The sequence below is a fragment of the Actinomyces gaoshouyii genome (assembly GCF_002076915.1).
GTDB lineage: Bacteria > Actinomycetota > Actinomycetes > Actinomycetales > Actinomycetaceae > Actinomyces > Actinomyces gaoshouyii.
Map to the genome: position 1 here is coordinate 804,093 of NZ_CP020468.1, position 56,634 is coordinate 860,726.

Here is a 56,634-nt window from a genome sequence, read left to right on the forward strand (position 1 = left end):
CTGCACCCGCGCCCCCGGCCTCATCGAGCAGCTCGCCCGCGCCGGTGCCGCTGTCGTCCTCGATCCCAGGCGCGAGGGCATCACCCGCGCCGCCGGGGACCTCGGCGCCGACGAGGTCATCGTTCTGCCCTGCGACGACGATGCCACCACCGCCGCTCACGAGGCCGCTCGGGCCCTGGCGGCCCGCGCCGCCAGCGCGGCCCTCGGCGGGGGAGAGGGAACCCACCTGACCATTGGCGATACCGACGACGAGGCCCAGGTCCTCGCCGCCACCGTCGCCCTGGCCGGCCAGGGCGAGCGCGAGGGCGCCCAGATCGGCGATCTCGCCCGCCGTGCCTGGCGCGCCGCCGCCCACGTGCGCACCACCGCGCTGAACGGGGCCGCCGCCGAACCCGACGCCGTCGCCCGCGCCGTCGCCGCCTCCCTGCGCGCTGACGACGAGATCCTTACCGTCATCCTGGGCCGCTCCGCCCTCCCCGACGTCGGCTTCATGGCCCGCGAGGCGGCCGAGCGCCCCACCGGTACCGTCGCCGACCCCTACGGTGGGGAGGACGACGGCGGTGCCGGCGCCGCGGACAGCGCAGACGCCGTCGAGGTCATCGTCCTCGCCGGCGACCAGCCGACCCCCGACGTGCTCCTCGCCTTCGAATGATGCGGTGAGGAAGTGCCCATGAGCCCGAGCCCGCCCCACGGTCCAGCCGCCGGTGCCCCCGGCGCCGCGAGCCGTCCGCCCGGCTCCGTCCCCTTCCTGCTCCGCCCGCTGGACAAGGTCCTGGGCAGGCGCACCGCCGACCAGCTCGCCAAGCAAGGCGCCGCCACCGTGGCCGGGCTCCTGCGCCTCCTGCCGCGCCGCTACGACACCTGGGGCGAGCTCACCGACCTCGCCACCCTCGCCGAGGGGGAGCAGGCCACCCTCCAGGCCGAGGTGGTCCGCTCGGCGGCCCGCCGCACACGCTCCGGTCGGCCGCCCGCCATCCTCGAGGCCACCGTCACCGACGGTTCCGGCCTCATGGATGTCGTCCTCTTCGGCGCCGCCGGTCTCATGAGCGCCTACGCAGCCCAACTCGTCCCCGGCTCCACCGTCCTGCTCAGCGGCAGGGTCGGCATTCGACAGGGCCGCCGCCAGCTCGCCGGTCCCCGCTTCCAGGTCCTCACCGACCTCGACGACGCCGAGCGAGAGGCCCTCCTGGCCCGCCCCGTCCCCATCTACCCGGCCACTGACGCCCTGCCCTCCTGGCGGGTCGCCAAGGCCGTGCGCACCGTCCTCGACCAGCTCGGCCCCGAGGACGTCCCCGACCCCATCCCCGCCGACCTGCGCGACTCCGAGGGCCTCATCGACGCCCTCACCGCCTACCGGTGGGTCCACATGCCGGAAGGCCCCTCCCAGTGGAAGGCCGCCAGGGCTCGCCTGCGCCATGAGGAGGCTCTCGTCACTCAGACCGCGCTGGCCCAGCGGCGAGCCAAGCACGCCGCCACCCGCACCGCAGTCGCCTGGCCCGAACCGGAGGCCGACGGGAGCCTGCGGGCCGCCCTCGACGACTCCCTGCCCTTCTGCCTCACCGAGGGCCAGAGGCGCGTCGGCGACGAGCTCGCCGCCGCCCTGGCCTCCGCCACCCCCATGCAGCGCCTCCTCCAGGGCGACGTCGGCTCCGGCAAGACCCTCGTCGCCCTGCGCGCCATGGCCCAGGTGGTCGGCGGCGGGGGGCAGGCCGCCCTCCTCGCCCCCACCGAGGTCCTGGCCGCCCAGCACCGCGACTCCCTCGCCGCGCTGCTCGGCCCCCTGGCCGGAGCCGGCACCCTTGAGTCCTCCCTGCTCACCGCGCCCGGTCAGGCGCCCGTCCCCACCACAGCGCTCCACCTGCTCACCGGTTCCACCCCCGCACCCGAGCGGCGCCGCATCCTCGCCGCGCTGGCCGGAGGGGAGCCCGGCATCATCGTGGGCACCCACGCCCTGCTCTCCGAGACCGTCCGGATGCCCTTCCTCGGGCTCGTCGTCGTCGACGAGCAGCACCGCTTCGGCGTCGCCCAGCGCGACGCCCTGCGCGAGCGCCCCGGCATCACCGACCCCGCCACCGGCCAGGTCCGCACTCCCCACCTCCTCGTCATGACTGCCACCCCCATCCCGCGCACCATCGCCATGACCGTTTTCGGGGACCTCGCCACGAGCATCCTGGACGAGCTGCCCGCCGGGCGCAGCCCCGTGGAGACCTTCCTCGTGCCCTGGGACCGCCAGACCTGGGTGGAGGGGCTGTGGTGCCGCGCCGCCTCCGAGATCGCCGGCGGCGGGCGGGTCTACGTGGTCTGCCCGCGCATCGATGCCGGCGATGACGCCATGACGGTGGAGGAGGCCCCGGAGCCCCTCGCTGCCGGGGTGGGCCTGCTCGACGGCCTCGCCGGGGGAGCGGGGGATGGCTCCCCCGCCCGGGCGCTCGCCGCCGTCGAGGACTGGGCCGAGCGCCTCGCCTCCGAGCCCGCCCTGGGCGGGGCCGGGGTCGCCGCCCTCACCGGTCGCATGACCTCGGCGGAGAAGGATGCCGCCATGCGCTCCTTCGCCTCGGGGGCCGCGCCCGTGCTGGTGGCCACCACTGTCATCGAGGTCGGGGTCGATATCCCCGAGGCCACCATGATGGTCATCCTCGACGCCGACCGCTTCGGCCTGTCCCAGCTTCACCAGCTGCGCGGGCGCGTGGGCCGGGGCGGCAGGCCCTCGGTGTGCATGGCCGTCACCGGGGCCGAGGTCGGCTCGCCCGCCTACCACCGGCTGCGCGCCTTCGCCTCCACCCTCGACGGTTTCGCGCTGGCCGAGGCCGACCTCGATCTGCGCAGTGAGGGCAATGTCCTGGGCGCCGCCCAATCCGGGCGCCGCAGTGATCTCGACCTGCTGCGGGTGCGCCGCGACGCCGCCCTCATCGAGCGCGCCCGCGCCCAGGCCGAGGCCATCATCGCCGCCGATCCATTGTTGAGCGAGCACCGCGCGCTCGCGGCCGCCATCGCCGACCGCCTCGACGACGAGGCCCAGGCCTACCTCGAGCGCTCCTGAGCATGGACAAGATCATCATCTTGCATCAAAATTGATGTTAGGAGGGATGATGCGCACCACGATCACACTTGACGACGATCTTCTGGAACGAGCCACTGAGCTGACGGGTATCACCGAGAGAGCTGCTCTTGTGAGGGAGGCGGTCAGCACCCTCATCAGAGTCGAGAGCTCGCGGCGCCTGATCGCCCTCGGGGGCACCGATCTCACCGCCGAGGCGGCCCCGAGGCATCGGGACTTGCGAGTCCAGCGGGATCGCTGACCAGAACCCGCCATGATCCTCGTCGACACCAACGTGTGGATCGACCACTTGCACGCCAGTGAGACTCGCCTCGTCGGCCTCCTCGAAAGCGCTCTGGTCGCCACCCATGAAGCGGTGCTCACCGAACTGGCGCTCGGATCGCTCAAGAACCGGCAGGACGTCCTCGACTCCCTGGCGTCCCTACGACGAGTGCCCCGTATCTCTGATGGGGAGGTTCGCTGGTTCGTTGAACGCCGTTGCCTGTGGGGAAGAGGCCTATCAGCAGTTGATGCGCACCTGCTCGCATCCGCCGTCGCCGTGCCTGGCACGCTGTTGTGGACCAGGGACAGGCGTCTTGCGGTCGCCGCCGACGAACTCGGGGTCGGCTATCAATGATCGGTAGATGCATTGACCACTGAGCGGAGTGTCAAGGTGAGTCGTCAGTAGTTGTCGGCGCCGGAGGGCTCGGCGAACCAGACGGTCGTCTCCCCGTACTTCTTCAAGGCGAAGCGGCGCAGGCCCACGGGCCAGTCCGGCTCGCTCGAGCGCGTGGCCCGCTCGACGACGACCACCGAGCCCTCGGCCAGCCACGGGTCCTCCGCGCGCGCCAGCGGGGCGAGGATTGCGCCGAGGCCCGCCGCGCTCATGCCATAGGGCGGGTCGATGAGCACCAGGTCCACTGGCGCTGCCGCGACGCCGGCCAGGTACCCCGCAGCGCTCGCCCTGACCGCCCGCACGCCCGCCAACCCCAGTGAGCGCGCGTTGCGCCAGCACACGGTCACCGCGTCCTTCGCGGAATCCACGAGCGCCACCTCGATGGCACCCCGGCTCGCCGCCTCCAGCCCCAGGGCCCCCGAGCCCGCGCACAGGTCCAGCACGCGAGCGCCATCGACCACCCCCAGGTGCTCCAGGCGGGAGAACAGGGCCTCGCGCACGCGCTCGGAGGTGGGGCGCGTCCCCGACACCGGTACCTCGAGCCGCCGGCCACCGGCACTGCCCGCCACGATCCTCGTCATGGGCCGGAGCCTACGCGACCCCGAGCCCAGGGGCCTCCCGGCCCCCTCCGGCGCGCGTCCCGCACGCGCGCCGCCCCCGCCGCTAGCGTGGAACCATGCCCATGCCGTCCGAGATCGCCCCACCGTCCCCGCCGGCGGCGCCCCCCGCGAGCGCCCTGGCGGTCTACCCGGGCAGCTTCGACCCGATCACCCTGGGCCACATGGATATCATCCGCCGTGCGGCCGCCCTCTTCGGCGAGGTCATCCTCGGCATCGCCCACAACGCCGCCAAGGCCGGGCGCCACCTGCTCGACATCGACACCCGCGTGCGACTTGCCCGCGACGCCGTCGAGGGCATCGAGGGCGCGCGTGTCGAGATCATCCCCGGGCTGCTCGCCGACTTCTGCCGGGAGCGCGGGGCCAGGGTCATCGTCAAGGGCCTGCGCAACGGCGCCGATCTCGACGCCGAGGCTCCCATGGCACTGGCCAACCGGGAGCTCGGCGGACCCGAGACAGTCCTGCTCATCGCCTCCCCGGCCCACGTCCACGTCTCCTCCCGCCTGGTCAAGGACATCGCCTCCCACGGCGGCGACATCGCCCCCTACGTCCCTCCCGCCGTCGCCACCGCGCTCTCCCAGCGCCTGGCCCCCACTCTCGGGCCCTCAGACCACTCCACCCGCCGCATCCTGAAGGACTAGCCGTGACCAAGCCGCACGACGCGTCAGACGACCTCCTCGACATCCTCGACGCCCTCGACGAGCTCATCGCCACCGCCCGCTCCATGCCGATGAGCGCCTCGGCGATCGTCAACCGGGACGCCGCCCTCGACCTCATCGACCGCGCCCGCCGCTCCGTGCCCACCGCCATCCATCGCGCCCAGGCGATCGTCGCCGACGCCGACGCCGTCCTGGCCCGCAGTCACGACGAGGCCGAGCGCATCGTGGTCCATGCCCACGAGGAGGCCGAGCAGATCGTGGCGGGGGAGAACATCGTGCGCATGTCCAACGACCGCGCCGACGAGATCATCGCCGCCGCCGAGGAGCGCGCCTCCTCCCTGCGCAGGGGAGCCGACGAGTACTCCGACCGCTCCCTGGCCACCCTGGAGGCCGAGATCGCCAAGATCTCCGAGCAGATCCGCTCCGGGCGCGAGGTCCTCGCCTCCCGCCGGGGCGCCTGGGACGGCATCATCGGCGGCCAGGCCGACTCCGCCGACTCCCAGCGCTCATCGTGGTGACGGGACCGGCGCGAGGGGCCCCTCTCACGACGGCTCGCGCCATGAGCGCGCGCGGGACGCCGCCCAGCGAGTACATTCGGCGCATTCGCACTCCTGGAGGAATCATGACTGGACTCGTCGTCGACATCCTCGACCTGCCACCGACTATCGGCGCCACCAAGCAGATCCACCTCGACCTGGCCGCGCCCGAGGACCTGGGCACCGAGGTCATCGGGGCGGAGCCCGGCAGCCCACTCGTCGTTGACGCCGCCCTGGTCTCCATGGAGGATGGCGTGCTCGTGCGCGGCAGCGCCCGAACGCGCATCCACGGCGAGTGCGTGCGCTGCCTGACCGGCATCGACGAGGATCGGGAGATCACCTTCGATGAGCTCTACCTCCTGCCCGACAAGGCCGCTGAGGCCCGCGCTGACGAGGAGGACGAGGAGGCCGACGACCTCTTCGTCACCGGGCAGACCACTATCGATTTGGAGCCCGCCCTGCGGGACGCCCTCATCCTGGGCCTGCCCATGCGCCCCCTGTGCCGCCCCGACTGCGCGGGCCTGTGCTCGCAGTGCGGGGAGCGGCTCGACGACCTGCCCGCCGACCATCACCACGACACCATCGACCCCCGCTGGGCCGCCCTGTCCGAGCTGCTGCCCGGCTCCGACGAGGAGCTGGACTGATGGGGCGCCGCACCCCGCCACCGGCCCGCGACGACGTCGAGACACTCCTGTACCGCTGGGGCGAGCAGATCGACCCCGACTTGCTGGACCTCGCCCTGACCCACCGCTCCTGGGCCCATGAGAACGGCGGCCTGCCCACCAATGAGCGCCTGGAGTTCCTCGGCGACTCCGTGCTCGGCATCATCGTCACCGAGCGGCTCTTCCGCTCCCATCCCGAATCCCCGGAGGGCCAACTCGCCAAGATGCGCGCCGCCACCGTCTCCGAGCCTGCCCTGGCCGCCGTCGCCCGCGACCTGGGCCTGGGGGAGTTCATCAAACTCGGCAAGGGCGAGGCCCTCTCCGGGGGGAGGGACCGCGCCTCCATCCTCTCCGACACCGTCGAGGCCCTCATCGGCGCCACCTACCTCACGGCCGGCCTGGAGCCAACGCGCGCCGTCGTCGAGAGGATCGTCTCCCGCTTCCTGGCCACCGCCCGCACCCGCGGCGCCGGACTGGACTGGAAGACCAGTCTCCAAGAGCTCGCGGCCGCCCACTGCATGGGCCTGCCCTCCTTCGCGGTCGATGGCGTCGGCCCGGACCACGACCGCTCCTTCTCCGCCCGCGCCATCATCGACGGCGAGGTGATGGGCGAGGGCGAGGGTCGCTCCAAGAAGATCGCCGAGCACGCCGCCGCCGAGGCCGCCTACGCCGCGATCCTCGCCGCCAAGGGCGATGGCGGCCTCGATCTGCCCGGCGTCAATGAGGCCCTCAGGCAGGACCTGGCCGACCACTCGCGGCGCGCGGCCTCCACCACCGCCTCCGCGCGGACGACCGCGCGTCGACGGGACTGAGCCCCGTGCCCGAGCTTCCCGAGGTCGAGGCCGTCCGCGCGGGCCTCGCCCGGCACCTGACGGGACGGCGCATCGCCGACGTCGAGATCCTCGATTCCCGGCCCCTGCGCCGCCAGGACGGCGGACCGGAGGCCTTCGCACAGGCACTGCGCGGGCGCGCCATCACCGGTGCCGCGCGCCGGGGCAAGTTCCTGTGGCTCCCCCTCGACGACGGGCGAGCCCTGTCGGCTCACCTCGGCATGAGCGGCCAGCTCCTCGTGCGCGGAACCGCCGCCCCAGCGGTCGCCGCCGCGTCGGGCGCCCATCTCAGCCCTCCGGGCGAGTCGCCGCCGGACCTGACCGCCACTCGTGCCCCGAGCCTCGTGCGCGATCTGTCCTGCCACCCCCGCCATCTGCGCATCCGGCTGCTCCTGGCCCCCCTGCCCGGGGATGCCCCCGGCGGCGTGGCGCTGGACCTCGTTGACCAGCGGATGCTCGGCGGCATGCGCGTCACCGAGCTCGTGCCCACCGCTGACGGAGCCCCGGGCGGGCAGGGCTCACCGGAGCCGCTCGTCCCCGCCGATGCGGCCCACATCGCCCGCGACCTCCTCGACCCGGCCCTGGACCGGGCAGCTGCCGTCACCAGGGCCCGCTCCTCGCGCCGCGCCATCAAGACCGTCCTCCTCGATCAGGGCATCGTCTCCGGGATCGGCAATATCTATGCCGACGAGGGTCTGTGGCACGGGGGAGTCCACGGCTCGCGACAGTCCGCCGCTCTCAGCCGGCGGGCGGTGGAGCGCGTCCTGAAGGCCACGGCGAGCGTCATGGAGCGGGCCCTGGCCGTGGGAGGCACCAGTTTCGACTCGCTGTATGTCGATGTCGAGGGCGCCCCCGGCTATTTCGCGCGGTCGCTGGCCGTCTACGGGCGGGCGGGCCGCGAGTGCCGCCGCTGCGGTGCCACCCTCCGCTCCGAGGTGATCGGCGGGCGGTCCCACACATCCTGCCCTCGCTGCCAGACGCGCCCCCGAGCGCGCGGGACGCGCGGCCAACCCGGGCCGCGTTTGTGACGTAGGTCCTCGGACGCTGCTAATGTCTGGGGCATGCCGAACGCCGCTACGCCTGGGACCGTCCGCGTCATGATCGTGGACGACCACGAGATCGTCCGACGCGGGATCGCCGAGATCATCGACCGAGCGGACGGCATGGAGGTCGTGGCCGAGGCCGGCTCGAAGGCGGAGGCCGTGCGCCGCGCGGAGCTCGTGCGCCCCGATGTCATGCTCGTCGACCTCCAGCTCCCCGACGGCACCGGTATCGAGGTCATGCGGGAGGTCCGCGACTGCGTGCCCTCCGCCCTGCCCATCGTCCTGACCTCCTTCGACGACGACGAGGCGCTTGCCGAGGCCCTCGAGCTCGGCGCCCGCGCCTATCTGCTCAAGACCGTCCACGGCGCCGAGATCAGCGACGTCGTGCGCGCGGTGGCTTCCGGGCGCGTCCTGCTGGACGAGCGCACGGTCACGCGCCGCCGCGCCGACCATGACGACCCCACCGCCGAGCTCACCAACGCTGAGCGCAAGGTCCTCGAGCTCATCGGCGATGGCCTGTCCAACAGGGAGATCGGCGAGAAGTTGGGCGTGGCCGAGAAGACCGTCAAGAACCACATCACATCCCTGCTGGCCAAGATGGGCCTCCAGCGCCGCACCCAGGTGGCCGCCTGGGTGGCGGGGCAGCGGGCCTCCGGCTGGCGCAACAACGCCTGAGGCCGCGCTGGGCCCAGCTAGGTCCCGCTCCGCGAGCAGGATGGGCGCCCCGGCCTAGGAGCGGTCCAGCGGCGCGATCCAGGTGAAGATCGTCCCCCGCCGGGGCCCATCAGAGCGCGCCCTGGGACCGATGGAGAAGCTGCCGCCGTGGCGCCTGGCCCGCTCGGCCATATTGGCGGTCCCGGAGCGGCGCGTGACCGCGGGATCCACCCCGACGCCGTCGTCCCTGCAGGCGATCGCGGCGAGCGGACCGGTCATGCCCGCCCAGTTCTTCTCGACGCGCTCGGAGGCCGGCAGCACTCCGTTGATCCGCACGTGGATCGTCGCCGAGGAGGCCCGGGCGTGGCGGGCCACGTTGCTCAGCCCCTCCCGCACGACGGCGACCATGTCATCGGCGACGTCGTCATCCACGGACGCGGTGATCGCCCCGGACAACTCGCGGTGAGCGTCCCCGCCCTCCTCGGTGAGGGCGTGGCCGTCGACGGTGATGAGCAGGGAGGGCGCGAAGCCGAGCGAGGTGCGCGCCAGAGAGGCCTCGCGCCGCAGCCGCTCGACGAGCCCGACCTCCTCGTCGCGGTCCCGCAAGGAGTGGACGATGGCGCGGATCTGGCTCACCGAGTCGTCGACGGCCGACAGGACCGAGTCCAGGATGTCGCGCATCGCGTCGCAGTCGGCGTCATCCTCGCACAGGCGATCCCGGGCGGCCGTGACCCGCATCCCGGTGGCGAAGAGCTGCTGGATCGCCAGGTCGTGGAGGTCCCGCCCGATGCGGGCGCGCTCATCGAGGAGGGTGGCCATCTCCTCGGCGTGCTGGGCGTCGGCGAGCTCGAAGGCCATGGTGGCCTGGCCCGCGACGAGCTCAGCGATCTCCAGGTCCTGCTGCGTGAAAGGGGCCTCCCCGGGCTCGCGCAGCAGCAGCATGACCCCGACACCCCGGTCGCGGTGGATCATCGGGGCGTAGAGGGCCGGGCCGAAGCGCGCCAGCGCCTCCACCTTGAGATCCTCCGCGCCCCAGGCGTCGATGAGGGAGGGGACGGTCAGGCCGGTGCGCCGCGCCAGGGTGGACATGGCGCGCCCATCGGCCGGGAAGTAGGTGCCGATGAGCTCGTCGGCATGGTGGCCGTCGGCGATCTCGCAGATCCAGGTGTCGCCCATGCTGGGAAGGACGAGGGCGGAGGTTCCGGCGTGGGCCACCTCCCGCACGCGCCGTGCGATGAGGGTGAGGGCGTCGTCCTGCTCCGCCCCGGACAGCAGGAGGGTTGTGATCTCCTGGGACAGGGCCATCCACTGCTCGCGGTCCCGGGCCTGGCGGTACAGACGGGCGTTCTCGACGGCGATGGCGGCCGCCTCTGCGAGCGTCACCACGGCGTCGATGTCGGCGCGTCCGAAGCCCTCCGGGCGGTCTCCCAGGTAGAGGCGGCCGAAGAGCCGCCCGTGGGCGCGAACCGGCACCGACAGCATGGAGCCGGGCTCTTCCCCCTCGATGGCCCCGGTGAAGGCGGTGGCGCCCGAGAGGTCGTTGACGACGATGACGCCCTGGGGGATGCCCTCGGCCGGCCTGCCGTCCATGAGGCCGGGAGCATCCGGGTCCTCGGCGGCGGGGGTGTCGCCCAGGACCCGCTGGAGGATCTCGGGCCGATCACCGACGAGGTTGGGGACCCGGCCGGTGGACGGGGGAGCGGTCGTGTCGGGTTCGACGACGGCGTCCTTGCTCACGGCGATCGTGCCCCACGAGGCGCCAGTGATCGAGCAGGCCGAGTCCACCAGGCGCCGCAGCGCCTCGGTGACCCGCAGCGAGCTGGTCAGGCGCAGGGCTGCCTGGACGACGTCGACCGCGCGCTCCCAGGGCGGCCCATCGCTCCGGTCCACCCCGGCCCCCGCGGGCGCCTGGTGGGCGTGGACGGCGTAGGCCAGGGGACCACCTGGGCGCGGCTGCCGCGTCTCCTCATGCTCAGGCATCGGCGTTCTCCTGGGAGAGCGACCAGCGGTAGGTCTCCGAGTTCCTCATGAGCTCATCATGCGTGCCGCTCGCCAGGACGGTGGCGGGTTCGCCGGAACCGCGGGCCGATTCTCCGGAGCGGCCCAGCACGAGGATCTCGTCGGCATCCGCCAGGGCGCTCAGCCGGTGCGTGATGAGCAGGATCCCTCGCGCCCGGCTCCCGGCGTCCAGCAGATCGGCCACGAGACGGTCGGCTGTGGCGGCGTCGAGATGCTCCCCGGGTTCGTCGATGAGGAGCAGCGGCGCGGGGGCGGCCAGGGCTCGGGCCAGGAGCAGTCGGCGCCGCTCCCCGCCTGAGATCCCGGTGGCCCCGGTGTCCAGGGGCGTGTCGAGCCCTGCGGGCAGAGCATCGAGCCAGGCGGCCAGTCCTGCCCGTTCGAGGAGCGCGGTGGCGCGCTCGGGCGTCAGAGCGCCATCGGCGACCCTGAGGTTCTCCAGGACACTGGTGTCGAAGACATGGGCGTCCTCGGCGGTGAGCGTGAGCCGGCCGGCCACGTCGCGTCGCTCGGCGCCCCAGGGGGAAGCTCCGTCGATCGTGATCTCGCCGGCCTTGGGCTCGATGAGCCCGGCGAGGGTGAGCAGCAGGGTCGTCTTGCCGATGCCGGAGGGACCGATGATTGCCAGGCGGCGCCCGGGGGCCAGGTCGAGGTCGATGCCCGAGGCGACGATCGGCCCCCCGGGCCAGCCGACGGCCAGGCCCCGGGCGCGCAGCCTGGGCCCTCCCTCGGCGACTTCCGGGAGCAGCGACGGCTTTGGCACGCGGGCTGCGGAGGCCTCCGCGGCCTCCACGAGCCCGACGACGCGCCGGGCGGCCCCTGCGGAGCGGACGAGTTGAACGCTGGCCGGGCCGAGTGCGGCGACCGCCTCGAAGGCGGACAGGGGCACGAGGACGATGACGGCCAACATGACCGGTGCGAGCCGCCCGCTGCTCACCGCGGGAATGCCCGTCAGGAGGGCGCCGATGACGGTCAGACCCAGGGCGGCGGTGTCCAGGGCGGCAGCGACCGCTGCCGGCCGGGCTCCCGCGTCACGGGAGGCGGCGAGGCGCTTCTCCGCGGTCGCCACCTCCTCCATGAGCCGCGGCATGCGTCCCGAGACGCTGAGCTCGGATCCGGACTCGATGGCGGTGAGCGCATGAGCGGTCAGGTCCGTCGCCTGCTCCTGGCGCGCCAGCTCGGCGGCCCTGGCGGAGCGGATGGTGATCGCCGGCCCGACGATCCCCGACAGGGCCAGGCAGACGGCGAGGATGAGGCCTGCGGGCCAGTGGATGATCATGATGCCCGCCACGGTGCCCGTGCTCACGGCGATGGCGATTGCCACCGGCAGATAGGCGCGGATGACGAGATCCCCGACGGCGTCGATATCCGCTCCCACGCGAGCGAGCACATCCCCACGGCGCAGTCCCGCCACCGTGTCGGTGCGCGAGGAGGCCAGGGTCTCGTAGAGGCGGGAGCGCAGCGAGCTCATCCCGCGCAGGGCCGTGGAGTGCGAGACGAGGCGCTCGCAGTAGCGCAGCACTGAGCGCGAGATGCCGAAGAGCCGCACCGCAACGGGGGCCACGCCGAGCGCGGCGATATCGGGCATCTGGGCGGCTCTCGCGATGAGCCAGGCGGACACCGCGGTTAGGCTCACGGCGCTGCCCAGGCTCAGGGCGCCGGCGATGACGGACATGGCGAACCGGCGGCGGTCGAGTCCGAGCAGATCGACGGCGCGCCGCAGCGCCCGCCGCTCGTCGGGGGCGAGGAGGGAGGGGAGGGGACTCATCGACCATCACCGGCCCTCGTGAGGGCGCCAGCGGCGGCGGCTTCGCCAGGCGGCGCGGTCCCCTCGGACGGCGTCGTGTCGGGATCGTGGGTCGAGCGAACCTCGACGACGTCGTCGGCGATGGCGATGAGGGCCCGGCGGTGGGCGATGACGATGATCGTCCGTCCTTCGGCCCGCAGTGCTTCGACGGCGCGCAGCACATGGGCCTCGCTGGCGGCGTCGAGGTGGGCGGTGGGCTCATCGAGCACGACGAGGGGCCTGGGGGCGAGGAGGGCTCGGGTGAGCGCGAGGCGTTGGCGCTGACCGATGCTCAGGCCGACCCCGCCCTGGCCAATCGGGGTCGACCAGCCGTGCTCCAGGGAGGCGATGACCTCGTCGAGCCCGGACTGTGCCGCGGCCCGCTCGACGGCTTCGGGAATGGGTGCCCCCGATGCCCTCATCGCGGCCTCCTCATCCTCGCCCAGGACGTGGGCCAGGAGGGTCCCCGGAAGGATGGCGGGGCGCTGGGGGACCCAGGAGATCTGCTCCCACCAGGTGGCGGGATCGATGTCCGCCAGGTCGATCAGCCCGCCTGCGGGCGTTCCGGGGGAATCACCGAGCGGGGCGCTGATGAGCACGCGGCCGCGGTCGGCCGGCAGGAGGCCGAGGAGGACCTGGGCGGTGGTGGTCTTGCCTGCCCCGGAGTCCCCGGTGAGCACCACGAGCCGACCGGGGCGGATGACGGCGGTGAGGTCGTGGGGTGCCCAGGCGCCCCGGGCTGCGACCGACAATCCCTCAATGCGGATGGTCGCGGTGGCGAGAGAGGGTGCCGCAGTGGTGCCGCGCTCCGGGATGGGGGTCTCGAGGATGGAGAAGACGGCCTCGGCTGCGGCCACGCCATTGGCGGAGGCGTGGAAGTGGAAGCCGACTTGGCGCAGGGGGTTGAAGATCTCCGGGGCGATCATGATGACGAGGAGGCCGGTGGCCAGGTCGAGGCCGCCGTACAGGAGCCGGAAGCCGACTTCGACGGCGATGATCGCGACCGACAGCGTGGTGATGAACTCGAGTACCGCGCCGGACAGGAAGGCCACGCGCAGGGTGGACATCGTGGTGGCGTTGTAGGCCTCGCCCAGTGCCCGCACCCGCTTGACCGGCCCGGTCTCGCGCCCCAGGGCCTTGAGCGTCGGCAGGCCCGCGATGAGGTCGAGCACCTGGGATCCCAGTCGCTCCATGGCGGCGAGGCGCTGCGTGGAGTACTCCTGGGTCAGACGGCCGATGAGGATCATGAACACCGGGATGAGGGGGGTCGTGAGCACGACGGCGACGGTCGATGGGATATCGGCCGCGAGCATGACGGCACCGGTCATCGGGGTGACGGTGGCGGCCAGGAGGAGTTGGGGCAGATAACGGACGAAATAGGGCTCGAGGTCGTCCAGCCCACGGGTGAGCAGGGTCGCGGTATCTGCGCCGTGGGTGGACTGCCACCGGGGGCCGAGCGCTGCCGCGCGGGCCAGGACGAGGCGCCGAAGCTCGATGATCGTGGAGGCGGCCGCCCGGTGGGCCCGGCCCTCCTGAACGAGCACGACCAGCGCGCGCGCCACCGCCACGCCGGCCAGGGCCGCCAGGAGGCCGCTCAGCTCTCCCGGGCGCGCTCGGTCCAGGATGACGGGGGAGATGATCCGGGAGATGAGCCAGGCCTGCGCTACCACGAGGATCGCCGTGAGGACACCCGTCACGGCGGTCAGGACCACGTAGCGCCGGGCCGAGTGCGCGTAGCGCATGAGACGTGGGTCAAGGGGCTTCACGGCGCCCATCCTATGTGGAGGGGCGCAGACCGCCGGGTCATAGGCGTCGTTTATGCCGGTGAGTGCTGGGGAGGCGGACTCGATCTGCCACCCGGTTGCCTCCCGCCGTTCCTGGCGAAGGCGGCGCGCTGGTGAGACGATGCTCGTAAGCCCGACCCGCAGGATCAATGCCCCGCCAGCAAGGGTGACCGTTCGGATGACACGACGGCGTCATGAGTGCCCGTTCGCCGTTCCCCAGTGGTGCGTGCGCGGCACGACGATGATCGCCGCCCGGCCCATCTGGGCCGGGCGGCGATCATCGTCGATGGCGGGATCTCACCCCGGCAGGGAGCAGGGGGGCGCTCCCTCGCGCGGCGGGGCCGCGTCGGGCTCAATAGCCGATAACGGCCTCCGGCTGGGCGGAGTCGCGCACATTCGTGGGATGCAGACCGCCCGCATCGGGGTTGATGGCCTCGGCGCTGATGCGCCCGGCGAACACCTTGTAGCCCCAGATCGTGTAGAAGAGCACGACCGGGACGAACACAACGGCCGCCACCGTCATGATGAGCAGGGTGACATCAGCAGAGGCCGCCTGCTGGATCGTCAAGGAATAGGCCGGGTCGATGGACGAGCGCATGACATCGGGCGCCATGGCGGAGAAGATGAAGGCCACTGCGAAGGCGATTCCGGCGAAGTGCATCCCGAACGCCATCCCGAAGCGGCCGCGGTGGCTCATGAGCAGGGAGCCGATGAGACCGGCGGCGGCGATGATGAGCGGCAGCCAGGCCAGGGCGTTGGGGGAGTGGGCCAACTGCGCCCAGAGGGCCCACACTGCGGTGAGCGTCGCGGAGACGGAGCCGGAGCGCACGGCGAAGGACTCTGCGCGCTCGCGAAGCGCCCCGGTGGTCTTCAAGGCGGTGAACAGTGCGCCGTGGGTGATGAAGAGCAGGCAGGTCACCGCGCCGCCCAGAAGGGTGAAGGGGGTGAGCAACGAGAAGAACCCGCCGGTGAGCTGGTGCGAGGCGCCGAGCGTCAGGGAGTCGGCCGGGACCCGGGCCGGGTCGATGGCGGCTCCGCTCGCCGTCTCGATGACCTCGATCCTCATGCCCTGCACCAGATTGGCGAAGGCCACGCCCCACAGCACGGCGGGCACCCACGCGCTGATCGTGTGGGCCCAGTCCCACCAGTCGCGCCAGCGCTGGGAGTTGATCTTGATGCGCCATTCGATGGCGCAGACGCGCACGATCAGGCACAGCAGGATGAGGAACAGCGGCAGATAGGCGCCGGAGAAGAGGGTGCCGTACCACTCCGGGAAGGCGGCGAAGGTGGCGCCGCCGGCGGTGAGCAGCCAGACCTCGTTGCCATCCCAGTGGGGCCCGATGGTCCCCATCATGGCGCGGCGCTCGCGCTCGTCGCGGCCGAGGATCTTCAGGAGCATGCCGACTCCGAAGTCGAAGCCCTCCAGAGCGAGGTAGCCGGTCCACAGGACGGCGATGAGGATGAACCAGAGAATCGAGAGCGTCATGGTCGTGTTCTTCCTTCCCGGCTCAGTACTCGAAGGACAGCAGGGCGGGAGCGTCCGCGGTCTTCGTGGATCCACTCGGCCCGGAGGCCTTGGCTCTGGGGGCGTTCACCGGATCGACCGGGGTGCGCACGCCCTCGCGGATGTAGCGGCGCAGCAGGTAGAACCAGATGACTCCCAGGCCCGCGTATAGGAGGGTGAAGATCACCATGGAGGCCAGGACGGTTCCCGAGGAGACCACGGTGGAGACCCCGTCGGCGGTTCGCATGTAGATCTGGGAGACCGGGTCGGCGAGGTTGGGGGCGATGACCCAGGGCTGGCGGCCCATCTCCGTGAAGATCCAGCCGAAGGAGGAGGCGATGAAGGGCAGCCACATCGTCCACAGGGCCGCCTTGCCCAGGGCCGGGCTGCCGATGAGCCGGTCGCGTCGGGTCAGCCACAGCGCGAGGGCTCCGATGGCCATGGAGATCATTCCGAGCCCGATCATGAGGCGGAAGGTCCAGAAGGTGATCATCTCGTCGGGGGTGTAGTCGCCCGGGCCGAACCTCTGCTCGTACATGGTCTGGGCGTCGTTGAGGCCCATGACCTCGGCGTGCGGGTCGTTGGTGGCCATGAAGGAGTAGATGTTGGGGATCGTCAGGATGTGCGAGGCCGTGCCATCGGCGCACGAGCCGAAGGTCGCGACGGTGAATCCCGCGCCCTCCTGGGTCTCGCACAGCATCTCGGCGGCGGCCATCTTGGCGGGCTGGACCTCGGCGATGATCTGGCCCTGGGTGTGGCCCGAGGCCGTGCACAGCAGGCCGGAGATGATCATGGTGATCGCTCCGAAGCGGGTGAGGCGTCGCCACAGCTGCCGGGCCTCGAAGTCCTGCCCGGCGCGGACGGCGCGGGTCATCCACCACGCGGCCACGCCCAGGATGACGGCTCCCGCCACGAGGAAGGCGGCGGAGATGGTGTGGGCCAGGGTGGTCCACAGCAGTGGGTTGCTCAGCACCTTGAGGAATCCGTCGACGCCGTCGAGCTCGGCGCGCCCGGTCTGCGGGTTGAGGACGGCGCCGACGGGGTTCTGCATCCAGGAGTTGGCCGCCAGGATAAAGAAAGCCGAGACGTTGGTGCCCAGGGCCACCATCCACATGCACAGGTTGTGCAGCTTGGGGGACAGGCGGTCCCATCCGAAGATCCACAGGCCCAGGAAGGTCGACTCCATGAAGAAGGCCAGCAGCGCCTCGAAGGCCAGGGGGGCGCCGAAGATGTTGCCGACGAATCGCGAGTACTCCGACCAGTTCATGCCGAACTGGAACTCCTGGACGATGCCGGTGGCCACCCCCAGGGCGAAGTTGATGAGCAGGATCTTGCCGAAGAACTTGGTGGCGACCCTCCACTGCTCGTTGCCGGTGCGCAGGTAGAGGGTCTCCATGAGCGCCACGAGTGGCGACAGGCCGATCGTCAGGGGAACCAGGATGAAGTGGTAGACCGTGGTGATGCCGAACTGCCATCGAGCCAGGTCGAGGGAGTCCAGCGCCATCGGCGCGAGAGTCATGATCGCACCTTTCGGAAGGGGTGAACGGAAATAGGGGACACCATTGTGGATGGTGGCGATGTATAGGGTCTGGGGCTGATGCGAGTGTAGGGCACGGACTGACGTTGTGTCACGATTTCGTTGGCGCGCGGGACCTCGTATCTCAATCGCATCCGGTGGACCGGCCCCGCCGCGCCTCGGGCCGGGTGCGCCCCGGGGCGCCGACGTGCGCTATGCCTCGGGCGTGATCGGCCCGGCCGCGCCATCGGGCGCCCGGGGGTGTGGAATACTCTGACCCGGCTTCGAGCGCCCTCGTACAGGCGGCCGGAGTCCGAGCCTCGTCGGCTACCCCGGCAGTGGAGACTTGCGCCGCATCGCGCGCCGCCGCACTCCAGCGCCGAGCGGGTGCCATGGCGAGCCGGCGCCTCACGGCGCAGACGCAGACTTTCTCTGCTCCTCCCAGGGGAGCTGACAGCGCCCCGGCGCCGCGAGTACGGGTGGCGCGCGGGCATCCGGAGAGTGCATCACGATGCCACGAGCCAAGAAGACCACCGAAGCCGCGACCGAGGCCGTCGAGCCCATGAGCGCCGCCGAGCCGAAGGAGACTCCCGCCACGCCTCCCCGGCGCCGCCACAAGGCCACCGCTGCCGCTGCGGCCCCTGAGGCCGCGCCCGAGCCCCGGGCGGGGAGGAGTCCCCTGCGCACCTCTGCGGCCGATGAGCCCGAGAGTCCCGAGGGCGCGCCCGAGGAGGCCTCGCAGGACGCTCAGCCCATGCTGCCCGTGGCCTCCCTCCTCTTCCAAGCGCCCGATCCCGCCCGCGCCAGGCGCCGTCGCCGGGCCTCTTCGGCGACGACGACTCCGCAGGAGGCGCCCGCCGCCGGCCAGCCCGTCGCTTCCGCGCGCGGCCGTGGTCGCAGCTCAGATGATGACTCCGAGGCACTCGGTCCACAGGGCGCCGACGCCGCTCCTGAGAGCGCCGCCGCGCCTGCGGGGAAGGGGCGCCGCCGTCGCAAGGCGACGGCCCCGGTTGCCGCGCCCGAGCACGTGGAAGAGGCCGCGCCGGCTCGGCGCCGCTCGCGCAAGAAGAAGACCGCGGATGCCCTCTCGGAGGCCGACGCTCCTGAGTCCCATGAATCCCAGGACGCCCCATTCTCCGCCGAGGATGAGACCGCCGAGTCCTCCGACGGTGCGAACGAGTCGGATGTCGCCGATGACGCCTCGGATGCCGAGTCGGGCCAGGGCAGGCGCAAGCGCCGCCGCGGGGGTCGGGGGCGACGTCCCCGCGGGCAGTCCGCCGAGGACGGCTCTAGCGACGACGCCTCCGCCGCCGAGGACGCTGGCGATGCCGAGCCCGACGGCCGGGCCGTGGGCGCGCCGGTGGAGGGAGCGGAGGACCCCGACGGCGCCGAGGGCGAGGAGGACGGCGGCTCCTCGCGCCGTCGTCGGCGTCGCCGCTCGCGCACCCGCTCCGATCGCGAGGCCGGGGAGGGCAGGGGCAAGGACATTCGCGATGAGGTCACCGCTCTCAAGGGCTCCACGCGCCTGGAGGCCAAGCGCCAGCGGCGCCGGGAGGGGCGCGCTGCTGGCCGCCGGCGCCCGATCGTCACCGAGGCGGAGTTTCTCGCCCGCCGCGAGAGCGTCGATCGCCGCATGATCGTTCGCGAGCAGGACGGGCTCAATCAGATCGCGGTGCTGGAGGACGGCCTGCTCGTCGAGCACTATGTCGCTCGCCACACGCAGGCCTCGATGGTTGGCAATATCTACATCGGCCGCGTGCAGAACGTCCTGCCCTCGATGGAGGCCGCCTTCGTTGACCTCGGCAAGGGCCGCAACGCGGTTCTCTACGCCGGTGAGGTGAACTGGGATGCTGCGGGCATGGAGGGAAGGCCCCGCCGGATCGAGGACGCCCTCTCCAGCGGGGATACCGTTCTCGTCCAGGTCACCAAGGACCCCATTGGTCACAAGGGGGCGCGCCTGACGAGTCAGATCGCCCTGGCCGGCCGCTATCTCGTGCTCGTGCCGGGCGGCACGATGACCGGTATCTCGCGCAAGCTGCCCGACACCGAGCGGGCGCGCCTGAAGAAGATCCTCAAGCGGGTCGTCCCCGACTCCGCCGGCGTCATCGTGAGAACCGCCGCTGAGGGCGCCTCGGAGGAGCAGCTCGCCGCGGATGTCAAGCGCCTCGCGGACCAGTGGGCCTCGATCGATAAGCGCGCCAAGGCCGTCCTGGGCGGCTCGGGGAAGGCCCCGGTCCTCCTCAAGGGCGAGCCGGAGCTCGCGCTGAGGGTCGTGCGCGATGTCTTCAATGAGGACTTCCGTCAGCTCGTCGTGGCGGGACCGGATGCCTGGCGCACCATCTCCGAGTACGTCACCGAGCTCAGCCCCGATCTCGCCGATCGTCTCCAGCACTGGGTTGAGCCGGAGGACGTGTTCACCGCTCATCGCATCGACGAGCAGCTCGCCAAGGGCTTCGATCGCAAGGTCTGGCTGCCCAGCGGCGGCACTCTCGTCATCGACCGGACGGAGGCCATGACCGTCATCGACGTCAACACCGGCCGCTACACCGGCGCCGGCGGCACCCTGGAGGAGACGGTGACCCGCAACAACCTCGAGGCGGCCGAGGAGATCGTGCGCCAGCTGCGCCTGCGGGACATCGGTGGCATGGTCGTCATCGACTTCGTCGACATGGTCCTGGAGTCCAACCGCGATCTCGTCCTGCGCCGCCTCGTGGAGTGCCTGGGCCGGGACCGCACCCGTCACCAGGTCACTGAGGTCACCTCCCTCGGCCTGGTGCAGATGACGCGCAAGCGCGTCGGCCAGGGACTGGTTGAGGCCTTCTCCACGCCCTGCGACTGCTGCGGGGGCCGGGGCTTCATCGTCCACGAGAGCCCTGTCGAGAACCAGCAGGCGGACATGTCCGCCTCGGGTTCCCGCTCGTCGGGCCGCAAGGGGCGCAAGGGCAAGGAGAGCTCGACGAAGTCCTCCGACCGCGCCTCGGGCAGGACCGACTCCAACCGCTCCGATCGGGCCGAGGGCGCCGGCGATGACGAGGCTGCGCGCGCTGCCGTCCGTGGGGCCGTGGCTCAGATCGCCGCTGCCACTGAGCAGGTGCACGAGCAGTCGCAGGACCCCTCCCCGGCGACGGACGGCGACTGATCGGAGCTGGGGCGGGGCTAACGTCCCACTTCTGGGCGTATTGCTGGAGTCGGTGCGGAGAACGACTGATCCAATCCCCTCATTGCGACGGCGGATCCGCGAAGATCCCCGTAGCATTGGACGTGATGACGCAATGCCATCAAACGGGGGGATGGTCCCCCTGCACTGCGCACAGAATCGTGGGGAGGGGTCATGGCGGCGGCCACCGGCAGGAGGATCGGGATCACCGCGATCCTGCGCTGGGTCGTGGCATTCGCACTCGGCCTCCTCGTTGGGCTGATGGCCTACACCTTCGTGTACGCCAAGGGGTTCTCCTACCTCAGTAATGACCCGCGGGCCTGCGTCAACTGCCATGTGATGGAGGACCAGTACAAGTCCTGGCAGGCGGGTCACCACCGCCGCAGCGCCACCTGCGGTGACTGCCACCTGCCGCATGACAATGTCGTTCATAAGTACTGGGTGAAGGCGGAGGACGGCTTCCTCCACGGGTTGAAGTTCACCACCGGCGACTACCCCGAGAACATCGTCATCCGCGACGTCAACATGGACGTCGCCAACGAGGCCTGCGTGAACTGCCATGCCGACGTGACCGACGACATGCGCCACGGGGCGCTCAATCGCAACGAGGTCTACGACTGCGTTCGCTGCCATTCCGGGATCGGCCATGAGTAGAGAGGATCAGGCCATGGACACCGCCGACGAGAGCCCCGAGGGGCCCGCAGCGGAGGTTGACCGCAACAGCGCCACGAGCCCAGCCAGGGATGAGGGTCCCGGCGAGGTCACGGCGCGGCCCAAGCGCTCCTTCTTCGGGGGCCCCGTGTTCATGGTGCTGTTCATGGCACTGGTCGCAGGGGCGACCTTCGTCGTGACCATGCTGCTCATGAGCATCAACGACCACCAGGTCGAGGGCTCGCGCGCCTTCTACAACGTCGTGGAGCTCGATGAGACCTCTTACGACCCCGCCACCTGGGGCCAGAACTACCCCATCCAGTACGCGGACTACAAGAAGACGGCGGAGTTCACCCCCGCCGAGCACGCGGGCACGATGGTGCCGCACTCGGTGGAGGGGGACCCCCGCAGCGAGGTCAAGTCCCAGAAGCTGGAGGAGGACCCCCGACTGATCGAGATGTGGTCCGGATACGCCTTCGCCGTGGACTACCGGCACGCCCGCGGTCACGAGTACGCCACGATCGACCAGCAGTACACGCTGCGCAACGCCAAGGACCAACAGCCCGGCACCTGCGCGAACTGCCATGTCTCGGCGCCCGCCCTCTATGACAAGCTCGGCAACGGCGATCGGGAAGCGGGCTTCGAGGCCACTGGCACGATGAAGCTCTCCGAGGTCCTCGCCGATGGCTCGGTGTCGCACCCGGTGGCCTGCATCGACTGCCACGACCCCAAGACCATGGAGCTGCGGGTCACCCGCCCGTCCTTCATGCGCGCCATCAAGGCCCTCAAGGCCAGCCAGGGCGTGAACGACTTCGAGGTCAACAAGGACGCCACCCCGCAGGAGATGCGGACGTACGTGTGCGCCCAGTGCCACGTGGAGTACTACTTCAAGGGGGACAACAAGGTCCTGACCTTCCCCTGGGACAAGGGGATCGACATCGACAACATCTACTCCTACTACGAGGAGCAGGGCTTCACCGACTGGACTCACGAGAAGACCGGGGCGCCCATGCTCAAGGCCCAGCACCCCGAGTTCGACATCTGGTCCAACTCGGTCCACGCCGCCAACGGCGTTGGATGCGCCGACTGCCACATGAACTACAAGCGCGTGGGCGCCGGCAAGGTCTCCAACCACCATGTCACCACGCCGATGGTGGATGTCAACGCCTCCTGCGGCACCTGCCACAAGACCGGCGACGGCGTCATCGAGAAGCGGGTGCGCACGATCCAGGCGAACTTCATCTCCTCGCGCGACCGCGCCTTTGACGCCCTGGTCGGTCTCATCTCCGACCTGGAAGCGGCCAAGACCAATGGCACCTCGCCCGAGCAGGTCGCCCTGGCCCAGCAGTACCAGCGCAAGGCGAGCTTCTACCTCGACTACGTCTACTCCGAGAATTCCTATGGCTTCCACGCCCCGGACTACGAGCAGCGGATCATCAACCAGGCGGAGAACGCCGCGCAGAACGGCCGCCTGGCCCTGACGGGCAAGACCGCCGAGGAGCTCAAGGCCTCGGACGTCTCGACCGCCAATGCCGAGCACTACCCCTCGGACAAGGCGGCGACCGGCGCCTCCCAAGGCAGCGGCCACTGATGGCGGGCGCTGAGGGCAGCGGCGCGCGGGGCGATGCCCCAGTGCCGGATGACGACCGCCTCAGGCGAGTCCGCGAGCTGCTCGATGAGCTGAGCCCGCAGGAGCGTCAGGAGCTCCTGCGGGCGGGGGGACGGGCCGCCGGATTCGGGAGCGCCGAGGAGACCGCCAAAGACGGGGCCAAGGGATCGGGGGGCGGCGCCGGCAGCGCCGACGCCGCCGAGTCGGAGGAGCAGGACGAGTCCGAGGCCTTCTACGCCGGCCTTGAGGACGACGACGATCTCATCGGCTCCAAGCTCGCCTCGCGCCGCGCCAAGCGGGGTGAGGACGAGCACCGGGGGCCGGCCGGCTCAAGGTCGAGGCGGCGTGCGCCGTTGTCGAGTGCGGAGCGCATCGCGCTCGTCGCCGCCGTCATTCTCGGCATCGCCGTCGCGATCTGGTACAGCAATGTGGGGGGAGTCTCCTCCGGTTCTCCCCACGGGGGCACCATGGCCAGCGCCGGCGCGCAGGGCGATGCTTCCAAGCCGGGCACCGAGCAGTGGGCGGCGGAGGTCTCCACCATCCAGTCGCAGATCGAGGCCGATCCTGCGAATCTCGATCTGAGGATCCGGCTCGGGCGGGCCTACGCCGGTCTCGGTGACTACGACCGGGCGATCGAGACCCTCACCGGCGTCACCGATGAGGATCCGGCCAAGGTGGAGGCCTGGTATTACCTCGGCTTCATCCGCATGAGCACCAACCCGCCGGACGAGGACGCCGCCCGGGCCGCCTGGCAGAAGGTCATCGCCCTCGCCCCTGACTCGGAGATGGCCGGCAAGGCGCGCTCGCATATGGCTAACCTGGGCTCGCAGGGCGACGCGGTCGGACCCCAGGGAGCGTCCGCCGCCCCCACGGGAAGCGCGAGCGCCACTGCCGAGGCGGCTCCCCGATGACATCCGTGTCCGTTCCCGTCGCGCTCCTGGCGGGTCTCATGGCCTTCGCCTCGCCCTGCTTTCTGCCCCTGGTGCCCGCACTCCTCGCCCATCTCGCTGGGCGCGGAGGCGCCGCTGCGGCGGATATCCCCTCGCTGCGCCGCGCCCCAGTGCTCACCAGAGGCGACCTCGGGCAGGTGAAGGGCGGCGGCGCGGCCATCCCCCTTGGGGCCCCGGCAGTCGACGGGGTCGCGCGCCCCGCCCCGCCGCGCGTCGTGCTCAACGCCACTGCCTTCGTGCTCGGCTTCTCCGTCGTGTTCGTGGGGCTGTGGGCGCTCATCGTGTCCGGCGCCGTCGCCCTGGGCCCGCACCGCCGGGCACTGCGCCTCGTGGGCGGCGCCCTTCTCATCGTGATGGGCCTGCACACCGTTGGACTGCTGCGGATCAGGGCACTGGACCGAGCTCTCGGCGGTGGGCTCGGTGATGCCGGCCGCCCGGGCGGGGGAGCGACCCCTCTCAGCTCGCTGCTCATGGGCATCGGCTTCGCCCTGGGATGGTCGCCCTGCATCGGTCCGGTGCTTGGTGCGATCATCGCGCTCGCCTCCCAAGCGGCTTCTGCCTGGCAGGGGTTTGCGCTCATGGTCGTGTTCTGCGCCGGGCTCGGCGCGCCGGTGATCGTCCTGGCCCTGGGCATTGACCGCGCGGCGGCCAGAACAGCGTGGCTGCGCGCCCATGGCCGCGCCATCCGGATCGCCTCGGGAGTTCTGCTCATCGCCGTCGGGGCGCTGATGACCATGGATCTGCTGGCCCCGCTCTCCGGCTTCGTGAGCACCCCACTATGAGGAGGACTCCATGACAGACAAGGCGCCCAAGGCCGCTCCAGGCGCTGGAGGGCCTGACTCGGCCGCCGAGGTCACCGCCCCCGACATCAGCGGCGGGGAGAGGGACGTGCCGGTGGTCGAGCTGTTCCTTTGGCTCTACCGGCTCTTCTACTCCAAGACGCTCGGCCTGATAGTCATTCTCCTGTTCGCCCTCTACGCTTTCATCGGCTCGCTCCTGCCGCAGGCCACGAAGGAGCTCCTGGCCGACCCATGGGCCAAGGAGTCCTTCCTCAACGCCAGGCGTCCCGCCCTGGGGCGGTTGACGACGGCCTTCGACGCTCTGGGCTTCTTCCACGTCTTCACCTCCGTCGGCTTCTACGTGGTGGTCTCGCTACTGGCCCTGAGCATCATCGCCTGCACGGCCCACCGCATCCCCGAGCTGGTCAAGCGCGTGAGGGAGCCCCGGGTGCATGTCGCCCCCCGGTTCTTCGACAAGGCCCGCTACCGCGCGCGCGTCCCCAGCCCCGATGGTGTCCCGGCGTCGCTGGAGGCGACCCGGGAGGTGCTGCGCAAGGCCCGCTGGCGGGTCATCCCGGATGACCGTGACCCCGAGCACTGCCTCTACGCCGACCGCAACGCGCGCTCGGGCATCGGCACCGTACTGGCGCACGCGGCCTTCGTTCTCATTCTGGGCGCCTTCGTTGTCTCCTCCACCTGGGGCATCGAGGAGGACTTGACCGTTCCCGTCGGTTCCAGCATCGAGATCGGCCATGGCACGGGGCTGAGCGTGCGCGCCAACTCTTTCACCGATTCCTATACCGACACCGGGCGGCCCATGGACTACATGTCCGACCTGAGCATCCTTCGCGGCGATGAGGAGATCGCCCGCCAGGAGGTACGGGTCAACTCGCCGATGTCCATCGACGGCTATAGGCTCCATCAGGCCTCCTACGGCACATCCGCGGATATCACCATCGTCGACGCCGCCGGGACCGTCCTGGCCCAGCGCAGCGTCCCCCTCCAGTGGCAGACCCCGCGGAAGACCGAGGTCTATGGGCGTGTCGACTTGCCCGATGGAAGGGTCGTCTACGTCTTCCTGCCCGCCTCCGGGCAGGCGATGTCCCGGATCGCGCCGGGAACCGCCATCGTCGGCCTGGCCCCCGACGGGCACACCGACCCGCAGTCCGAGCAGGCGGCCGCGGCCGGAACCGCCGCTCAGCTCGAGGACCTCACCGTCACCTTCGAACGGGAGCGCCAGTACACGGGGCTCACGCTCCGGCGGGATCCGGGCACCCCGATCATGTGGGCCGCCTCGGCGCTGCTGATGATCGGCATGTCGATCACCTTCCTCATGCCCTATCGGCGCCTATGGGCGCGCGTGGAATCCGGCGAGGAGGGAACGGGCAGCGTCATCCGCCTCGGATCGGTCTCGCGCCTCGACATCACCTTCGAGCGCATGTTCGCCGCGCTCGTCGGGCGGATCGAGGCCGCCGTCGGGTCCCAGGACGACCCCGAGGACCCTGATCCCGCCACCACTGCCAAGGAGAGCAAGGAGAAGGAGCCCAGCGACCATGAATAACGTTCTCAGCATCGGCCAGTTTCTCTTGACCTCGGCCATGGCGATCCTCGTCCTGGCCGTCGTCTGCGACGCCGTCGTCCTCACAGGGCGCGGAGCCCGAGCTCAGGCCGTCCCGGCCCCGGCGGGCCCGGGCGGGGCTCACGGCGGCAAGGCCGTCGGCGGTGCAGTGGGGGGCCGGGCGAGCCACTCGGCCCATTGGGCACGCGCCTCGCGCCCCGGCCTGCCCAGGGGGCTGGCGCTGTACGCCACCGGCTTCACCGCCATCGCCCTGGCCCTCATCACCGCCTACCTGGCCCTGCGCGCCAGCGCCACCGGGTACAGCCCCTTCGCCAACCAGCATGAGTTCGCGGTGTCCTTCACCTTCGGCATCCTGCTCATGTACCTCATCGCCGAGTTCCGCTACCGCGTGCGCTGGCTGTCCATCGTGGTCCTCCCGGTGGTCATCGCCCTGCTCATCTACGCCGACAGCCAGGACAAGGCGATCACGCCGCTCGTCCCGGCTCTGCGCAACTCCCTCATGCTGACCCTCCACGTGTTCTTCGCGGTGCTCGCCTACGGGGCGGCCTGCGTGTCCTTCGCGGCGGCGGTCCTCTACCTCCTCCACCCCCGCCTCAAGAGGTTCCGGTCGCTGCCCTCGCTCGAGGTCCTCGACGACGTCGGCTACAAGGCCGCCACCGCCACCTTCCCGCTGCTGACCATGATGACCGTGCTGGGCGCCGTCTGGGCGAACACCGCGTGGGGGCGCTACTGGGGATGGGATCCCAAGGAGACCGCCGCCCTCGTGACCTGGCTCGTCTACGGCGCCTACCTGCATGCCCGGGTGACCAGGGGCTGGCAGGGATCGCGCAGTGCCTGGCTCCTCATCCTCGGGTTCGCCGCGGTGCTCTTCGCGTACTTCGGGAACCACTTCTTCGGAGGGCTGCACTCCTATGGCTGATCGTGAGGAGAGGGATGACGAGGCCCTCCTGGACGAGTACGGGGCGAGCCCCGCGCGCTCGACGGCGCGCGCCGGCAAGGGCGACGGCCCCAAGGGCGGCTCCCGGACGGGCCGCCATATCCCGGTGTGGGTGAGCAACGGCCTCGTGCTGGCCGTGTCCACGGCGCTCATCCTGGGCGGCGTGTGGTTGACGGGCTCGTGGCGCACTGAGGGCCCCGTCGCCTCGGCCTCCGGCCAGGGCGGCGGCGGGGTGACGATGCTGTCGACGGACGCTCCCAGCGGCGCCGCCCCCCAGGTGGGTCAGGAAGCCCCCGTCTTCAGCGCCACGGACATCAACGGCGCCCCGGTGGACCTGACCGATCTGCGGGGCAGGCCCGTGTGGCTGCTCTTCGGCGCCACCTGGTGCACCGAGTGCCGCACCGAGGCCCCCGACGTCCAGGCGATCTCCCAGGAGTACGGGGATCAGCTGACGATCATCGCCGTCCACGTCCAGGACAGCCCCCAGACCGTCGCCGACTACGTCCAGCGCCTGGGACTGACCTACACCACCGTTGTGGACACCGAGGACGCGATCTCCTCGGCCTATGGCGTTTACGGGATCCCCGCCCACTGGTTCATCGGCGCTGACGGCACGATAGCGGCCACACGGGTCGGCGCGATGTCCCCGGACCAGATACGTGCGCAGGTGCGGCCCCTCATCGGCCAGCCCGGCCCGTGAGGGCCGCCCGTGCCGAAGAACACAGGCGCGCCGCAGCCCCGGGCTTGGAGCCCCGGGAGCATTTCACCTAAAGTAGTCAGCCGGTGCGTGTCGCACCGTTTGCCCAGGAGAGCGCCCTCCCGGTGCGGGCCGGTCAGGCCCACCGGAGGCGCTCCGCAGAATCGGAAGAGATGAGCATTCCCGTGGTCTACGCGATCGTCAAGGCTGGTGGCCGTCAGGAGAAGGTCTCCGTCGGCGACGTCGTGGTTGTCGACAAGCTCGCCGGTGAGATCGGCGACGAGGTCACCCTCGCCCCCGTCATGCTGGTGGATGGCGACAAGGTGACTGCCTCCGCCGCTGACCTTGCCACGTCCTCCGTCAAGGCCGAGATCGTCGGCGACGAGAAGGGCCCCAAGATCAACATCCTCAAGTTCAAGAACAAGACCGGCTTCCGCAAGCGCCAGGGTCACCGCGCCCAGCTCACGGCCGTCAAGGTCACTGCGATCAAGTGACGCCCGGCGCCACCGAAGAATCGCACCAGTCAAGAGAGAGAGAAGCCTGAGATGGCACACAAGAAGGGTCTTGGTTCCTCCCGCAACGGCCGTGACTCGAACGCCCAGCGCCTCGGCGTGAAGCGCTACGGCGGCCAGTTCGTCAAGGCCGGCGAGATCATCGTCCGCCAGCGCGGCACCCACTTCCACCCCGGCAACAACGTGGGCCGCGGCAACGACGACACGCTTTTCGCCACCGCGGCCGGCAACGTCCAGTTCGGCACCCACCGCGGCCGCCGGGTCGTCAACGTCGTGCTCCCCGAGGCCTGAGCCTCGCGCACCCGGACTCTCGCGAGGGCGAACGGCTTCGGCCGTCCGCCCTCGCGCTGTTCCCAGGGCCGGGTCGCGGTGCCCGTCCCAGTCCCAACCATCCCGACCCATCCATGAGGAGAGACCATGCCCAGCTTCATCGACCGAGTGGTCCTCCACGTCGCCGGGGGCGACGGCGGTGATGGCTGCACCTCCATCCACCGGGAGAAGTTCAAGCCGCTGGCCGGCCCCGACGGCGGCGATGGCGGCCACGGCGGCGACGTCATCCTCGCCGTCGACCCCCGGACCACCACCCTGCTCAGCTATCACCGCTCCTCGCACCGCAGCGCCGGGAAGGGCACTCCGGGCATGGGCGACTGGCGCCGCGGCGTCGACGGCAAGGACGTCGTCCTGCCCGTGCCCGAGGGCACGGTGGTCAAGGACGACGAGGGGAGGGTCCTCGCCGACCTCGTGGGAGCGGACGCCCGCGTCGTCGTCGCCCAGGGCGGCACTGGCGGGCGCGGCAACTTCTCCCTGGCCTCCTCCAAGCGCCGCGCCCCCGGCTTCCACCTCCTGGGTGAGCCCGGCCAGGTCCGCGACATCACCCTGGAGCTCAAGACCATCGCTGACGTCGCGCTCGTCGGCTACCCCAGCGCCGGTAAGTCCTCACTCATCGCCGCCATGAGCGCGGCCCGCCCCAAGATCGCCGACTACCCCTTCACCACCCTCGTCCCCAACCTCGGCGTCGTCGAGGCCGGTCTGACCCGCTACACGATCGCCGATGTCCCCGGCCTCATCCCCGGCGCCAGCGAGGGCAAGGGGCTGGGCCTGGAGTTCCTCCGCCATATTGAGCGCTGCGCCGTCATCGTGCACGTCCTGGACTGCGCCACTGCGGAGCCCGGTCGCGACCCTCTGAGTGACTTGGAGACCATCGAGGCCGAGCTGGCCGCCTACTCCGAGCGCCTCGGCGATGACAACGACCCGCTCCTGACCGGCCGCGTGCCGCTGATGGAGCGGCCGCGCGTCGTCGTGCTCAACAAGGCAGACGTCCCCGACGCCGCCGAGCTCGCCGAGTTCGTCACTGACGACATCGCCGCCCGTGGGCTGCAGGTCTTCACGATCTCCGCCGTGGCCCACACCGGTCTGCGCGAGCTCTCCTTCGCCCTGGCCGAGCGCGTGCGCGCCGCCAGAGCGGCCCAGCCCGCATCCGCGGCCGGGCTCGCCCAGCAGCGCGAGGCCGCCCGCCCCGTCGTCCGGCCGGCCGCCGTTGGACGGCGCGGCAAGGAGGACATCGCCGTCGTCCGGCCCATCAACCACCCCACCGAGGGGCGCGTGTACCAGGTGCGGGGGGAGAAGCCCGAGCGCTGGATCCTCCAGACCGACTTCTCCAACAACGAGGCGATCGGCTACCTCGCCGACCGGCTCGCCACCGGGGGAGTCGAGGACCTGCTCGTCAAGGCCGGCGCGCGTGCCGGGGACGCTGTGCTCATCGGCGCGGTCGACGGCGGTGTCCTGTTCACCTGGGAGCCCACGATGACCACCGGTGCCGAGCTCCTCGGGGCGCGGGGGACGGACACGCGCGTCGAGGACTACCACCGGCGCACCAACGCCGAGCGCCGCATGCGTTATCACGAGCGCATGGACGCCAAGGAGGCCGCCCGCCAGGAGCTGCGGGACGAGGCCGCCGAGGGCATCTGGACCGACGCCTCCTCCTGGTCCCGCGGGGGCGGCGACGATGATGACGGGGCGGAGTCGTGAGCGCGCGCCCCGCAGCCTTGCCCGAGGGATCCCGTGTCGTCATCAAAGTGGGATCCTCCTCGCTGACCCGCGATGACGGCGGGCTCGACCTCAACCGCATCGATGTGCTCGCCAGGCTCGTGGCGGGTATGAGGCAGCGCGGCCACGATGTCGTGCTCGTGTCCTCCGGCGCGGTCGCGGCGGGCCTGCCCCCGTTGGGGATCGAGCACCGCCCGGACGACCTCAGCATGCTCGCGGCGGCGGCCTCCGTGGGCCAGGGGCGCCTCATGGCCCGCTGGCAGGCGGCGATGAGCAACTACGGGGTGGTCATCGCCCAGGTGCTCCTCACCGCGCAGGATGTGGCCGTGCGCAGCCACTACCGGACTGTTCGCACCACCTTCGACACCCTGCTCGACCTGGGCACGGTGCCGATCATCAACGAGAACGACGCCGTGGCCACGACGGAGTTCAACCTGGGGGACAACGACCACCTGGCCGCGCTCGTCGCCCACCTGGTGACGGCGGACGTCCTCATCCTCCTCACGGACGTGGACGGCATGTGGACCGCCCGCCCCGGCACGCCCGGCGCCGCCCCCATCCGCTACGTGCCCGGAGGCAGGAGTCTGGAGGACGTCGATGTCACCGGCTCGGGATCGGCCCTGGGCACCGGTGGGATGCGCACGAAGGCCCAGGCCGCCACGATCGCCTGCGCTTCCGGGACCGCCACGATCATCGCCTCGGCGGACGACGCCGCTCGCCTGCTCGGGCCCGGGGGAGTGCCGACCGACCTCGGCACCTGGTTCGAGCCGACCGGCCCCCACCGGCCCAGTCGGCGGTTGTGGATGGCCCACGCCTCCCGGGTCGAGGGGCGCGTGCTCATCGACGCCGGGGCGGCCGACGCCCTCACCGTGGGCAAGAAGTCCCTCCTCCTGCCCGGCGTGGTGGGGGTCAACGGCGAGTTCGAGTCCGGCTCCGTCGTCGAGATCATCGGGCCCAGGGGCCCTGTGGCCCGCGGGATCTGCCGCTACGCCTCGACCGAGATCGAGGAGGTTCTCGACGCCCGCGGCAGTGGGGCGCCGATGCCCGACCACCTCGTGCCCGTCGTGCACCGCGACGACCTCGCCGAACTCCCGCGCCTGGCGAGCTGAATCACCGCTGAGTCACTTCGGGATCAGAGTGAGGGTCCCTTCGGAGCGCTCCAGGACGATGGAGCCATCGGCCGAGCGGGTGATGGAGCGCGCCACGAAGAGGCTCCCATCGCGGTTCGTGATCGTGTAGCCGTGCGAGTCCTGGCCGATCTCCCAGCCGTCGTACTCGGGCAGGCAGGACGCCGGCGCGCTGGTGACGGCGGATCCGACATAGGTGTGGTCGGCGTTGAACGTGGCCTCGAGCCCGACGCACTCGGGCGCGGAGGCCTGGGAGATTGTGAAGGTGGCGCCGCTGAGCGCGGACTCCAGGGCGCCCTTCTCCGAGCTCATCGAGGCCTCGGTCGACGCGCGGTTCTCCGTGGCCCGGGTGGAGGGCAAGGGCATCGGTGAAGCCTGCGGGGTGGAGGAGGAGCGGGTCGTGGAGTCATCGGGGCCCGCGCTGGCGCTCACCGCGGTCGAGGTCGTCTCCGGCTGAATCGACGTCGGCGCGTGGCCGGCGCCCGTGGCCCGGTCGGGCTCGAGGACGGGACCACCACCAGCGGCGCCCGGGGGGACGACGATCGTCGGCTCCGGGGATCCCGGCGCCCCGCCGGGGCGCCCGTCATCGGACGGCGTGCTCTGGCAGGCAGCCAGCGGCGCGAGGATCGCGAGCGCCACGGCGCAGAGCGGCGCGCGGCTGCGGGGTCTCATGCGTTGACTCCTCAGGGGACTGATACTTCCATCGCACCGAGTGGTGCCGACGGTGCGGGCTGGAACGCCGGAAAGACGCCGCAGATGCCCTACGTGACCAGGCGTCGCGGCAGTCTACCGCGATGAGGGGATTGCGCCCAGGGCGTGTATCGCCCGGGCCCGCTCCTCGGCGCCCTCGACCGCCCCGTCCACTCGGGCACCTTGCCGAGGAACGTAGACTGGTCTCATGATGACGACGCGGTCCGCCCGATCCAGCACCATCGCGGCCCACGCCGAGGTCCTCGTCCGCGAGACGGCCCTCGCGGCGCGGGCGGCCCAGTGCGAGTTCGCCGGGGCGACACGGGCGGTCAAGGACGCCGCCCTGCTCGCCATGGCCTCCGCCCTGCGCGCCCGGAGCGGGAGCATCTGCGGGGCCAACGAGGAGGACCTGGCCGCCGCCCGCGAGGCCGGCATGAAGGAGGGGCTCGTCGACCGCTTGGCCCTCGACGAGGCCCGGATCGAGCGGATCGCCGCCTCCGTGGAGGAGATCGCCGCTCTGCCCGACCCCGTGGGCCAGGTCGTCGACGGCTCCACCATGCCCAATGGGCTGCGGGCGCGCAGGCTCCGCGTCCCCATGGGCGTCGTCGGCATGATCTACGAGGCCCGCCCCAATGTCACCGTCGATGCGGCCGCGCTCGCCGTGAAGTCGGGCAACGCCGTCGTCCTGCGCGGCGGCAGTGCCGCCGGGCGGAGCAACGCCGCGATCGTCGCCGCGCTCCGGGCCTCCCTCGCCGATCGGGGGCTGCCCGCGGATCTCGTGACCACCGTCGATCCCGCCGGGCGCGAGGGCGCGCAGGCCCTCATGCGCGCCCGCGGCCTCATCGACGTGCTCGTGCCCAGAGGCGGTGCCGGGCTCATCCGCGCCGTCGTCGAGAACTCCTCCGTCCCGGTCATCGAGACCGGCTCGGGCAACTGCCACGTGTACGTCGACGCCAGTGCCGACCTCGCGGCGGCTGTGGGCATCGTCGTCAACGCCAAGACCCAGCGCGTCGGGGTGTGCAACGCCGCCGAGACCCTGCTCGTTCACCAGGACGTCGCCCAGGAGTACCTTCCCGCCGCCGCCCGGGCCCTCTGGGAGCGCGGAACCACCCTTCACGCCGACGAGGCCTCCCGCGCCATTCTCGCCGATCCCGCCGCTGGGGAGGGCGTTGAGCGCTACCTCGTTGCGGCGGTCGAGGAGGACTGGGGCACCGAGTACGGCTCGCTGGACCTGGCCGTGCGGGTCGTCGACGACCTCGAGGCGGCGATCAGCCACATCCGCCGCTACACCACCGGTCACACCGAGGCGGTCCTCGCCCAGGACGTCGCGGTCATCAACCGCTTCATCGCCGGCATGGACTCGGCGGCCATCATGGTCAACGCCTCCACCAGATTCACCGACGGCGGCCAGCTGGGCCTGGGCGCCGAGCTCGGGATCTCAACCCAGAAGCTCCACGCCCGCGGCCCCATGGGCCTGGTGGAGCTGACGACGACCACCTGGGTGGTGGAGGGCGATGGGCACGTGAGGCCATGAGCCGTCTCACACGGTGATGACCTCGATGCCTGCCTGCCGCAGTGGCCCGAGCTGCTCGGGGGGCGCGCCGGAGTCGGTGAGCAGCGCGTCGATGCGATCGGCCCGGCAGATCAGCGCGAAGGCGGTCGTGCCCAGCTTCGTATGATCGGTGACGATGACGATCCTGCGCGCGCAGCGCACGAACGCGGCGCCGACCGCCGCCTCGCCCTCGTGCTGCGCGTAGGCGCCCAGGGCGTCGATCCCCTCGACGCCGAGGAACAGTGTGCCGATGGTGATCTGGGGGAGGATGAGCTCGGACAGCGGGCCGGTGAGCTCGTAGGAGCGCGCCCGTGCCACGCCGCCGGTGACCACCACGCGCACGCCCTGGCGCACGGTGAGCTCGGAGGCGATGTTCACCGCGTTGGTCACCACGGTGACCGGATGGTTGGGGTCGGCTGCGCCCTCCACGAGGGCGATCTCGCGAGCCACCTCCGTCGTCGTTGTCCCGCCATTGAGGCCGATGGTGTCGCCGGCGGAGACCATGGCCGCCGCCGCGCGGGCGATCCTGGTCTTCTCATCGGCCATCCGGGAGTTGCGATAGCGAAGAGGGAGCTGCGCGGAGGTCGGGTTGGCCGAGGCTCCGCCGCGCGTTCGGGTGAGGAGCTGCTGATTCGCGAGCAGGTCGAGATCGCGCCGCGCGGTGGCCGCTGAGACGCCGAGGCGCGAGACGATGTCATCGATACGGACTCCGCCCTCCTCGACGATGATTCCCAGGATCGCTGAGAGTCGTTCATGCCTGGACATGAGGGTCCCTCCTCGTCTCGTCAGGCCCCGGCGGGCCGCGCGGGCCCGCCGGGGATGCCTCCGGCGGCTGGTCGAGGCGGCGCTGTACTGCGACCGCATGGAGCCGGCCCAGGAGTCGTCTCAGGTTAGGAATACGGCAAATGATGGCACTTCGAGGCGCTCAGCACGCGGGAGCCACGCGGCTCAAGGCTTGAGGGGAATCCCACGAGACGCACTGGCGGCGTGTGGCAAGGCCCCCGAATTGTGCGCGTCATGGCAGGATGGGGGCATCCCGGGTGTACGCGCGGGACCGACCGGAGGAGTATTCGTGCCCAAGAGTGCTGGTGAGGCGGGCGTGGCGCAAGGAGCGCCGCGCCAGTTGCGCATCGGCATCATGGGCGGCACCTTCGATCCCATTCACCACGGGCACCTGGTGGCGGCGAGCGAGGTCCAGCACGCCTTCGACCTCGATGAGGTGATCTTCGTCCCGACGGCAACGCAGCCCTTCAAGAAGGACCGCCGAGTCTCTCCCGCGGAGCACCGCTACCTCATGACGGTCATCGCCACCGCCTCGAACCCGCGCTTCACCGTGTCCCGGGTCGATATCGACCGCGGTGGCACCACGTACACGATCGACACCCTGCATGACATCGCCGCGAAATACCCTGGCGCCGCGCTCTACTTCATCACCGGAGCCGACGCACTCGCGCAGATCCTGACATGGAAGGACAACGAAGAGATCTTTGAGCTCGCCCAACTCGTGGGCGTGACCCGGCCGGGCCACGTTCTGACGGATATGGGCCTGCCTGAGGACAGGGTCTCCCTCATGGAGGTCCCCGCGATGAGCATCTCATCAACGGACTGCCGTGAGCGAGTGAGCGACGGGGGGCCCGTGTGGTACCTCGTGCCCGACGGGGTGGTTCAGTACATTCGCAAGTACGGCCTCTACCGTAGGGCCGGGCGGGCGTCATCGACGACGTCGATGACCGCACGCGTCGCGCGAGAGCAGTCGCTCAGGAAGGAGAACGACGGTGAGCCCGGAGCCCACTGACGCCACGACATCCGATTCGAAAAGCGACCCTGATCACAGCAGCCGACGGTCCATCCGGCAGGCGGAGCGCGAGGCGGAGCGCGAGGCGATCCTCACCGGCCAGCAGCCCCTCCTGACCAGGCGGGAGATGAAGCGCCTGCGTGAGGAGGCCGAGGCGCTGCGCGCCGCGGTCGCGGCGGGCGAGATCACCATCGAGCAGGCCCGGGCCCTCCAGGACCCGCTGGCCGACGAGCACAACATCACGATCTCCTCGTCTTCCGCCGCCTCCTCGGCCGAGGCCGCGGACAGGTCCCACGACTACTCGGCCTCGGAGGGGGCGCCAGGCGTCGGGCGTGTATCCGGCTCCGGGCACCCTGATGAACCCGTCGCGACCCCCGGTGGCGGCGTCGTCGCCGAGCCCGCGGCCCCCGAGGTGAGGGCGACCTCCTCGGCGGCGGTCGACTCCTGGCAGTACAGCTCCGCGCCGCCTGCGGGCCGCGACGTCTCCTCATCCGGGCACTCGGCGCCGGCCAACGAGCACCCGAGCCGCGCGGCGGGGCCGCGGGCGCAGGAGCCTGCGGCCGGACGCGACGGTTCCCCCGAGGTCGCCGAGCTCCCATGGGTGCGCGCCTGGTATGCCAGCCCCCAGGTCGCCCCTCCCGGCACATCCTCGGCCGCCGTGAGCGGGTCGGCTGATTCGACGCCTCGTCCTCGGGGCGAGGCCAGTGAGGCTTCCGGCTCCGCTGCGTCGGCACCCGCCTCCCATGCGCTCCCGCGCGCCCGGGACGGGCAGGCGGGGCGCGAGCAGCAGATCGGCTCCGCTTCCTCGCTGAGCGCCGACCAGGTCGTCGAGATCTCCGGGTTCGAGACCGGGGTCCTCCCCTCATCCGACCTCCCGCTCGCTCAGGACGGCCCGCGCTCCGCCGATGGCGGCGCCCCATCGGCGTCGACCTCAGGAGGGCCGGGCACGGGTGGCCCTGACCCGCAGAGCCCGTCGGCCGCCCCCTTACGGCGCTCGCTCATGGAGCGGGGCGCGCAGGCCGACTCCCCGGCCACCACCCAGCAGCCCACGTCGCCCCAGCCGCAGCGCGGCTGGCAGCCCCCTCAGGGCGACCGGGGGTACGAGCCCACCTGGCGGACGGCCGCGAGAGACGGCTCCGCGCTCGGAGCCCCGCAGGCCGAGGCCTCACCGGTACCGGAGGAGAGTAACGGCCCTGCCTCCCGGTCCGGCAGCACGACGGCGGAGCCCTCGGCCCCCAGCGCGATCCGTCGGCCGATCGTGCGCATCCCAGCAGCTGCGCAGGGCGTTCGCACGATGAACGCCAGCACCGGCAAACTCGGTTCTGTCCAGCCCGTCGATGAGGACTTCGATGGGATCGACTCCCCGCAATGGCGCGCCCTGCGCTCCGGGGACGAGGCCCCGCTCGAGGACGAGGCCCCCGCTCCCGCCGACACCGTGGTGACCAGGGCGCCCGCGGACCTCAGGGACGATCCGGCGGAAGACCCCGGTTATGTGGTTCCATCGCCCTATGGCTCCTACGCCGGCTACAACGAGCCTGCCGCTCCAGCGGCGCCCGCCGTGGCTGAGCCCCAGGCCGGCCGCGCCTCCCTCGGAGTCCAGCCCTCCACTGATTCATGGGAGGACGTGACGCGCGTGGGCAAGGATTCCTCGGGATCACCGGCCAGCCGCCGGACACTGGCCATCCTCCTCGCCTTCGTCCTCGCGGCTGTCGTCCTGATCATCATCTGGGTCATCATGTCGCAGGTCGGGGGGTCCTCCGTCAACGCCGAGGCGGCGCTCGACTGGACTCCCCTCCTGACCTGACCGGGCGCTGGCCGCTGGGCCATCGCGTGGTCGATCAGGCCAATGCCAATCAGCCCCCTCCGGAAGGAGCCCCATGGCCGCGACCGAACGCGCCGTCGAATTGACCATCGCCGCCGCACGTGCGGCCGCAGAGAAGAAGGCGGAGGAGATCATCGCGATCGACGTCTCCGAGCGCCTGGCGCTCACCGACGTCTTCCTCGTGCTCTCCGGCGGCAATGACCGGCAGGTGCGGGCGATCGTCGATGCCGTCGAGGAGGCTATGACGCGCGCGGGCGCCAAGCGCCGGATGCGCGAGGGCATCGAGGAGGCCCATTGGGTGCTCCTGGACTACGACGAGATCATGATCCACGTCCAGCAGGCCGAGGACCGGGAGTACTACGCGCTGGAGCGCCTCTGGAAGGACTGCCCCGTCATCGGCCTACCCTCGGTGCTCGCCGAGGCCGCCCAGGCGGCTGGGGCCTCCGAGGCCGGTGACTGATCCCGGAACCATCATGACCGACGTCATCCTCTGGCGCCACGGGCAGACCGACTACAACGTGGGGGGCCGTGTCCAAGGCCGGGTCGACATCCCCCTCAACGCCACCGGCAGGGCCCAGGCCGAGGCCGGCGCCGAGCGACTCGAGGACGTTCTGCGCTCCCTCATCGGCGCGCGCGAGCTGGGAGCCGGGTGGACGTACGCGTGCCGGATCGTCTCCTCGCCACTGGCCAGGGCCCGCGCCACGGCGCAGGCCCTGGCCGCACGCCTCGCGGTTGAGGTGACCACGCATTCCGGCCTCGCCGAGCGCGACTTCGGGCGTTGGGAGGGACTCACAGCCGAGGAGATCAGGACGGGCTGGCCCGATGCCTATGCCGTGTGGCGCACCGGCCAGGACCCCCAGGGGGTCGATGTGGAGCCCCGTCGCGCCGTGGGTCGACGCTTCAGCGAGGCCGTCAGGGGCCTCGCGGACACCGTGGGGCAGGGGCCGCTCGTCATCGTCGCGCACGGATCGGCCATCACCCAGGGAACGACGGCGCTGCTCGGCATGGACGCCTCCAGCTGGTTCGGACTGCGGGGCCTGGACAACGCCCACTGGGCGAGGCTGCGCTCCTCCCACCGCCTGCCCGGATGGGAGCTCCAGGACTGGAACGACGGCGCCGAGCCGACGGCACTGCTGCCCTGACATCCCGCGTCTCCGCGCGGTTCGGTGAGCCAGCACACGCGCGGCGGATTTGCCCCAGGGGCCTGCGAGTCCATAGAGTTGTCCGCGTCGCCCGGCGGGTGGCTCCCGTGAGGGGCTATGGCGCAGTTGGTAGCGCGCTTCCATGGCATGGAAGAGGTCGGGGGTTCGAATCCCCCTAGCTCCACGATCCGATCGGCTTAGCCGGGCGGATGTCCCTTCGGGGCTATGGCGCAGTTGGTAGCGCGCTTCCATGGCATGGAAGAGGTCGGGGGTTCGAATCCCCCTAGCTCCACCCCCTCGCACAAGGTCCGACCCCGCCATCGTTGATGGTCTTGGTTCGGGCCTGGATGAACGAGCTTGCGCAGTGCCCAGAGCTCGAGCCGCTTCAAGTGAGCGGATCGCCTGCACTGAGACCGGTTGAGAAGCACCTCGAAACCGGTTCCGTTTTTCGCGGCTCGAACCTCGCTTCCCGGGCCGATCGCGCACCATCGCAACTCTCGTGCCGGGTGCTGTCCGCTCCTGCGCCTCCGTGCCCCCTTCATCCGCCCGCGGGCTCGACATACCCCCACCCTCTGAGGGTAGCCTCACCTGTGGCGTGAGGGCGCCTGGGGGCGCCCCGCCCGATCGCCTGATGAAGGAGACGGCATGAGTCCTGCCCACGAGCACCAGAGCACTGGGGTGCCAGGGATCGACGAGCGCGCGCGCCGCACGGCCCGCAGGCTCCTCGCGGGCGCTGGAAGCGCCGCCGTGAGCGCCTACCGGCTCGACCCGTCCGGGGCCGGCGCCTACGTCGCCCACGCGCTCGACGTCGAAGGCCTCATCCTCATCGCCATCCGCCCCCAGCCCGGCACACCCCTGGCCGACGTCCCGGATGACCGCCTCGTCGATGTCCGTCTCGACATCGTCCTGGACGCCTCCGAGCCCGGCATCCGCGTCACCGCCGCCAGTGCCCATGTCCTGGGCACCCTCCGCTGGGTCCCCGCCAACTGGGTTGAGACCGTCCTCGCCGAGAGCGCCACACCCGTGTGCCACTGCGCCATCACGGGGGAGGACCCCCTCGGGCGTGTCAGCGAGCTCGCCCGCGCCCCCGGCGCGCGCCTCGCTCTGGTCCAGGGCAGTCGCGTCATCCTCCACGGCCCCGAAGGGGTCTCCAGCCATATGGTGGAGGACCTCGCCGGTCAGGGTGATGAGGAGGCCATGGCTGCCCAGACCGCCTGGTCGCCCCTGGAGGTCCTTGACGCGCATGAGGCCGTGCGATCCGTCGGTGATCTATCCCTGCGCGCCCTGTGCGAGGCCGTCATCGCCGATGAGGCCCCGGGCTCGCTGTGCTCGAGGCGGCCCAGCATCGGGATGGCTCGGAACCTCATCGAGAGGGTCCTCGTCGTCGACGCCGATCCCTGGGGCGTCACGCTCATGCATGTCGGCTCCGACGAGACCCGCACCGTGCTCGTGACCCTGCCCGGCGCGCCTCTCGCCCCGGCCGAGATTGCCCCGGCCCTGGGGAGGCTCGCCGATGAACTGCTGCCCGCGCGCTTCCAACTGGGATGAGTCCCTCTCGCGCTGCGGGAGCCGGGCGTCAGTTGGCCTCGTAGGACAGGCAGGCGGCCGTGTCCCCGCCGATGCTCACGCCATCAGCGGTGCACATGAGATCGATGTTGTGCGCGCACTCCAGGCGCTGGCAGGCTCCCACGTGCCCCTCGGCGACGGGCAGGCCGCCGCGGGCGTCCAGGGTGATGAAGGTCGAGCAGACCGCAGCGCCGTCGACGGTGATCGCGAAGGCGGTACAGCCCCCGTTGTTGAAGGCGCAGGAGGTGGTCGTGCAGGTGGAGATGGGGGCGACGGCGGCCATGGTGGGCTCCTCTCGGACGGCGCCTTGCGGCGCTGGTGACTCGGATGCGAATAAGGTGACTCAGTTCCACCGGCGACTCCAAGGAAGGTGACCCTCAAGGTGTCGCCAGGGAACAGGAAAATGTTGGAATTCCAGGCATATCCCGAGTCGATCCGCGTGGGCGCGCCGGTCGTTCAGGCCTTGTCCAACCGCGCGAGTTGACGCCTCCGGGCGTTGCCAAACAAGGACAGGTGAGCCTGTGCTGCAGTATTTTCGCAAGCGCGCAATATCTCTGAGTCGACCGGTCGGCCGGCGCTCACTGGGACCTGCGTCCCGGATGATGGACCGCTCACTGGCGGTGGTGCGCGCGGGGCTACGGTGCCGAGGTTCGCCCCGGGGCGCGCTTCGTGCGATCCCACGGCATCCTCGATTCCCTGCGCTGGGCACCGCTCCGGCGCCTTACCCCAGGAAGGCACAGCATGTCGTCCAGCACCGACGGCGCCCCAGCGGCGCGGGCACCCGAGCGAGAGCAGTGGAGCGGCCAGGTCGGCTTCCTCTTCGCCGCGATCGGCTCGGCCATCGGGCTGGGCAACATCTGGCGCTTCCCCGGTGTGGCCTACTCCAACGGCGGCGGCGCCTTCATGATCCCCTACATCATCGCGCTGCTGTTCGTCGGAATCCCCGTCCTCTTCCTCGACTACTCCCTGGGCCACCGCCTTCGTGGCAGCGCCCCGGCGGTCTTCCGCCGCCTGAGCAGGCGCTTCGAGTGGCTCGGCTGGTGGCAGGTCTTCATCTGCTTCGTCATCATGACCTACTACGCCGTGGTGGTGGCATGGTCGCTCAGCTACACGGTCTTCTCCGTCACCCTGGCCTGGGGCGATGACGCCGCTGGCTTCTTCTCGAACTACGTCGGCACGGACCGGTTCGGCGATGCGGCGCCTTCATTCTCGATCGCTCCCATGACCGGGGTCATCATCCCGCTGGTCATCGTGTGGGCCTTCGGCATCGTCACCATCTCGCGAGGCGTGAGCAACGGCGTGGAGAAGGCCAACAGGATCTTCCTGCCCCTGCTGGTCGTCATGTTCCTCGCGCTCGTGGTGCGATCCATCCTCCTGCCCGGCGCCACTGGCGGGCTCAACGCCCTGTTCTCCCCGGACTGGTCCTCCTTGGGCGATTTCAAGGTGTGGATGGCCGCCTTCGCGCAGATCTTCTTCTCCTTGTCCATCGGCTTCGGCATCATGCTCACCTACGCCTCCTACCTGCGGCCGCGCTCCAATCTCGTGGGAACGGGGCTTGTGGCGGCGTTCGCGAACTCCTCCTTCGAGGTGCTGGCGGGGATCGGGGTCTTCTCGACGCTCGGATTCATGGCCCACGCCCAGGGCATCGCCGTGGGAGAGATCGACAAGATCTCCGGGCCCTCGCTGGCCTTCGTCACCTTCCCGACGGTCATCTCCCAGATGCCCGGTGGCACGATCTTCGGTGTGCTCTTCTTCGCCTCCTTCGCGATGGCGGGGCTGACCTCCTTCATCTCCATCATCCAGGTGGTGGTCCCCGGGGTTTCCGAGAAGACCGGCATGTCCATCCCGCGCACCACCCTCCTGGTCTGCCTGCCCTCGGCCGCGCTCTCGCTCCTGTTGTTCGGCACTGCCTCGGGGCTGTTCGACCTCGATATCGTCGACGCCTTCATCAACAACATCGGCGTGGTCGGCTCGGCCACCATCACGTGCATCGGCGTCACCTGGGTGCTGCGCCGCGCCAAGCCGCTCCAGCGCCACCTCAACCTCGTCTCCGAGACCCGTGCGGTGGGCGCCTGGTGGCGCTTCCTCATCGCCGTCATCGCCCCGCTCGCCCTGGCCTACATGCTCTTCCGGACGGTGCGCTCCTATGTCCAGGACGGCTACGAGGGCTACTCCGGCGCGATGCTCGGCGCCTTCGGCTGGGGGATGCTCGCCCTGGGCGCCATCATCGTCGCCGTGCTCTCGCTCACCAGGTGGCGCACCCCGTGGATGACTTCACGCCCATCGACTTGGACGCCCTCTGACGGCCGCCGAGGAGGAGAACTGACATGACCGGTGCCGCCATCATCCTCATGCTCGTCGCGATCATCATCATCTGGGGCGGCCTGGCCGTCTCCGTGACCGCCCTGTACGTGCGCGGGCCCGTGAGGAGCGAGAGGCCCGCGAGGCCGCCCTCGCCGCCGCCCATGGGCACCTGCGCGGCGCGCAGGACTCCTGAGCCCCGTAAGCCCCGGAGCGCCACTGGCCGGGCGCGCGGCGCTGCGTGCCCGCTCCGTTTCCGCGGATCGGGGCACGTGGGCGACAATCATCCCATGACCACTTCTCCTGACGCCCGGCGCTCCCCGCGCTGGTGGCCTTCGACCTCGACGACACCCTCGCCCCCTCCAAGTCGGCGATGCCCGAGCCGATGGCCGCCGCCCTCCGCTCGCTGCTGGACGTCGTCCCCGTCTGCGTCATCTCCGGGGGCCAGATCGGCCAGTTCCGCGACCAGGTCCTGGCCCACCTCGGGGCGACGACGTCGAGCTCTCCCGCCTCCACTCATGCCACCTGCGGCACCCGCTACTACGTCCATGGCGCCGCCGCCGGCACCGCCCACGCCGATGACCAGGACGCGCGCGCCATCGAGGGCATGCCCGGCTGGCGGCTCGTCTACGCCAACGACCTGAGCCCGCAGCAGATCGAGGAGGGCTTCGCCGTTGTCGAGGCCGAGGCCCGCAGGCTGGGTCTGTGGGAGGAGCGGACCTGGGGCGACATCCTGGAGGATCGCGGCAGCCAGATCACCTTTCTCCGCCCTCGGTCAGGAGGCGCCGCTCCGATGCCAACGCGCTTGGGACCCGACGGGAGAGAAGAAGGGCGCCCTGCGCGACGCCGTGGCCGCCCGCCTGCCGGGCTCGAGGTCCGCTCCGGCGGCTCGACCAGCGTGGACATCACCCTCAAGGGAGTCGACAAGGCCTACGGGATGACCCGCCTCGCGGAGGTCACCGGCATCCCCGGCGAGCGGATGCTGTTCGTCGGGGACCGCCTCGACCCCGAGGGCAACGACTACCCGGTGCTCGCGCTCGGCATCCCCTGCCACGCCGTGTCGGCTGGGAGGAAACCGCGGTGTTCGTGGCCGATCTCGCCGCATCGCTGCCGGGGGCGCCTGAGGGCGCTGGCTGATGACCCATCAGGACAGGGATCCCCGCGAGACCGGTATCAGCGACAGACCGACCCGTGCCGGCCCGCCGTTGGCCGTGCTGATCGGAGCGCTCATGAGGCTCCGGCAGGTCATCTGGCGGGCTCGGCGGTCCCGCAGTGCCGATTTCCGCGCGCGCCGTGCGCGCCCTGGTACTACTGCTCGTCTCCGGGACGATCGGCCTCGGCGCCCCCGCGACTCCGGCGAGCACCGGGGCCGCGGAGCCCGATCCCACCGATGAGGGCGAGACATGGGGCACGGCGAGGGCCGACGGCTGAATGGTCGCGTCATCAAGCACTCACAGGGTGCACAATGGGCCGGTCGCGTCACCAGGCGCGCGGCCGGTCGATAACCGGGGCAGCGAGAGGAGCGCCGTCATGGCCCACGTGCCGACCCAGGCAGAGATCGATGCGATGAGCGAGGAGGAACTGGAGGCCTATCTCGCCAGCGCCGAGGACCCGACCCCACCATCCTCGAGGTCGAGGGCGCCGGCGCCACCGCCTCCTCCGGAGCTCCCCGCGGCTACGCCTGGCTCCTCATCATCGGCTCGATCATCGCGCTCGGGGCCTGCTGGGAGCTCACCACCGCCCACATCAAGCAGATCAAGGAGCCCCTCGCGGGTCTGTCCTGCGACATCAATCCCCTGGTCTCCTGCGGCGCCTCCCTGGACATATGGCAGGGCAACCTGCTGGGCGTGCCTAACGCCCACATCGGGGCGATGGCCTTCGCCGCGCTCCTGACACTGGGTGCGCTCCTCCTGGGCGGGATGCGCTGCCGCGCTGGGTGTGGCGGGGCATGGTGGCCGGGACCATCGGCGGGATCCTCTTCGTCGCCTGGTTCCTGTTCGTCTCCATCATGGACCTGGGCAAGCTCTGCCCCTTCTGCATGCTCATCTGGGCGGTCACCATCCCCGTGGCTACATCCACCTGGGCGTGGGCCGCCGCCGGTGGGCACCTGGGCGTCAGCCCCGCCACCGCCCGCCGCCTCGTGGCCTGGCGCTGGTGGGGCGCGGCTGCGATCTACGCGCTCGTCGGCCCTCGCGGTCGTCGTCGGTCTGTGGTCCGAGTGGATGACACTGCTGCGATGAGCGCCCCCACCACAGGGCAGCGAGGAGAGTCCCCGCGCGCGACGGTGCCGCGCGCCCCATCGGCACGGCCGTCCCCGCTGACTCGACCGTCACCCAGGATGCCAAGGCGGTCTGGGCCGCCACGGAGTGGGACGGCGCTGGCGCCTCCATCACGGGCCTGGCCCAGCGCATGGGGGTGGCGGCCTCCACGGCATCGGAGAATGTCTCGCGGCTGGTCGACGCCGGCCTCCTGGAGCATGAGCCCTACCGCGCCGTCACGCTCAGCGCCGAGGGCATGCGCCGTGCCATGGGCATGGTGCGCCGCCGACTCCTGGAGACCTACCTCGTGGAGGCCCTCGGCTTCGACTGGGACGAGGTCCACGAGGAGGCCGAGGTCCTCGAGCACGCCGTCTCCGAGCGCCTCTGGATCGCATCGATGCCGCCCTGGGGCGCCCCTCGCGAGACCCCCACGGCGATCCGATCCCCACCGCCGATGGTGCTATGGAGGTTACCGCCCTGCGCAGTCTCGACGCGCTGCGTGTGGGGGAGACCGGCTCCGTGGCCCGCATCCAGGACGACCCCGACACCCTTCAGACCCTTGACCGGCCGGGATCGGCTTGGACTCGCGGATCGTCGTGACGGGACGGGGCCGGGTCGACGGCGACTCGGGCCTGCGCCCAAGCCGCATCCGACTCGTCAGCGCCACTGGAGAGGGGCGGGGACGCTCCCGAGGCGGCGGAGGCATCCGGTGGAGCACCGGGACCGGGGGAAGCCGTGATTCCGGCGGGCTCCCTTTGGGTCCTCGCCGAGGACTGACGGACTGACGGGGCCGGGCGCAGTCGGCGGCCGGACCGCCGCTGCGGGCATCATCCGCTCGAACCGCCGCCTGCCGCTGAAGGCCGCTGACTATCGGCGCGAGGCGCCTTCGTCTGGAGGATAAGGCGCATGAGCACCCTCTTCACCAAGATCATCAACGGCGAGATCCCCGGCTCCTTCGTGTGGGCCGATGAGCACTGCGCCGCCTTCGCCACGATCGAGCCCCACACCGACGGGCACGTCCTCATCGTCCCCTTCCAGGAGATCGACTCCTACGTCGACGCCCCCGACGAGCTCGTCGCCCACCTGGCCGTGGTGGCCAGGCGCATCGGGGCCGCCCAGACCCGCGTCTTCGGCGCCGCGAGAGCCGGGGTCATGGTGGCCGGCTACGGCGTCGATCACCTTCACGTGCATGTCCTGCCGATCCGCACCGAGGCGGACCTGCAGTTCTCCTCAGCCCGCAAGGACGTCGCCCCCGAGGAGATCGAGGCCGCCATGGCGCGCCTGCGCGCCGGACTGGATGAGGATGGTTGGGAGGAGTTCGTCGTCACCAGCGCCCCGGGCGTTCCGGGCGCCCGCTGAGCGGGGACCGCGCGCCCGGACGTGACCGGCCCCTCAGAGGGAGGACAGGCCCACCGCTCGGGCATGGCGCGGGGAGGGCCCGGCCGGGGGATAGGCTGGCCCCAGCCACGATCCCTGGGGGATGAAGCCCCTCAGGGCATGATGATCAGGGAAAGAGCGCAGAGCACCATGACCCAGAACCCCGTAGCCGTCCCGGAGTCCTTTGACGCGCCTCCCTTCCGGTACACGGCGGCGCTGGCGGGCAGCATCGAGACCTCCTGGCAGGACCGCTGGGAGAGCGAGGGCACCTTCTGGGCGGACAATCCCGCGGGTGATCTCGCGGGCCCCGGCGCGAGGCGCGAGAAGTTCTTCATGCTCGACATGTTCCCCTACCCCTCCGGCAAGGGCCTGCACGTGGGCCACCCCCTGGGGTACATCGCCACGGACGTCATCGCCCGCTTCACTCGCATGACAGGCAAGAACGTCCTGTACACGATGGGCTACGACGCCTTCGGCCTGCCCGCCGAGCAGTACGCCGTGGCCACAGGCCAGCACCCGCGTGCGTCGACCGAGGCCAATATCGCCAATATGCGCCGCCAGCTTCGCCGCCTCGGCCTGTCCCACGACTCGCGCCGCTCCATCCAGACCATCGACGTCGACTACGTGCGCTGGACCCAGTGGATCTTCCTACAGATCTTCAACTCCTGGTTCGACCCCACCGCCCCTCGCCGCGACGGCCGGGGCACGGGCGCCGCCCGCCCCATCGCCGAGCTCGAGGCCAAGCTCGCCTCCGGCGAGGTGCCCACCCCGGACGGCCGGCCATGGGCGGAACTGGGCAAGGCGGAGCGCGCCGAGGTCATCGACTCCCACCGGCTGGCCTACATCTCCCACGCGCCGGTGAACTGGTGCCCTGGCCTGGGCACGGTGCTGGCCAACGAGGAGGTCACCTCCGAGGGCCGTTCCGAGCGCGGCAACTACCCCGTCTTCAAGCGCAACCTGCGCCAGTGGATGATGCGGATCACCGCCTACGGGGACCGCCTCGCCGAGGACCTGGACACCGTCGACTGGCCCGAGAAGGTCAAGCTCATGCAGCGCAACTGGATCGGCCGGTCCGAGGGCGCCGAGGTGACCTACGCGGTACCCGGGGCCGCACTCGCCGGAGCCTGCCAGGATGCGCTCACGGTCTACACCACGCGCCCGGACACCCTCTTCGGCGCCACCTTCATGGTGGTGGCCCCCGAGCACCCGATCCTGGGCGGGGCTCCCTCCGCTGCCTCGGCCCGCACACAGGCCCAGATCGACGACGACGCCGCGGCCCTCACGCTGCCCACAGCCTGGCCCGAGGGCACGAAGGAGGCCTGGACCGGCGGGCACGCCACCCCGGCCGAGGCCGTCGCCGCCTACCGCGCCTACGCCGCCGCCGCCACGGACGCCGAGCGCACCGACGAGGGCCGGGCCAAGACCGGCGTCTTCACGGGCCTGTTCGGCATCAACCCGGTGGATGGGCGCCAGGTACCGGTCTTTGTGGCCGACTACGTCCTCATGGGCTACGGCACCGGCGCGATCATGGCGGTTCCCTCCGGCGACCAGCGCGACTGGGATTTCGCCCGCAAGTACGGGATCGACGTCGTCGCCACGATCCAGCCGCCAGAGGGCTTCAACCTGGAGGAGGCCGCCTGGACGGGGGACGGTCCGCTCATCAACTCCGCGAATGGCGAGATCGACCTCAACGGCATGGGCAAGGATGAGGCCAAGGCCGCTATGACCCAGTACCTGGAGGCCAAGGGCGTGGGGCGCGCCGCGGTCACCTACCGCCTGCGCGACTGGCTCTTCTCCCGTCAGCGCTATTGGGGCGAGCCCTTCCCGATCGTCTGGGACGAGGACGGCCTCGTCCACGCCATCCCGGAGTCCATGCTGCCAATCGAGCTGCCGGAGGTCACCGACTACTCCCCGCGCTCTTTCGACCCCGATGACGCCGACTCCTGCCCGGAGGCGCCGCTGTCCAAGGCCACCGAGTGGGTGGAGGTCGAGTTGGACCTGGGCGATGGGCCCAGGAAGTACTACCGCGAGACCAACACGATGCCCCAGTGGGCGGGCTCGTGCTGGTACGAGATGCGCTACGCGGACCCCACGAATGCGACGGCGCTCATCGACCCGGCCAACGAGGCGTACTGGATGGGTCCCCGGCCCGAGGGGGGCAATACCTCCGGCGGCACGGACCTGTACGTGGGCGGCGTGGAGCACGCGGTGCTGCACCTGCTGTACTCGCGCTTCTGGCACAAGGTGCTCTTCGACCTCGGCCACGTCTCATCCTCGGAGCCCTACCACCGCCTGTTCAACCAGGGATACGTGCAGGCCTACGCCTTCAAGGACTCCCGGGGGCAGTACGTGCCCGCGGAGGAGGTGGAGGAGAGTGCCGGCGCCGATGGTGAGGCGGCCTTCACCTGGCGCGGAGAGCCGGTGACCCGCGAGTACGGGAAGATGGGCAAGTCCCTGAAGAACATCGTCACCCCGGATGAGATGTACGACGCCTACGGGGCGGATACCTTCCGCGTCTACGAGATGTCGATGGGGCCGCTGGATGTGGACCGCCCCTGGGACACGCGCGCTGTGGTGGGTGCGCAGCGCTTCCTGCAGCGCCTATGGCGCAATGTGATCGACGAGTCCACGGGCGAGGTGACGGTGGTCGATGAGGCCGCCGACGACGCCACGCGCCGGCTCATGGCCCGCACGATCGTGGGGGTGCGCGAGGACTACGCGGGGATGCGCCTGAACACGGCGATCGCCAAGCTCATCGTGCTCAACAACCACCTCACGTCCCTGGGCGCGGTGCCGCGAGAGGCGGCGGAGGCCCTGGTGCTCATGGTCTCCCCGGTGGCCCCGCATATCGCGGAGGAGCTGTGGGGCAGGCTCGGGCATGAGGCCTCACTGGCCCACGAGCCCTTCCCGGTGGTGGCGGACGAGACGCTGCTGGCGGCGGAGAAGGTGACCTGCGTGGTGCAGGTCAAGGGGAAGGTCCGTGACCGCCTGGAGGTGGACCCGGGGATCGAAGCCGCCGAGCTGGAGCGCCTGGCGCTGGCGGCACCCGGCGTGGTGCGCACCCTGGACGGCAGGGGCGTGCGCAAGGTGATCGTCAAGGCTCCGGGGCTTGTGAGCATCGTTCCGGAGTGAGCGGGGCCGCCCGCTGAGGCGTGACGGCGGGTGATGATCCCCGTGCCCCACCTGTTCTTCTCGTCCCTTGCGCGTTGAGCAGACCCTTGACGTGCTGAGTGTGCTGGCCAGGGACGCCGGACTGCCGTTCACCCAGACGACGCTTCACCTCGCACAGGGAATCAGCCAGGGATATCCCTACCTCATCCAGGTCCTCGGCTTCGCGGCCTAGGACGCGGCGCACGAGGGAGCGCCGAGGCAGTCGGCGTCGCCCGCACGCAGGGTGGCTCCTTGTGTTGTAGTGGCGGGTAGCCGCGTCAGGCAGTCCGGGAGGATGCGGGCGGCCTGGATGTTCGGGCCGGTGGTCCTGTGTTCTTAATCGCCCCAGACACCCCCATGAATAAGCCTCAGTATGCGTCTTATTCTCTCGGGTTGTCCGGCGTGCTCGTTGACCCAACGGTGGACGATATACCTGCCCAGCCAGCCCTACCGCCGCAGGACGTTGCCGAGGACGGAGCGCACGATCTGGCGGCCGACGGAGCCGATCGTCTTCTCGATCTCCCGGCGGCGGCGCTCAGCAGCCCGCTCAGCGGCCAGGCGCTGGCGCTCCGCCTCCTTCTCGGCCTGCCGCTGCAACTTCTCCAGCTCCTTAGCCCGGCGCTCGGCCTCCTTCTGGGCGGCCTTCTGGGCCGCGGCCTCCGCGCGCTCCGCCGCCTTCGCGGCAGCAGCCTCGGCCTTCGCCCGCTCCTTCTCCTCGGCGGCGGCGGCCTTCTCCGCGGCCACGCGGGCCTCCTCGGCCGCGACAGCGGCGGCGGCCGCCTCCGACTCGGCCGCGATGCGCTTCTCCAGCAACTCATAGGCCGACTCGTTGTCCACCACGGTGCTGTACTTACCGGCCAGCGGCGAGCCCGAGAGCAGCGACTGCACCGTCGACTCCTGCCCGGCGCCCATCACCGAGGCCGGGGCATCTACCACCACGGCCGTCACCGGGGCTGGGCGGCCCTTCTCATCGAGTACCGACACCACCGCCTGGCCCGTTCCCAGCGAGGTCAGAACCTTGGCGAGGTCCAGGGGAGAGGTCGGGAAGGTCGAGACCGCCCTCTTCAGGTTCGCGGCGTCGTCGGGAGTATGCGCGCGCAGGGCGTGCTGCACCCGGGAGCCCAACTGCGCCAGCACCTCATTGGGCACATCCGTGGGCGATTGGGTGATGAACACGATGCCCACGCCCTTGGAGCGGATGAGCCGGACCGTGCGCGTGACCGCCTCCATGAATGCCTTCGTCGCGTCCGCGAACAGCAGATGCGCCTCGTCGAAGAAGAACACCATCTTCGGCTTGTCCAAGTCCCCGACCTCCGGCAGCACCTCGAACAACTCGCCCAGCAGCCACATGAGGAATGTGGAGAACAGCGTGCCCTGGGACTGGATGTCCTCCAGCTCCAAGGAGGAGACCACGCCGCGCCCATCGGGGGATACGCGCATGAGGTCCTGCACGGACAGGCCCGGCTCGCCGAAGAACCTGTCCCCGCCACTGGCCTCCAGGGCTGCCAGCTCGCGCAGGATCACCCCCGCCGTTGCTTCCGAGACGCCGCCGATGGTCTTGAGCTCGGCCTTGCCGGCGTCGGTGTTCACCAGGTAGTTGATAACCGCCCGCAGGTCCTTCAGGTCCAGCAGCGCCATCCCCTGCGAATCGGCCCAGTGGAAGACGAGCTGCAGGGCGGAGGTCTGCGTCTCGTTGAGGCGCAGAACGCGCGCCAGCAGCACCGGGCCGAACTCCGTGATTGTCGTGCGGATCGGCGTGCCCTTGCCCTGGCCTCCCAGGCTGAACAGTTCCATCGGGAACGACATCGGCTTCCAGTCCTGGCCCGTCGATGCCGTGCGCGACTCCAGCTTCGGGCTCGTGGACCCCGGCTCGGCCATGCCCGTGAGATCGCCCTTGATGTCGGAGAGGAACACGGGCACCCCCGCCGAGCTCAGTCCCTCGGCCAGCAGCTGCAGGGTGCGGGTCTTGCCGGTACCCGTCGCGCCGGCCACCAGGGCGTGGCGGTTGAGCAGCGCCATGGGGATGCCCACGCGCACGCCCTTGACCGGGACGGGGTCGCCCGATGCAGGGGCCGTCTCCAGGTAGGTGCCCACGGGGAGCATGCGCCCGTCGAAGGCGTAACCGTCGCGCACCTGCGCCGCGTAGCCCTCCGGCTCAATCGACGACGGCATTGCGGGGGCCTCCGCCGGAGCATCGGGGGCAGTCGGCTCGGCGGCCGCCTCGGGCTCAGCGGGCTTGTCCTCGGCCTCCTCCTCAGTTCGATCAGCCGGCGCGTCTTCGGGAGCCTCCTGAGCGGCACCGCTGGCCATGGCGGCCTCGAGAGCGGCCTGGGCGGCGGCGGCCTTCGCGGCGGCGGCATCGGCGGCGGCCTGCGCGGCCTCGGCCTTGAGACGAGCAATGTCAGGTGTGTCAGTCATGGCGCCATGGTAGAGGGGAGAGCCTGGGAAACGCTGGCGCATACAGCCCTGAGTCTCTGACGGCACGGCTGGGCGCGGCTATCGTCGGAGCATGAGCCTTGCCGTCGTCACGGACTCCTCGTCTTGCCTGCCGACCGATCTCGCACGTGCCCGCGGTATCGGCGTCGTCCCCCTGCACGCCACCACGGGGGACGGGAACCGGCCGGGCAGCACATCCCGGCCCAGCCTCGACGAGCTCGCCCGCGCCTACGCCCACGCCGCGGAAGGCGCCGACGAGGTCCTCGCCCTCCACCTGGCGGCCTCCCTGTCCGGCACCGTCGACGCCGCCGCCCGCGCAGCCGACTCCATCAATCAGGCCCTCGGCCGACGGGTCGTCACCGTGCTCGACTCCGGCACCACCGGCGGTGCGCTCGGGCAGGCCGCCATCGCCGCCAGCGGTGCCGCCACCGCAGACGACGGCGTCGAGCGCGCCCGTGACCTCGTCTCCCGCAGCACCGTCCTCTTCCTCGTGGACGACCTCGCCCACCTGCGCCGCGGCGGGCGCCTCGACCGCCGCACCGCTCTGCTCGGCGGGGCCCTCGGCGTGCGCCCCATCCTGCGCATCACCGCCGACGGGATCTGCCCCGTCGAAGCCGTGCGCGGTGCCAAGCGGGCGCGCGCCCGGCTGGCCGAACTCGCTGCCGGCCTCGCCTCCCAGAGCGCCGGCGGTGTCGGCCAGACGGGCCTCATCATCCACGCCGACGACGGCACGGCCGGCCGGGCGCTGATCGACGGCATCGCCGCGGGCGCGCCCGGGGAGGAGCCCAATGGGCCCACTGGGGCGGACACCGCCGCCTCCGAGGCCGAGCGCCAGGCGACGCCACAGGCCGGTGGACGGATCGATGTACCGGCGCATTGCTGGCCCTTCGACCCGGCCCTCGCCGTGCACGTCGGCCCCGGGGCCCTCGGCTGCGTCATCATCTCGCCCGGCGGCCGGGGAACCACAGGCCCCGTCCTGCGCACCTGAGGTCTCCCTCTTCACAGGGGCCCCTGCGAGCCAACTCCCGCGCTCCTTAACCTCGGAGGTATGAGCGGCAGGCAGATCTCGCCCGGGCGGGCCTCGCGCAAACGACCCCTCGAGGACTACGTGCGCATCGCCTGCGCCACCGACCCCCAGAGCCCGCCCATCAAGCCCCGACGAGTCGCCATCACGCCGCGCGCCGCCATCGCCGGAGGCGTTCTCATCATCGCCCTCGCCCTCGTCCTCGCCATCCGCTCCGTCCTCGTCTCCGCCGATACGACCGCGCGCGCCCCCGCGCTCACGGCGGGTACGACCGGCAGCCCGGGTGCCGCAGGAGCGGCGAGCCCCACGAACGCCCCTCCTGGCCTGGTGACCACTGGGGGAGGTACCGCCAGGCCGGTGGGCAGCGGTGCGGCGGGCAGCGCCCTCGTCCACGTCACCGGCGCGGTGACCACTCCCGGTGTCGTCACGCTCCCGGCAGACGCGCGTGTCACCGACGCCCTCAACGCCGCCGGCGGGGCTACCCCCGATGCTGATGTCGAGCAGCTCAACCTCGCGCGCATCGTCGTCGATGGCGAGCAGATCCGCGTGCCCCGCCAGGGTGAGACGCTGCCACCCGCCGCGCCCGGTCGGGCCGGGGCGTCCGCGGTCCCCGGGGCGGGTGTGGCGGGTGGCAGCGGTGGGAGCGGGCAGGTCAACATCAACACCGCCGACGCCACCGCGCTCGAGGCCCTGCCCGGCGTCGGGCCGGCCCTGGCCAAGCGGATTGTCGACTACCGCGCCGAGCACGGACCCTTCGTCACCGTCGACTCCCTCCTCGACGTCCCCGGCATCGGCCAGGCCAAGCTCGAGGCCCTCCGAGGATCGGCCACCGTATGAGCGCTCATCCGGCTGCTGAGCCCGCGGCCCCCGCCCTCGACCTTCGCCTTCTCGCGCCCTCCCTGGCGGCTTGGGCCTGCGCGTGGGGCGCCGCGGGCCTGACCGGCGCCCGCGCGTGGCGGGCTTGCGCCATTGGGGCCGTTGTCGCCCTCGCGCTCGCGGCCGCGCTCATCGGGCCAGTCGGCCATTACCGCCCGCCCCGGCACCGCCACGACCCGCGCCCCGGCAACGCGGGCACTGCTTCCGCGGGCCCCATCGCCGCAGGAGCGCTCCTGACCTGCCTGACGGTGGCGGCCGTCCTCGGCGTGTCCTCAGCGGGCCAATGGGCCCGTGCCCGGGACCCGATGACACTCGCCGTCGAATCCGGGCGCGTGGTCACCATCGAGGGGACCATCAGCGAGCAGCCGCGCGCCACCGCGTCGCCGCGCGCCACCACCATCCTGACCGCCCTGGACGGGGTGCGCATCGACGGCAACCCCTCGCGGCTGGGCATCCGTGTCCTCGGCGAAGCGTCCTGGCTGGAGGCGCCCCTCGGCTCACGCGTCACCACGCGGGGCAGGCTGCGCGCCCCAGCCCCGGGCGCCTCCGACGGAGCGGTCCTCGGGCGGGGGAGCGCACCCAAGAGGCTCGGCGACCCCGATGGGGTGCTGGGCGTCGTCGGCGAGGTCAGGGAGGGGCTGACGAGGGCGGCCGGCCGTGCCGGTGGCAGTGGCCTCGGGCGCTGGGTCGGGGGAGAGGATGCCGGCGCCCTGGCGCTCGTGCCCGGGCTGGCCCTTGGCGACGACCATGCCCTGCCCGCCGACCTGCGAGAGGATATGCGGACCGTCTCGATGACCCACTTGACTGCGGTCTCCGGGCAGCACGTCGTCATCGTGCTCGGACTCGTGCTCACCGCCCTGGGCATCCTGCCCAGGCACTGGCGGGCGCTCGTGGGCGGGATCCTCCTGGGATGCCTCGTCCTCCTCATGCGGCCCAGCGGCTCCGTCCTGCGCGCGGCCACCATGGGGGCCGCGCTGCTCGCGGGCGTGGCCGCGGGGCGCAGATCAGCATCCCTGCCCGCCCTGTGCACGGGGATGATCGTGCTGCTGCTCGTCGACCCGTGGCAGTCGCGCGACTACGGCTTCGCCCTGTCCGTGGCGGCCACCGGTGGGATCCTGCTCGGCTTGGAACCGATCATGACGGCACTGTCCCGGCGCCTTCCCCGTTGGGCGGCGCCGCTCGTCGCCGTGCCCGTGGCCGCCCAGCTCGCCTGCGCGCCGCTGCTTATCCTCCTCCAGCCGAGGGTCGGGCTATGGGCCGTTCCCGCGAACATGATGGCGGCCCCGCCGGTGCCCCTGGCGACGGTGGCGGGGCTGCTGGCAGCGTTCATGGCGCCGGTATGGGGGACAGCAGCGGTTTGGCTGGCCCTGCCAGCGCTCGCCTCCTGCGCCTGGCTCGTCGGTGTGGCGCGGTTCTTCGCCGCGCTTCCCGGAGCGACGATCCCCTGGCCCGGGGGCGTCGGGGGAGCCCTCCTCCTCGCGGCGGTCGAAGCGCTTTTCCTCGCTCTTGTCCGCCGCCATCGTCATCCCCGTCCCTTATGAGCGAGACCGGTCGAAATAGACATCGAAACCGGTCCTGGCCAGTGAATGAGGTGCAGGCCTTCTCACGCTATCGGCACGGTAGGCGTGCCGAAGGCGTCGGAGCGCGGTCGTAGTCTGTGCCCCATGACGCCCTCCGACGAGCCCTCTCTCTTCGACGCCGCCGCCAAGGCGGGCGGACCCGCTGTCAGCGACCCCACGCGCCCCCTTGCGGACAGGTTGCGTCCGCAGGTACTGGGTGATGTCGTCGGCCAGGACCATGTGTTGGGAGCCGACGCTCCTCTTGGGCGAATGGTCGAGCAGGGGCGGCTCTCCTCGATCATCCTGTGGGGGCCACCGGGCTGCGGGAAGACGACGATCGCCCGGCTCCTGGCCGCGCGCACCGGGCTCGTCTTCGAGCAGCTCTCCGCCACGTTCTCCGGAGTGGCGGACCTGCGGAAGGTCTTCGGAGCAGCCTCGAAGCGCCGTCAGATCGGCCAGGGAACGCTGCTCTTCGTCGATGAGATCCATCGCTTCAACCGGGCGCAGCAGGACTCGTTCCTGCCCTACGTTGAGGACGGGACGGTAGTGCTTGTCGGGGCGACCACCGAGAATCCGAGTTTCGAGCTCAACGGGGCGCTGCTCTCACGCTGCCAGGTCCTCGTTCTCTCCCGGTTGTCCGAGGAGGCTCTCAACGAGCTCCTCGTGCGCGCAGAGCGGCTGGTGGGCCGCGAGCTCCCGTTGACGGGGCCCGCTCGCTCCGTGCTCATCGCCATGGCCGACGGCGACGGCCGCTACCTGCTCGGCATGGTCGAGCAGGTCCTCACTGCTCCGGGGCGATCCGACAGCGGCACCGGGGTCCTGCTGGACGCGCAGGATCTAGCCGACGTCGTAGCCTCACGGGCTCCTCTTTACGACAAGACCTCCGAGGAGCACTACAACCTCATCTCCGCATTGCACAAGTCGATGCGCGGCAGCGATCCTGACGCCGCTCTCTACTGGCTGAGCAGGATGCTGCTGGGAGGTGAGGACCCGCTCTTCATCGCCCGGAGGATCGTCCGCTTCGCCAGTGAGGATGTGGGGATGGCCGATCCCGGAGCCCTGCGGATCGCTCTCGCTGCGTGGGATGCCTATGAGCGGCTCGGCTCGCCCGAGGGGGAGCTCGCGATAGCGCAGGCGGTGGTCTACTTGGCGACGGCACCGAAATCCATCAGCGTCTACCGGGGCTTCAACAGGGCCTGGAAGCAGGCGAAGCGGACAGGATCTCTGATGCCGCCGGCTCATATCCTCAACGCGCCGACTGGTCTCATGAAACAACTGGGATATGGTGAGGGGTACCAGTACGATCCGGACACTCCTGATGGATTCTCCGGAGCGGACTATTTCCCCGATGGATTCCCTGGACCGCAGGATCGTGAGGTATTTTATGAGCCAACCGATCGTGGCTATGAGAAACGTATTCTTGAGCGATTGAATTACTGGAATGACCTTCGCTCCAAGAAGCGCGTGGAGTAGCGGCGGGTCTCAGCGATGCAGTTGCTCCCATCGAGGTTGGTTGTTGTTGGGGGTGGGGTGGGTTAGTGGTTGTGGTGGTGTTGGGTGTCGTTGGTGAGGTAGGGGGTGAGGCGGTGGATGGTTAGGGGTGGGGTGGTTTGGGTGGTGGTGATGTAGCCGGTGATGGGTTTCCAGTTGGTGGTGTTGGTGGGTTTGTATCGTGCGGTCCAGGTGGTGGTCAGGGTGATGGTGGTGTTGTTGTTGGTGGTG

At 71.0% G+C, this 56,634-nt stretch carries 48 protein-coding genes, 2 tRNA genes and 5 pseudogenes (2 of these 55 running past the window's edge); 44 read left to right on the forward strand and 11 right to left on the reverse strand.

Going from position 1 to position 56,634, the window contains the following annotated elements; all coding sequences use genetic code 11:
• The 4 genes in view from B6G06_RS03235 to B6G06_RS03250 are tightly spaced (at most 49 nt apart) and all read left to right on the forward strand, a layout consistent with a single transcriptional unit that may run on beyond the window.
• Positions 1-652, forward strand: the final stretch of a protein-coding gene (locus B6G06_RS03235; RefSeq protein ID WP_081170957.1) for a DAK2 domain-containing protein. The gene continues 1,163 nt to the left of window position 1, outside the view; 652 of the gene's 1,815 nt are visible here — the last part of the coding sequence; its start codon lies off the left edge, out of view; it ends in the stop codon at positions 650-652.
• A gap of 18 nt (positions 653-670) precedes the next feature.
• Positions 671-3,040 (forward strand): ATP-dependent DNA helicase RecG, encoded by a 2,370-nt coding sequence (locus B6G06_RS03240; protein WP_420807196.1) that lies wholly within the window; start codon positions 671-673, stop codon positions 3,038-3,040.
• 49 nt (positions 3,041-3,089) lie between these two features.
• Positions 3,090-3,299 (forward strand): type II toxin-antitoxin system VapB family antitoxin, encoded by a 210-nt coding sequence (locus B6G06_RS03245; RefSeq protein ID WP_080463099.1) that lies wholly within the window; start codon positions 3,090-3,092, stop codon positions 3,297-3,299.
• 12 nt (positions 3,300-3,311) lie between these two features.
• Entirely contained in the window at positions 3,312-3,674 is a 363-nt protein-coding gene (locus B6G06_RS03250; RefSeq protein ID WP_080463098.1) for a type II toxin-antitoxin system VapC family toxin, read from the forward strand.
• A 44-nt stretch (positions 3,675-3,718) separates the two neighbouring features.
• Here the strand turns inward: B6G06_RS03250 and rsmD are convergent, their stop codons facing one another.
• Positions 3,719-4,294, reverse strand: a complete 576-nt coding sequence (gene rsmD, locus B6G06_RS03255; protein ID WP_080463097.1) for a 16S rRNA (guanine(966)-N(2))-methyltransferase RsmD — start codon at positions 4,292-4,294, stop codon at positions 3,719-3,721.
• A 95-nt stretch (positions 4,295-4,389) separates the two neighbouring features.
• On the opposite strand from rsmD, the gene coaD reads away from it, so the two are divergent.
• From coaD to B6G06_RS03285, 6 genes are all read left to right on the forward strand, one after another.
• A complete protein-coding gene (gene coaD / locus B6G06_RS03260) occupies positions 4,390-4,971 on the forward strand; it encodes a pantetheine-phosphate adenylyltransferase (RefSeq protein WP_229657970.1) in 582 nt (193 codons plus the stop codon).
• 2 nt (positions 4,972-4,973) lie between these two features.
• On the forward strand, positions 4,974-5,507 hold the full coding sequence (locus B6G06_RS03265; protein ID WP_080463096.1) for an ATP synthase subunit B family protein: 534 nt from the start codon (positions 4,974-4,976) through the stop codon (positions 5,505-5,507).
• 104 nt (positions 5,508-5,611) lie between these two features.
• A complete protein-coding gene (locus B6G06_RS03270; protein ID WP_080463095.1) occupies positions 5,612-6,169 on the forward strand; it encodes a YceD family protein in 558 nt (185 codons plus the stop codon).
• Positions 6,169-6,999: a ribonuclease III gene (gene rnc / locus B6G06_RS03275; RefSeq protein WP_081170959.1), complete on the forward strand. Its 831-nt coding sequence runs from the start codon at positions 6,169-6,171 to the stop codon at positions 6,997-6,999. The genes B6G06_RS03270 and rnc overlap by 1 nt, the downstream gene beginning before the upstream one ends.
• 5 nt (positions 7,000-7,004) lie before the next feature.
• Positions 7,005-8,045, forward strand: a complete 1,041-nt coding sequence (gene mutM / locus B6G06_RS03280) for a bifunctional DNA-formamidopyrimidine glycosylase/DNA-(apurinic or apyrimidinic site) lyase (protein WP_081170961.1) — start codon at positions 7,005-7,007, stop codon at positions 8,043-8,045.
• Positions 8,046-8,078: 33 nt separating this feature from the next.
• Positions 8,079-8,735 carry a response regulator gene (locus tag B6G06_RS03285; protein WP_080463092.1) on the forward strand — a complete coding sequence of 219 codons (657 nt, stop codon included), beginning with the start codon at positions 8,079-8,081 and terminating at the stop codon, positions 8,733-8,735.
• Positions 8,736-8,789: 54 nt separating this feature from the next.
• Here B6G06_RS03285 and B6G06_RS03290 read toward each other — a convergent pair whose 3' ends face one another.
• From B6G06_RS03290 to B6G06_RS03310, 5 genes are all read right to left on the reverse strand, one after another.
• On the reverse strand, positions 8,790-10,694 hold the full coding sequence (locus B6G06_RS03290) for a sensor histidine kinase (RefSeq protein WP_080463091.1): 1,905 nt from the start codon (positions 10,692-10,694) through the stop codon (positions 8,790-8,792).
• A complete protein-coding gene (gene cydC, locus B6G06_RS03295; RefSeq protein ID WP_081170963.1) occupies positions 10,687-12,498 on the reverse strand; it encodes a thiol reductant ABC exporter subunit CydC in 1,812 nt (603 codons plus the stop codon). Before cydC ends, B6G06_RS03290 begins: the two co-directional genes overlap by 8 nt.
• On the reverse strand, positions 12,495-14,282 hold the full coding sequence (gene cydD, locus B6G06_RS03300; RefSeq protein ID WP_205635466.1) for a thiol reductant ABC exporter subunit CydD: 1,788 nt from the start codon (positions 14,280-14,282) through the stop codon (positions 12,495-12,497). Before cydD ends, cydC begins: the two co-directional genes overlap by 4 nt.
• 370 nt (positions 14,283-14,652) lie before the next feature.
• The gene (gene cydB / locus B6G06_RS03305) at positions 14,653-15,786 is read right to left on the reverse strand and encodes a cytochrome d ubiquinol oxidase subunit II (RefSeq protein WP_080463088.1); all 1,134 of its coding nucleotides are present in this window, start codon (positions 15,784-15,786) and stop codon (positions 14,653-14,655) included.
• Between the two features lie 22 nt (positions 15,787-15,808).
• The gene (locus B6G06_RS03310) at positions 15,809-17,323 is read right to left on the reverse strand and encodes a cytochrome ubiquinol oxidase subunit I (RefSeq protein WP_081170967.1); all 1,515 of its coding nucleotides are present in this window, start codon (positions 17,321-17,323) and stop codon (positions 15,809-15,811) included.
• 508 nt (positions 17,324-17,831) lie between these two features.
• On the opposite strand from B6G06_RS03310, the gene B6G06_RS03315 reads away from it, so the two are divergent.
• From B6G06_RS03315 to proB, 12 genes are all read left to right on the forward strand, one after another.
• Positions 17,832-20,459, forward strand: a complete 2,628-nt coding sequence (locus B6G06_RS03315; protein WP_080463086.1) for an Rne/Rng family ribonuclease — start codon at positions 17,832-17,834, stop codon at positions 20,457-20,459.
• A gap of 192 nt (positions 20,460-20,651) precedes the next feature.
• Positions 20,652-21,131, forward strand: a complete 480-nt coding sequence (gene nrfH, locus B6G06_RS03320) for a cytochrome c nitrite reductase small subunit (RefSeq protein ID WP_080463085.1) — start codon at positions 20,652-20,654, stop codon at positions 21,129-21,131.
• Positions 21,132-21,144: 13 nt separating this feature from the next.
• Complete coding sequence (locus B6G06_RS03325; protein WP_229657969.1) at positions 21,145-22,719, forward strand: ammonia-forming cytochrome c nitrite reductase subunit c552; 1,575 nt, start codon at positions 21,145-21,147, stop codon at positions 22,717-22,719.
• On the forward strand, positions 22,719-23,648 hold the full coding sequence (locus B6G06_RS03330; RefSeq protein ID WP_080463084.1) for a tetratricopeptide repeat protein: 930 nt from the start codon (positions 22,719-22,721) through the stop codon (positions 23,646-23,648). The genes B6G06_RS03325 and B6G06_RS03330 overlap by 1 nt, the downstream gene beginning before the upstream one ends.
• Positions 23,645-24,469 carry a cytochrome c biogenesis CcdA family protein gene (locus B6G06_RS03335; protein WP_080463083.1) on the forward strand — a complete coding sequence of 275 codons (825 nt, stop codon included), beginning with the start codon at positions 23,645-23,647 and terminating at the stop codon, positions 24,467-24,469. Before B6G06_RS03330 ends, B6G06_RS03335 begins: the two co-directional genes overlap by 4 nt.
• Positions 24,470-24,479: 10 nt before the next feature.
• Complete coding sequence (locus tag B6G06_RS03340) at positions 24,480-26,027, forward strand: cytochrome c biogenesis ResB family protein (RefSeq protein WP_080463082.1); 1,548 nt, start codon at positions 24,480-24,482, stop codon at positions 26,025-26,027.
• Complete coding sequence (gene ccsB / locus B6G06_RS03345; RefSeq protein WP_081170969.1) at positions 26,020-26,964, forward strand: c-type cytochrome biogenesis protein CcsB; 945 nt, start codon at positions 26,020-26,022, stop codon at positions 26,962-26,964. Before B6G06_RS03340 ends, ccsB begins: the two co-directional genes overlap by 8 nt.
• On the forward strand, positions 26,957-27,682 hold the full coding sequence (locus B6G06_RS03350) for a TlpA family protein disulfide reductase (RefSeq protein WP_081170971.1): 726 nt from the start codon (positions 26,957-26,959) through the stop codon (positions 27,680-27,682). The genes ccsB and B6G06_RS03350 overlap by 8 nt, the downstream gene beginning before the upstream one ends.
• A gap of 170 nt (positions 27,683-27,852) precedes the next feature.
• Positions 27,853-28,173 (forward strand): 50S ribosomal protein L21, encoded by a 321-nt coding sequence (gene rplU, locus B6G06_RS03355; RefSeq protein WP_080463079.1) that lies wholly within the window; start codon positions 27,853-27,855, stop codon positions 28,171-28,173.
• Between the two features lie 51 nt (positions 28,174-28,224).
• Positions 28,225-28,482 carry a 50S ribosomal protein L27 gene (gene rpmA / locus B6G06_RS03360; protein ID WP_080463078.1) on the forward strand — a complete coding sequence of 86 codons (258 nt, stop codon included), beginning with the start codon at positions 28,225-28,227 and terminating at the stop codon, positions 28,480-28,482.
• A 126-nt stretch (positions 28,483-28,608) separates the two neighbouring features.
• On the forward strand, positions 28,609-30,219 hold the full coding sequence (gene obgE, locus B6G06_RS03365; RefSeq protein ID WP_081170973.1) for a GTPase ObgE: 1,611 nt from the start codon (positions 28,609-28,611) through the stop codon (positions 30,217-30,219).
• Positions 30,216-31,346: a glutamate 5-kinase gene (proB, locus tag B6G06_RS03370; protein ID WP_081170975.1), complete on the forward strand. Its 1,131-nt coding sequence runs from the start codon at positions 30,216-30,218 to the stop codon at positions 31,344-31,346. Before obgE ends, proB begins: the two co-directional genes overlap by 4 nt.
• A 12-nt stretch (positions 31,347-31,358) precedes the next feature.
• On the opposite strand, the gene B6G06_RS03375 is transcribed toward proB, so the two are convergent.
• Positions 31,359-32,036 (reverse strand): hypothetical protein, encoded by a 678-nt coding sequence (locus B6G06_RS03375; protein WP_081170977.1) that lies wholly within the window; start codon positions 32,034-32,036, stop codon positions 31,359-31,361.
• Positions 32,037-32,262: 226 nt separating this feature from the next.
• On the opposite strand from B6G06_RS03375, the gene B6G06_RS03380 reads away from it, so the two are divergent.
• Positions 32,263-33,588, forward strand: a complete 1,326-nt coding sequence (locus B6G06_RS03380) for a glutamate-5-semialdehyde dehydrogenase (protein WP_240494095.1) — start codon at positions 32,263-32,265, stop codon at positions 33,586-33,588.
• A 6-nt stretch (positions 33,589-33,594) separates the two neighbouring features.
• Here B6G06_RS03380 and B6G06_RS03385 read toward each other — a convergent pair whose 3' ends face one another.
• Positions 33,595-34,371, reverse strand: a complete 777-nt coding sequence (locus B6G06_RS03385; protein ID WP_081170979.1) for a DeoR/GlpR family DNA-binding transcription regulator — start codon at positions 34,369-34,371, stop codon at positions 33,595-33,597.
• Between the two features lie 334 nt (positions 34,372-34,705).
• On the opposite strand from B6G06_RS03385, the gene nadD reads away from it, so the two are divergent.
• From nadD to B6G06_RS03420, 7 genes are all read left to right on the forward strand, one after another.
• Positions 34,706-35,401 carry a nicotinate-nucleotide adenylyltransferase gene (nadD, locus tag B6G06_RS03390; protein WP_095532514.1) on the forward strand — a complete coding sequence of 232 codons (696 nt, stop codon included), beginning with the start codon at positions 34,706-34,708 and terminating at the stop codon, positions 35,399-35,401.
• Positions 35,382-37,205, forward strand: a complete 1,824-nt coding sequence (locus B6G06_RS03395; protein WP_081170981.1) for a hypothetical protein — start codon at positions 35,382-35,384, stop codon at positions 37,203-37,205. Before nadD ends, B6G06_RS03395 begins: the two co-directional genes overlap by 20 nt.
• 73 nt (positions 37,206-37,278) lie before the next feature.
• Positions 37,279-37,683, forward strand: a complete 405-nt coding sequence (rsfS, locus tag B6G06_RS03400; protein ID WP_080463071.1) for a ribosome silencing factor — start codon at positions 37,279-37,281, stop codon at positions 37,681-37,683.
• Between the two features lie 13 nt (positions 37,684-37,696).
• The gene (locus tag B6G06_RS03405; RefSeq protein ID WP_080463070.1) at positions 37,697-38,365 is read left to right on the forward strand and encodes a histidine phosphatase family protein; all 669 of its coding nucleotides are present in this window, start codon (positions 37,697-37,699) and stop codon (positions 38,363-38,365) included.
• Between the two features lie 111 nt (positions 38,366-38,476).
• Positions 38,477-38,549: transfer RNA gene (locus B6G06_RS03410), tRNA-Ala, on the forward strand.
• A 35-nt stretch (positions 38,550-38,584) separates the two neighbouring features.
• Positions 38,585-38,657 (forward strand) — tRNA-Ala (locus B6G06_RS03415).
• Between the two features lie 353 nt (positions 38,658-39,010).
• Positions 39,011-39,913, forward strand: coding sequence for a hypothetical protein (locus B6G06_RS03420; protein ID WP_081170983.1), 903 nt, complete (start codon positions 39,011-39,013; stop codon positions 39,911-39,913).
• A 28-nt stretch (positions 39,914-39,941) separates the two neighbouring features.
• Here the strand turns inward: B6G06_RS03420 and B6G06_RS03425 are convergent, their stop codons facing one another.
• Positions 39,942-40,214, reverse strand: coding sequence for a DUF1540 domain-containing protein (locus B6G06_RS03425; RefSeq protein ID WP_080463068.1), 273 nt, complete (start codon positions 40,212-40,214; stop codon positions 39,942-39,944).
• Between the two features lie 458 nt (positions 40,215-40,672).
• On the opposite strand from B6G06_RS03425, the pseudogene B6G06_RS03430 reads away from it, so the two are divergent.
• From B6G06_RS03430 to B6G06_RS10200, 10 genes and pseudogenes are all read left to right on the forward strand, one after another.
• Positions 40,673-42,234: pseudogene (locus tag B6G06_RS03430) on the forward strand (sodium-dependent transporter).
• A 24-nt stretch (positions 42,235-42,258) separates the two neighbouring features.
• Positions 42,259-42,428: pseudogene (locus B6G06_RS03435) on the forward strand (methionine/alanine import family NSS transporter small subunit).
• A 177-nt stretch (positions 42,429-42,605) separates the two neighbouring features.
• Positions 42,606-43,369, forward strand: a pseudogene (locus B6G06_RS10460) (HAD hydrolase family protein).
• A gap of 135 nt (positions 43,370-43,504) precedes the next feature.
• Positions 43,505-43,663: a hypothetical protein gene (locus B6G06_RS10195; protein ID WP_164505167.1), complete on the forward strand. Its 159-nt coding sequence runs from the start codon at positions 43,505-43,507 to the stop codon at positions 43,661-43,663.
• 275 nt (positions 43,664-43,938) lie between these two features.
• Positions 43,939-44,255, forward strand: a pseudogene (locus tag B6G06_RS10465) (vitamin K epoxide reductase family protein); the annotation flags it as partial.
• Positions 44,256-44,629: 374 nt separating this feature from the next.
• A pseudogene (locus B6G06_RS10680) lies at positions 44,630-44,815 on the forward strand (metal-dependent transcriptional regulator); the annotation flags it as partial.
• Between the two features lie 137 nt (positions 44,816-44,952).
• Positions 44,953-45,090 (forward strand): hypothetical protein, encoded by a 138-nt coding sequence (locus tag B6G06_RS10685; protein WP_338025874.1) that lies wholly within the window; start codon positions 44,953-44,955, stop codon positions 45,088-45,090.
• Between the two features lie 306 nt (positions 45,091-45,396).
• Complete coding sequence (locus B6G06_RS03455) at positions 45,397-45,849, forward strand: HIT family protein (RefSeq protein ID WP_080463062.1); 453 nt, start codon at positions 45,397-45,399, stop codon at positions 45,847-45,849.
• A 168-nt stretch (positions 45,850-46,017) separates the two neighbouring features.
• Positions 46,018-48,999: a leucine--tRNA ligase gene (locus tag B6G06_RS03460; protein ID WP_081170985.1), complete on the forward strand. Its 2,982-nt coding sequence runs from the start codon at positions 46,018-46,020 to the stop codon at positions 48,997-48,999.
• A gap of 67 nt (positions 49,000-49,066) precedes the next feature.
• Entirely contained in the window at positions 49,067-49,210 is a 144-nt protein-coding gene (locus B6G06_RS10200) for a hypothetical protein (protein WP_164505187.1), read from the forward strand.
• A gap of 254 nt (positions 49,211-49,464) precedes the next feature.
• Here B6G06_RS10200 and B6G06_RS03465 read toward each other — a convergent pair whose 3' ends face one another.
• Complete coding sequence (locus tag B6G06_RS03465; RefSeq protein WP_081170987.1) at positions 49,465-51,435, reverse strand: helicase HerA-like domain-containing protein; 1,971 nt, start codon at positions 51,433-51,435, stop codon at positions 49,465-49,467.
• 91 nt (positions 51,436-51,526) lie between these two features.
• Here B6G06_RS03465 and B6G06_RS03470 point away from each other — a divergent pair, with 91 nt between their 5' ends.
• From B6G06_RS03470 to B6G06_RS03485, 4 genes are all read left to right on the forward strand, one after another.
• Positions 51,527-52,441, forward strand: a complete 915-nt coding sequence (locus B6G06_RS03470; protein WP_080463058.1) for a DegV family protein — start codon at positions 51,527-51,529, stop codon at positions 52,439-52,441.
• A 60-nt stretch (positions 52,442-52,501) separates the two neighbouring features.
• Positions 52,502-53,314: a helix-hairpin-helix domain-containing protein gene (locus B6G06_RS03475; protein WP_338025875.1), complete on the forward strand. Its 813-nt coding sequence runs from the start codon at positions 52,502-52,504 to the stop codon at positions 53,312-53,314.
• Entirely contained in the window at positions 53,311-54,894 is a 1,584-nt protein-coding gene (locus B6G06_RS03480; protein ID WP_081170989.1) for a ComEC/Rec2 family competence protein, read from the forward strand. Before B6G06_RS03475 ends, B6G06_RS03480 begins: the two co-directional genes overlap by 4 nt.
• 123 nt (positions 54,895-55,017) lie before the next feature.
• Positions 55,018-56,385 carry a replication-associated recombination protein A gene (locus B6G06_RS03485; RefSeq protein ID WP_080463056.1) on the forward strand — a complete coding sequence of 456 codons (1,368 nt, stop codon included), beginning with the start codon at positions 55,018-55,020 and terminating at the stop codon, positions 56,383-56,385.
• Positions 56,386-56,447: 62 nt separating this feature from the next.
• Here B6G06_RS03485 and B6G06_RS10205 read toward each other — a convergent pair whose 3' ends face one another.
• Positions 56,448-56,634 carry the final stretch of a zinc transporter gene (locus B6G06_RS10205; RefSeq protein WP_164505188.1) on the reverse strand. 653 nt of this gene lie beyond the right edge of the window, so only the last 187 of its 840 coding nucleotides appear in the window; its start codon lies beyond the right edge, outside the window — the gene reads right to left on this strand; the stop codon is at positions 56,448-56,450.

What these genes read in the sequence shown, in the direction of transcription:
- B6G06_RS03240 (WP_420807196.1), top strand. Translation starts at nt 671, where the DNA reads ATGAGCCCGAGCCCGCCCCACGGTCCAGCCGCCGGTGCCCCCGGCGCC.
- B6G06_RS03245 (WP_080463099.1), top strand. Translation starts at nt 3,090, where the DNA reads ATGCGCACCACGATCACACTTGACGACGATCTTCTGGAACGAGCCACT.
- B6G06_RS03250 (WP_080463098.1), top strand. Translation starts at nt 3,312, where the DNA reads ATGATCCTCGTCGACACCAACGTGTGGATCGACCACTTGCACGCCAGT.
- rsmD (WP_080463097.1), bottom strand. Translation starts at nt 4,294, where the DNA reads ATGACGAGGATCGTGGCGGGCAGTGCCGGTGGCCGGCGGCTCGAGGTA.
- coaD (WP_229657970.1), top strand. Translation starts at nt 4,390, where the DNA reads ATGCCCATGCCGTCCGAGATCGCCCCACCGTCCCCGCCGGCGGCGCCC.
- B6G06_RS03270 (WP_080463095.1), top strand. Translation starts at nt 5,612, where the DNA reads ATGACTGGACTCGTCGTCGACATCCTCGACCTGCCACCGACTATCGGC.
- rnc (WP_081170959.1), top strand. Translation starts at nt 6,169, where the DNA reads ATGGGGCGCCGCACCCCGCCACCGGCCCGCGACGACGTCGAGACACTC.
- B6G06_RS03285 (WP_080463092.1), top strand. Translation starts at nt 8,079, where the DNA reads ATGCCGAACGCCGCTACGCCTGGGACCGTCCGCGTCATGATCGTGGAC.
- B6G06_RS03290 (WP_080463091.1), bottom strand. Translation starts at nt 10,694, where the DNA reads ATGCCTGAGCATGAGGAGACGCGGCAGCCGCGCCCAGGTGGTCCCCTG.
- cydC (WP_081170963.1), bottom strand. Translation starts at nt 12,498, where the DNA reads ATGAGTCCCCTCCCCTCCCTCCTCGCCCCCGACGAGCGGCGGGCGCTG.
- cydB (WP_080463088.1), bottom strand. Translation starts at nt 15,786, where the DNA reads ATGACGCTCTCGATTCTCTGGTTCATCCTCATCGCCGTCCTGTGGACC.
- B6G06_RS03310 (WP_081170967.1), bottom strand. Translation starts at nt 17,323, where the DNA reads ATGACTCTCGCGCCGATGGCGCTGGACTCCCTCGACCTGGCTCGATGG.
- B6G06_RS03315 (WP_080463086.1), top strand. Translation starts at nt 17,832, where the DNA reads ATGCCACGAGCCAAGAAGACCACCGAAGCCGCGACCGAGGCCGTCGAG.
- nrfH (WP_080463085.1), top strand. Translation starts at nt 20,652, where the DNA reads ATGGCGGCGGCCACCGGCAGGAGGATCGGGATCACCGCGATCCTGCGC.
- B6G06_RS03325 (WP_229657969.1), top strand. Translation starts at nt 21,145, where the DNA reads ATGGACACCGCCGACGAGAGCCCCGAGGGGCCCGCAGCGGAGGTTGAC.
- B6G06_RS03330 (WP_080463084.1), top strand. Translation starts at nt 22,719, where the DNA reads ATGGCGGGCGCTGAGGGCAGCGGCGCGCGGGGCGATGCCCCAGTGCCG.
- B6G06_RS03335 (WP_080463083.1), top strand. Translation starts at nt 23,645, where the DNA reads ATGACATCCGTGTCCGTTCCCGTCGCGCTCCTGGCGGGTCTCATGGCC.
- B6G06_RS03340 (WP_080463082.1), top strand. Translation starts at nt 24,480, where the DNA reads ATGACAGACAAGGCGCCCAAGGCCGCTCCAGGCGCTGGAGGGCCTGAC.
- ccsB (WP_081170969.1), top strand. Translation starts at nt 26,020, where the DNA reads ATGAATAACGTTCTCAGCATCGGCCAGTTTCTCTTGACCTCGGCCATG.
- B6G06_RS03350 (WP_081170971.1), top strand. Translation starts at nt 26,957, where the DNA reads ATGGCTGATCGTGAGGAGAGGGATGACGAGGCCCTCCTGGACGAGTAC.
- rplU (WP_080463079.1), top strand. Translation starts at nt 27,853, where the DNA reads ATGAGCATTCCCGTGGTCTACGCGATCGTCAAGGCTGGTGGCCGTCAG.
- rpmA (WP_080463078.1), top strand. Translation starts at nt 28,225, where the DNA reads ATGGCACACAAGAAGGGTCTTGGTTCCTCCCGCAACGGCCGTGACTCG.
- obgE (WP_081170973.1), top strand. Translation starts at nt 28,609, where the DNA reads ATGCCCAGCTTCATCGACCGAGTGGTCCTCCACGTCGCCGGGGGCGAC.
- B6G06_RS03375 (WP_081170977.1), bottom strand. Translation starts at nt 32,036, where the DNA reads ATGAGACCCCGCAGCCGCGCGCCGCTCTGCGCCGTGGCGCTCGCGATC.
- B6G06_RS03380 (WP_240494095.1), top strand. Translation starts at nt 32,263, where the DNA reads ATGATGACGACGCGGTCCGCCCGATCCAGCACCATCGCGGCCCACGCC.
- B6G06_RS03385 (WP_081170979.1), bottom strand. Translation starts at nt 34,371, where the DNA reads ATGTCCAGGCATGAACGACTCTCAGCGATCCTGGGAATCATCGTCGAG.
- rsfS (WP_080463071.1), top strand. Translation starts at nt 37,279, where the DNA reads ATGGCCGCGACCGAACGCGCCGTCGAATTGACCATCGCCGCCGCACGT.
- B6G06_RS03405 (WP_080463070.1), top strand. Translation starts at nt 37,697, where the DNA reads ATGACCGACGTCATCCTCTGGCGCCACGGGCAGACCGACTACAACGTG.
- B6G06_RS03420 (WP_081170983.1), top strand. Translation starts at nt 39,011, where the DNA reads ATGAGTCCTGCCCACGAGCACCAGAGCACTGGGGTGCCAGGGATCGAC.
- B6G06_RS03425 (WP_080463068.1), bottom strand. Translation starts at nt 40,214, where the DNA reads ATGGCCGCCGTCGCCCCCATCTCCACCTGCACGACCACCTCCTGCGCC.
- B6G06_RS10685 (WP_338025874.1), top strand. Translation starts at nt 44,953, where the DNA reads ATGGAGGTTACCGCCCTGCGCAGTCTCGACGCGCTGCGTGTGGGGGAG.
- B6G06_RS03455 (WP_080463062.1), top strand. Translation starts at nt 45,397, where the DNA reads ATGAGCACCCTCTTCACCAAGATCATCAACGGCGAGATCCCCGGCTCC.
- B6G06_RS03460 (WP_081170985.1), top strand. Translation starts at nt 46,018, where the DNA reads ATGACCCAGAACCCCGTAGCCGTCCCGGAGTCCTTTGACGCGCCTCCC.
- B6G06_RS03465 (WP_081170987.1), bottom strand. Translation starts at nt 51,435, where the DNA reads ATGACTGACACACCTGACATTGCTCGTCTCAAGGCCGAGGCCGCGCAG.
- B6G06_RS03470 (WP_080463058.1), top strand. Translation starts at nt 51,527, where the DNA reads ATGAGCCTTGCCGTCGTCACGGACTCCTCGTCTTGCCTGCCGACCGAT.
- B6G06_RS03475 (WP_338025875.1), top strand. Translation starts at nt 52,502, where the DNA reads ATGAGCGGCAGGCAGATCTCGCCCGGGCGGGCCTCGCGCAAACGACCC.
- B6G06_RS03480 (WP_081170989.1), top strand. Translation starts at nt 53,311, where the DNA reads ATGAGCGCTCATCCGGCTGCTGAGCCCGCGGCCCCCGCCCTCGACCTT.
- B6G06_RS03485 (WP_080463056.1), top strand. Translation starts at nt 55,018, where the DNA reads ATGACGCCCTCCGACGAGCCCTCTCTCTTCGACGCCGCCGCCAAGGCG.